This window comes from Ornithinibacillus massiliensis (genome assembly GCF_018310345.1).
In the GTDB taxonomy this organism is placed as follows: Bacteria; Bacillota; Bacilli; order Bacillales; family Amphibacillaceae; genus Ornithinibacillus; species Ornithinibacillus massiliensis.
Genome location: NZ_JAGXBY010000008.1, coordinates 57672 through 115342, shown reverse-complemented (window position 1 = coordinate 115342; position 57671 = coordinate 57672). Strand labels below are relative to the sequence as shown.

Genomic DNA, 57671 nt, shown 5'->3' with positions numbered 1-57671 from the left:
ACTCCACGCATCCACCTGGTTTGGATATTCCCAAGCACCAAAAAATGTAGCAATATTTTCTGCGACCCAAATGAAAAATCCAATTAGTACAAATGATAAGGCAATCGGCATTCGATATTGTGTTCCATTCACTTCGTATGTAACCCAAGACCGCCAAAATACTACTATTACAAGAACGGATATGATCCAGCGTACATCCATCCAAAAATGATGAGTAAAGAAATTCAAATAGATTCCGACTGCAAGTGGAACAACAGCTATAAATGGGGGCCACTGAACAAGTACTATCTTTAATCTGCGCCACGCCTGACAAAGATAACTCGCTACGCTTGCATACATAAATCCGCTAAATAAAGGAACGCCAAATAGTTTAAATAACCCTTCCTCCGGATAAGACCAAGAACCCATTTGAACCTTGAAAATCTCCAAAATAAGTCCAATCAAGTGGAATAACGTGATTACTTTCAGTTCATCTTTTGTTTCAAGACCAAACCATATCATCAAGCCTTGCATGAGAAGACAAATTATGAATAGCCAGTCATACCTTGCCATTAATGGTAGATCAATCATTTGTGTAATTGCTAACGAAGCAAATATTACCACTGGAAATAAACAAGATAAAGCTTGCGCCCAGCCAAAATGAACGAGTTGTTTGGTTGCTCTAACCATTCTTCCATTTATCATTTTCTTCAGCTCAATCGATATACTCAAATTAAAACCTCTCCTCCATTCTTGAATAGGGTCTAGGTTTGAAACTTAGGTTTTTATGAATCTTTTCCCGATATCAAACCTCTCCTTATGTTCATATTAGAATATTATTTATCGTATTACAATAAAAACATATTGTTTATCACTAATCCTTTTTTATGGCTTTAGCACAAAAAAAGCATTCTCCTTAATGGAAAATGCTTCATTACCGAATTTCTACTTTTACAGCTTAACGAAAAAACACCGCATAGATTATAAATCCTATACACAAGACTAGTAATAGAATACCAATACCTTTCCAGCCAAGGCCACTTATTAGATCAACAAGATTTCCATTTGAACCTCTAGTTAAGGAGTCATTTAGATTAGCAGTAGAGCTTGTCTTCATTTCCTCTTGTCTGATTCGCTCATTTCTTTCTTCAAGTGTTTCTTTGCCTTGAATCATAGAACCCCTCCATAGCAAGCTACCTTGTTATTTTCGTATCGTTTTCTCGGGTTGGAATTTCAAGAAAAGTGGAAAAACAGTAGCTACTATCATATACATGCAGATAGTAATAAAAATAAATAATGCATAAAAAAGAAAGGATTTATCCGTTAATTGTTCCGTAAATTTATAACAAATCATAACTAACGGAATAATAATTAACATCCTTAGTAGCTTGGAATTTTCTTTTATATGATGTTTTGTTCCACATTCCCTACAAGTGATGGTTCCATTTTTATCCCCTAACATCCAATTAGAGTTGTAGATTTCACTCCATTTAAATCTCGTATGGCATTTCTCACATGATTGCAAAATACATTTCTCCCTCTAACTCAACTTTCTTATCGTCTACCTCTATTATACATCATTACTAATTCAACTCGGAAATAGGTAATACAAATAATCGCATAGTAGAACAGTTTCTACTATGCGACTACTTAGTTAAGCTAGGAAAATTTCCTTAACTGTTTCACGATCAAGTTTTTTAATTACCGCAACTATTAGCTTAACCGCATTCTCAAAATCATCACGGTGTAGAATAGCTGCATGAGAATGAATGTAACGAGTTGCGATTGTGATGGACAAGGATGGTACACCATTAGCCGTTAAGTGAATTGAACCAGAATCCGTTCCACCACCAGCAATAGAAGCATACTGGAACGGTATATTATTCTCTTCCGCAGTCTGTACAACTAAGTCCCGAACACCTTTATGAGAAATCATGGATGCATCATACAGTACAAGCTGTGGTCCATCTCCGATTTTACTATCTGCATCCTGTTCTTTAATACCAGGAGTATCCCCCGCTATGCCAACATCAACACCGAAACCAATGTCTGGTTGAATAGCATGTGCAGCCGTTTTCGCACCACGTAAACCAACCTCTTCTTGTACAGTACCTACTCCATAAACAACATTAGGATGGTCTTCATCTTGTAATTGCTTTAATACTTCAATAGCAATCGCACAACCAATTCGGTTATCCCACGCTTTTGCTAATAATAGCTTTTCATTTTTCATTGGTGTGAATTCAAAATAAGGAACTACTGAATCACCAGGTTTCACGCCAAACTCTGCTGCCTCTGCCTTACTAGTTGCACCAATATCAATGAACATATCTTTAATTTCAACAGGCTTCTTCCGCTCTGCTGCAGAGAGAATATGTGGAGGTTTGGAACCAATTACACCGGTCACATCGCCTTTTGAGGTTACAATCGTAACACGTTGAGACAACATAACCTGACTCCACCAACCGCCAATTGTTTGAAAATATACAAATCCTTTATCATCGATTCTAGTGACCATAAAGCCAATTTCATCTAAGTGACCAGCAACCATAATCTTTGGCCCTTTTTCATCTCCGATCTTTTTGGCAATTAAGCTACCAATATTATCGGTGAAAACCTCATCTGCATAAGGGGTAATGTATTTTTCCATAACATCCCTTGCTTCTTTTTCATTACCAGAGATCCCTTTAGCTTCTGTTAAATCTTTTAGCATAGATAATGTTTCATCTAAATTAGCCATATGTATACCTCCAATATTATTTACTTTTTAGTATAACGTGAAATGTAAAATTTGGATATTAATAGCCACTATTTTGACGTTGATAATTCACTTCATTTTTCTTTATATAAGCTTGATAAACATCTTCTTCTTTAAATCCGAGTTTTCGTCCTAAAACTAAATAACTTTCAAACAAACGAGTATAGTTTTCCTGATTAGGATTATTTTTAAACACAACACAATGTTCAAATACTTTATTAAACAATTCCGTTTCCGTAAGTTCCGTGCTTCCCAAGTTAACTAATGTAAACGTGTGACCCTTAACAATACCTAATGATAATATAAAATGGATTCCATCTACATATTCCTCAAGAATTACATCAAGAGAGCTTCGTGATTTATTACTCCAAAATTTAAAGCATCTCGTTTCATTAGCAAGTTCGCCTAATTCCACTAATAAAGCAAGATACTTGTCTTGAAATAAGTCTCTATCCTGTAAATTATGATTTTCTTCAATATACGAATCCAATTGTTTTTGCATATTAAATAGTATATCCCAGTTCATTTTCATTCTCCTTTTTATTTTGTAACATCTTTTTCACATAAATATTGAAACCTTGTTTACTTCCATTACGTATAGCAATATAATAACCAAACCCGAGGAGACGATGGTCATGATTGTATATCTGTTTCGCATTCTTATTATAGCGGCTGTCATATTGCTTATCTACTCCATTATACAATACTTTCGCAATCCAGATAGGCTATTAAAGAATGCAAAAGAAACAAAAGGATTTTATTTCTTAGATGAGCAGCACAATAGTAAGAAGAATATTCGGTTTGTGTATAAGGGCTGTCAATTTGAGGGGGAAAAGTATGTAGGTGCAACGGAAGAATCCTTTGAGATTGTAGATATTCATGTAACCGTAACCAACCCACTTGAATTACAGGGCTTATCACGGGATGATATTTATTTCCTTGAAAAAGAATTACTAATCCGCTACCCACATGCAAAAATTAGCTGGAAGCATCCGATTAATAAGTTGTTAGTTTCAAAATAAAAATAGTCATAAGAGATTGGAAAGACAGCGAACGGCGCTTGACCGATTTGATTTTATATTTTTTAATTTTAAAAAGGCTAAAGGGGATTGGTGACTCCCCTTTAGCCTTTTAATGTTGTGTACTCGTTTGAAAGAAATCTTCCCATTTTATGACGATTTCTTTTCTTCTTAGTGCATAAATCAAGAGGAGCAATGCCGCTAAGGATAGGAGGATATGCAAAGGGGATAAATTAGATAACCAACCACCGATGGAAGTATATACTAATGCAAGTGGTATGTTCGTAATCATAGAAGCTTTCATATAATCTTTAAAACCAGATGTTATTTCAAGCAAGCATAACGACAATAAATGAAAGTGAATAAATGGAATAAGACGTAATAAGGAAATTTGTGAAACGGTTAATTCCGTGTGCTTACCGATTAGCCTTTTCTTCATTCGCAGTAGTCGCTCCGACATTTTGGGCATCCATTGAATAAGAATATAGAATAGCATACTAGATAAGGTAATACCGATAATCGAATATATCGTACCAGCAAAGACGCCAAACAGTATTCCACCTGAGACACAAATAAACACTACCGGTAGAAAAAACATAGGACGGATTAAATGCACGATAATAAATAAAAATGGAGCAAATAATCCACCTGTTTGTACAATAGCCATCATATATTGTCCAAATAATTCCATAAGCAGCCTCCTTCTATAAGAGATCAGAAAGACATCCTTACCTCACTAATGGTACATGTATATGACAAGAGACGAGCTATTATGACATGAAAAAATAACTAATTAGTCCAACATGAACTAAAATTAATAAAGGCATCCCGATACGAAAGGAATTATGCTTGGTTTTGTGACGGAAAGTATTCATTCCAATATAAGCTCCTATTGCTCCACCTAAAATTGCTACTCCCCAAAGGGTTCGTTCAGGAATTCGATATTCACGGTTTCTTGCCTTTTTCTTATCCATTCCCATTAATGCAAAGCCAAGAAGATTAGCAAACCCTATGTAAAATACTATTTCCATTCAGTCATTCTCCTTTCATAAGGTGAGAATTCTTTTATCCAAAATACTGCACATAACATCCCATTATATACCCATAAAAAAATGAGGTAAGAGGGGAAATCCCCCTCATCACCTCATCTTAGTTGTTTAATGCAGTTTTAGCTTTTTCAGCTAGTTGAGCGAATGCTTGCTCATCATTGATAGCAAGTTCAGACAACATTTTACGGTTGATTTCAATACCTGCTAATTTTAATCCATGCATTAATTTGTTATAAGAAAGATCGTTCATACGTGCTGCTGCATTAATACGTGCGATCCAAAGCTTACGGAATTCACGTTTTTTATTTTTACGGTCACGGTAAGCATATTGACCTGATTTCATTACTTGTTGTTTTGCAGTTTTAAATAGAGTTCTCTTAGAACCGTAGTAACCTTTAGCTAATTTAAGTACGCGTTTACGACGTGCGCGCGTAACTGTTCCACCTTTAACACGTGGCATAGTAATTCCCTCCTAATACGATACATTGTATGTCCATTTAGTTTAGTTTAATGATTGCTTTACTGTTTAAATACTCCTTATTTAGGAAGCATTGCTTTGATACGCTTGAAGTCACCAGAAGAAACTAGTGCACCTTTACGTAACTTACGTTTTTGTTTTTGAGATTTGTGTGCAAACATATGGCTTGTGTATGCATGTGATCTTTTAACTTTTCCAGAACCAGTTTTTTTGAAACGTTTAGCAGACCCTTTGTGGGTTTTCATTTTTGGCATGTTGATTTCCTCCTCGAATGCTTAAATGCTTATTATTTTTCATTGTTTGGAGCAAGCATCATGAACATATTACGGCCTTCCATTTTAGGCTTAGATTCCACTGTTGCGATATCCTTCACCGCTTCTGCAAAGCGATCTAATACCTCTTGACCTAGCTCCTTGTGAGTAATTGCGCGTCCGCGGAAACGAACAGCAGCTTTTACTTTATCACCTTTTTCTAAGAATTTACGAGCATTTTTTAATTTCGTATTAAAATCATGTTCGCCGATTCCCGGTGTAAAGCGTACCTCTTTAACGTTAATAATTTTTTGATTTTTACGAGCCTCTTTTTCTTTCTTTTGTTGCTCATAACGGAATTTCCCATAGTTCATGATTCTTGCAACGGGTGGTTTTGCATTAGGTGCCACTAAAACTAAATCTAAATTAGCTTTTTGGGCAAGTTCCAATGCTTCTTGACGTGATTTCACTCCAAGTTGATCACCGTTTGAATCAATTAATCGTACTTCTTTCGCACGAATTTTTTCATTAACGTTCATATCTTTGCTAATAGCCAGCCACCTCCAAATTATAATCGGGTCTGATCCATTACCTGACAAGCTCTAATCAAACAAAAATGTGGGCACACGAATGCACCCACATGTCTTTTAATCGTTCATAAAAGATGTAAACCAGTCAACTACTTACGCGTCGAGCAGGTGAGAAGCGGGTGCTTCTACTTGTCATCAAGATCATTTAATTTTATTCAACTTTTAAAGATTAACACGTAACTGAATAAAATGTCAACCCTTATTTCATAATCTAGTATACACTACTTATCCGAAAAATGGAAGTCTCGTACCTACAAGTTATCGAATAATCGTGAGAATACGTCAGGTGAATCATGCAATACCCAATCTACTGCACGATTCACCTGACTTCATATATGAAAATATTTTAATTCATTTGAGACAATTCTCCTGTTATTTCTTCTTACGTAGCACTTTCTTTTCAATTTCCTCTTTGATTAGTTGTTCAAAATTATCATATGAAATGGTTTCTGATTGTTGCTCTCCATATCTTCTAACATTAACTGCATCTTCTTCCACTTCTTTATCCCCAACAACAAGTGCAAATGGAATCTTCTCTGTTTGGGCTTCACGAATCTTGTAGCCAATCTTCTCGTCACGTTCATCCACTTCTACACGTACACCTTGATATTGTAATTTCTCTGCAACTTTCTTCGCATAGTCAAGATGTACTTGTGGAGATACTGGAATTACTTTTACTTGAACAGGTGCTAACCAGGTTGGGAAAGCTCCTTTATATTCTTCTAATAGGAATGCAACAAAGCGTTCCATAGTGGATACTACACCACGGTGAATAACCACTGGACGATGTTCCTTACCATCTTCTCCAATATAAGAAAGCTCAAAGCGCTCCGGTAATAATACATCAATTTGTACTGTGGATAATGTCTCATCCTTACCAAGTGCTGTTTTTACTTGTACGTCTAGCTTTGGACCATAAAATGCTGCTTCACCTTCAGCTTCCACATAATCAAGCTTCATATCTTCCATTGTTTCTTTTAGCGTGCTTTGTGTTCTTTCCCACATCTCATCATTATCAATATATTTTTCTTTATCTTCTGGATCACGATAAGAAAGACGGAAGTAATAATCTTCAATTCCAAAGTCTTTATACACATGTTGAATTAATTCAACCACTCGGATGAATTCTTCCTTCAATTGATCAGGACGTGCAAAAATATGAGCATCATTTAATGTCATAGCACGTACCCGCTGCAATCCTGCTAAAGCACCAGACATTTCATAGCGGTGCATGGTTCCAAGTTCTGCAATACGAACTGGAAGGTTACGATAGCTCCATAGTTGATTTTTGAAAATCATCATATGGTGTGGGCAGTTCATCGGACGAAGCACTAATTCTTCATTATCCATTTGCATAACAGGGAACATGTCTTCCTGGTAATGATCCCAGTGTCCACTTGTTTTATACAAGTCTACATTAGCCAGTACTGGTGTATACACGTGATTGTACCCTAAACGTTCCTCTAAATCGACGATATATCGCTCAATTTGTCGACGGATAGTTGCACCCTTTGGTAACCAAAGTGGTAGCCCTTGACCGATTTTTTGATTAACTGTAAAGATCCCTAGCTCTTTACCTAGTTTACGATGGTCACGTTCTTTACGTTCTTCTAGAATTTGTAGGTATTCTTCTACTTGAGCAGGCTTTTCAAATGCTGTTCCATATATACGTTGAAGCTGTTTATTATTACTATCCCCTCTCCAGTATGCACCGGAAATGCTAAGTAGCTTAAATGCTTTTAGCTTGCTAGTGGATGGTACGTGAATACCACGGCATAGGTCGAAAAATTCACCTTGCTTATAGATTGTTACTTGCTCATCAGCAGGAATAGCATCAATTAATTCTAGCTTTAGATCATCCCCAATATCTTCAAACATTCTCTTCGCTTCTTCACGTGAAACTTCTACACGTTCAATTGGAAGATTTTCATCGACAATACGCTTCATTTCTTTTTCAATCTTTACAAGATCTTCCGGAGTTATCTTTTCTTCCATATCGAAGTCGTAATAAAAACCTTCTTCAATGACTGGACCAACGCCAAACTTCACATCTTTATATAGACGTTTAATTGCTTGAGCCATTAAATGAGCAGTTGAATGACGAGCAATTTCAACTCCCTCTTGATTTTTATACGTAATAATTTCGATAGCTCCACCTTCATTCAATTCACGCTTTAAGTCATAAAGCTTTCCATCCAATTTGATGGCCAATGCTTGCTTTCTTAATCCAGGTGAAATAGATGCTGCAATATCTTCCCCAGTAGTTCCTTGAGGGAACGCTTTTTCTGCTCCATCAGGGAAAACGATAGTAATTTCTGACATGAATAACACTCCTTATCTTTTTTAAACTTGTAATTAGAGCGAAGCAAATATTACCATGTGCATGCTCTACATAGCCAAAACACAACCACTACAATTAAGTTGAAATCCTAGAGGAGTGGCTGGGACAAAAAATTACCTTAAAGCAAAAACCGAATGATGAGCAAGGACCCCGCCCCGGAAATATACTTGCGGTTCGTGGACGGATGGTGAGCCTCCTCAGAGCTAACGCTCCCCGGGGGTCTCAACCGTGCCCTTTCCTCCCACAGGAGTCTCCGTATATTTCCGGGTCTAATGTGTTGATTGTTCGCTTTTTATTACCTTTGTTATAGTTTTTGTCCCAACCTCTATAAAATGTAACGGGTATTCTGGCGGTGATCTCAACTAAATAGAAAATGTAAGTTGCATATAAAAAACGCCCACCCCTCTGCATACATTGCAAAGGGACGAGCGTTGGTCACGTGGTTCCACCCTAATTCCCGTATAATTAAAATATAACGAATACGGCTTCAATCTTTAACGCAGATATACGCTACTATCTACTACGTAATGGTTCGATAATAGAGTTCAAAGGTGGTAATCATTTGGCTGTATGAGGAAGCTTTCACCACAAGGCTTCCCTCTCTACACATAACAGGATCAAATGACCATGTCCTTATCCTTACAGATGAACATATTAAATATAATCCACATTATAGCGCTAGTTAATAGGATAATCAAGTCCTGTTATTGATTTTTTAAATAAAAATGAAAAGGAAATTTATGATATGGTTCAAAATCTACTCTCTCCTCAAAGACATTGATTACCGTCAATGTCTTTGGCTCAGACGGATGGTCACCATAGATTTTTATTTTCTTCGGAGCCATGGCAACTAACGGGGCTAGATTCAATTCTTCCTCATCTAAGCCTACGATATAGAGTGGCTCCCTCTGCATTAGCATTTTTAATTCCATTCTAGAAAATCTTTTGCCATCTGACTTAAAGAAGGAAAAAGTATTCCCTTGTACGATATGCACTACATTATAAATTGGTTCCTTTTTGGCAATATATTCTCTAAGCATATTGACAAATTCCTGGTGATCTTCCTCTCGCTTGTATTCGTCAATCGCAAGTCCGACAAGATGAACCATATGGTCCTTAAACACTTTTAATCTAAACTTCACAACGGAATCAAAATGTACGGTTGTTGAGCTTTTTACATCCGCTACAATTAAAGAATAGAGAAGTTGTAGTGGATCATCCTTTTGTTTCCGTACTTGTACACTTTCATCATCTTCACCCGAAAATAACCAATGTGCTAAATCCATAATTTTCTCAATTTCATCATCACTTGTATAATAATAGTATTCCTCGATGATTTCCCGAATCATATTCGATAATCGATGATCAACTAACACATCTACCATTGATTTAGCAATGGAATCAACTAGTTCATTTTCTGTAAGCTGATAGTCAATTTTTAAATGATTCCCCCAATCCTCATGTGTTTTCCAATGTAATTCAATTTTCTTGTTATAATGAAATAATTGCTCACAAAAACTGATTACTTCTTTAGTCGAAGAAAAATAAACGTCCATATAACCTCATCACCCTCATCCAAAACCAAACTGTTACATTATATGGACATACTTTTTAAAAAATGATAAATCCATCAAAACTAGTAAAATTTAGTAAATGCATAGGTTACAATATGTTTTAAATTGGGTGATCAGGCTTTTATGTCTTCTTTTCCACTATCATTCAGTACGAATATAAGTAAAAAACCGAATGAATAACATATACCGGCTCCTGAGCTAGTATCATGTATCATTCGGTTTTACAGTTCTTTTATTTCCGAGTTTCTCTATTGTTCCCTTCTATTACTTGCAAAGATCGGTACCTCTTTACTTACTTGTTTAATCCTTTCCATAATTCTGCCTGCTTTTACAGCTTCTATATCGCCACGGTTTGTTTTGGCTAGATGCTCCTCTAGTTGATCCATACTATAATTAGAGGTAAAAAAGACTGGTAATCTTTCCATCATTCGATATTGCAAAATGGTACCTAGTACTTCATCTCGGAACCATGCGGATTGAGTCTCTGCTCCAATATCATCTAGCATTAGCACATCTGCTTTTTTAAAGTAGTCTATTTTTTCATTGATGGAATCATCTTTAATAGAAGATTTAATCTCTCGGACAAATTCTGGCATATAAATGAGCATGGAAGAAATATTATATTTCTTCAATTCATTAGCGATAGCTCCTAGGAAATACGTTTTTCCTACACCAAAAGGCCCGTAAAGGTATAAGCCTTTTTGGGGTAGTCCGTTTTTCACTTGGCCGATAAATGTGATAATTTCACGAATCGCTTTACTGCGATGTGGATCATCATCAATACCATCAATCGTTGCCTCTAAAATTTCCTTTGGCATGTATAAGCTCTGAATCAAATTCTTTTGCTCTTGTTCTTTTTCATAGACAATACGGCTATGACACTTCTCATAGGATAAATGTATTTCATTATCCTCTACTCGAAGAATAGGTGAATAGCCTTTGATCATATTTTTACAACCGCCTAGAGAAGCACAATGTTCACATTGTTTAGATTGTGATTTATATTCATATAACTTGATAAGATTCTTCTCTATGTCACGTTGTGGTAATTCTGGGTATAACGATAGAAAATCCTTTATTTCCGGATCACTTAATACTTCATTTTTTATCCTATTATAATTCTCCTGGAAGTTATCATTTCTATCCATCCATTTTTTTAATGTTGATTGTACTGGTTTCATGTGTCAATCATCCTTGGTACTGATTATTTTTTCGAACTGTTCGAGTATTGTTGTAGTAAGGAGGCTATTTCCTCCCGTTCCCGTTCTAAATCAACGGTTGTCTCTGTATTTGATTCTGTCGTTTTTTTCTTCCGTTCTTTAAACCAATCTGGTACGACCTCAGTCTTAGATCCTTGCTTCTTATAATTGGTATAGTTTTGTTGCTTTTTCTCTATGGACATACGATAACGTTCTTTTTCTTTTTTCGCAAACATCATAGCTTCTCTAGCGGTTTTCAAATTTGCTCGTGACCAGTGGCTTGCGATCTTTTCTAAATATGCTTTCGAGAGCTTCATGTTAGTTTGGAGCAAAACATAGTGAATTAATACATTCATTACCGGAGATGGTAATCCCTGAGTTGTCATAATCTCACGAATTACTTTTAGATCCTGCTCTGATGCATAATTACCACTTGATAAATCTTCTAGTAATTGCTTTGGTGATATTGTCTCTAATTGTTGAATGAGTTGTTCTTCCTTAGACATTGGCTGCTTTGGAGTAGTGGATTCTACTTGTGGTTGTTCCGGAACTTTTGCAGCTAATTGAACAGCCGCTTCCCTGCGAGATGTTTTGAAAATATCATGGCAAGCTTCTTTAAATTCCTCAATATCTAATCTATTTTCATCTGTTAATGCCCATAAAATACATTTTTCCACTTCATAATCTGCTAGTCCATATAAATGCATCATTTGGTTGATAATGCGCTTATTTTCTGTAGTTAATACTCGTTTATAAGGGATCATTCTTGATTTCAGTATTTGTTCCACCCATGAAAAATCAACCGAATCAAGTTGTGGTCCTGTATTTTCAGGGATTCGATTGACATTTTGCATGACGGTAAGTTCAGAATGGATGGTTTCAAAGACATCACCGAATGAAGCGGTTATATTTCTCCCACTTGGTTGATCTTGCTTTCCAATAAAACGAGATTTTAAAAGTGTATATTTATCTTTCCCAACATGATGATATAAAAGCTGAGAAAGCATAGCATCACGGAAAAAATCAGAAGGTGAGAATGGATTTTGAAGTATATAGTGAAATACAGTCTGCTCCGTTGTCACTTCTTCAAACGTTCTTAACAAACCTATACCTTCTAATTTAAGTCGTTCCTCATACATCTCAACAAGTGATATATTTAGATAATTCATTAAGGTGTGGTGTGTTTGAATCGGTACTTCTTCCTGAAAATCTATCTCATGTAAAAGTGTTTGATATAACATTACTGCCTTCATACCTAATAATGGTTGATAAAGATGGGTTAATGACTTCGTGTAATCGACAGGTAAATTACCTTGTAAATCAACCGTATAACCATCTACAGGCAATATTTTTCCTATGTTCATCTTAACCCTTCTTTCTACAGTTTTGACTATCATTTATGAATTCTTTTTATCCGATTGAATTAAATCTTTTAATTCATCAAGGAAAACATTTATATCTTTAAATTGTCGATATACCGATGCAAATCGTACATAAGCGACATCATCAACAGTTGATAGTCGTTCCATTACCATTTCGCCTACTTCTTCACTATCGATTTCAGATGCACCAGTATTCCTTAATGCTTTTTCCACATCAAAAGCAATCGATTCTATTTGTTCAATGGAAACGGGTCTCTTTTCACACGCTCTGATTAACCCACGAACTAGTTTTTCACGACTAAATTCTTGTCTATTACCATCCTTTTTCACGACAATAAGTGGCACTTCCTCAATTCGCTCAAAGGTTGTAAAACGATAACCACATTTCTCACATTCACGTCTTCTACGAATAGAACGTCCTTCCTCAATTGGCCGCGAATCCAGTACTTTTGTATTCTTATTCTGGCAATTTGAACATCTCATTTAATAAACCCCATTCATCTAACAGTAAAATCTAATTTTTATCTATTAATGGTAATTCTTTATTTAAATTCTCATATAATTGCTTGATTACTTTTGAGCTATAGCCGAAGTCAAATGGTAATGCTGACTCCGTTGAAACTGTAAAATCAATAGCAGTTTGATATGGACGTACCATAATAACCGTTGCAATAATAAACGCTTTTTTGCCTTTTGCGATATGAAAGCTAATTTCACCATGCTCAGTAGAAACAGAATTAATCTCGAATTTATTCGAACGTTTAACTAAATCTTGTAATGCAGCAAGCCCTTTGTCTTTAGTTGTTTTATAATAATGGGTTTGTAATTCCTTATCCCAATGTTTATCTGATGTTTCAGCTCGATTATAAAAAAAACGTGATAATTTCTTACCAAAAGACATGCTTTTCACTCCTAGTTTTTCTGTTTCCATATACTATAACTCTATTTATTTTAACATGTTTTATAGATTAACCCTAGTAAAAATATATTAGAACACCCTCTACATACTCATTACTCGGCTATTATTCTCGTCCTCTTTGAAAGCGGAAGATAATGTCATCATACAAATAGAGCTAGGCCATGGCCTAGCTCCTAATCATAAATATATTGATTTAGGAAACGGATACATTTTTCGCTTTTATAAAGCTTCCAACATAGTTAACAAGGTCAATGACTCGTGCGGAATAACCCCATTCATTGTCATACCATGCTAATACTTTTATTTTATTATCCTCCATTACCATGGTGGATAACCCATCAATGATTGCTGAATAATCAGAAGTCGTATAGTCAATCGATACTAATGGTTGATCACTATATTGAATTATTCCTGCTAATTCATTCGTAGCAGCATTGCGGAATACTTGATTTACGATTTCGGTTGTAACAGGTTCTTCTACATCCACTACTAAATCGACTAACGACACATTCGGAGTAGGAACTCGCAGTGCCATACCATGTAATTTCCCTTTAAGATGTGGTAATACTTCACCTAATGCTTTAGCAGCACCTGTTGAAGTTGGGATTATGGATTGTGTACATCCTCGTGCACGACGAAGATCCTTATGTGGATTATCTAGGTTTTTTTGGTCATTCGTAAAGGCATGAACGGTCGTCATTAATCCATTCTTAATCTTAAAGTTTTCGTCTAACACTTTCACCACAGGGGCCAAACAGTTTGTTGTACATGATGCATTCGAGATCACATCATCATGATATTCATCATAATCATGATGGTTTACCCCCATTACAATGGTTTTATCTACCTGTTTACCTGGTGCTGTAATGACAACTTTTTTAGCTCCAGCATCTAAATGTAAGCCTGCATCTTTTTTTGTCTTGAATTTCCCAGTCGCATCAATAACAACGTCAATCTCTAATTTAGCCCAAGGTAATTTATCCGGTTCTCTGAAATTAACCAGTTCAATTCGTTTTCCGTATACTTCAAGTCCATCTTGAACTGCTTTTACATCTTCATTAAACGGTCCATGGACACTATCATACTTAATTAAATGTGCTAATGTTTCTGGAGGATAGCTAGCATTAACCGCTACAACCTCTAAATTTGGATCAGTAATGGCTTGCCTAAATACCATTCTCCCAATTCTTCCTAATCCACTAATAGCAATTCGAGTTTTACCCATTATTAGTCCTCCTGATTATGATATACTATATACTTCAAAATTCAAATATAGTATAACACATTTGATTAAAAATGGAAGCATATACATAAAAAAACTCAAAGGATTTTTATCTCCTTTGAGTTTTTATTAGAATGGTATTCCCCATTGATTCAGAACATCTTGCAGCTGTTCCAATGTATGTTCTAACGTCCCATTGTTATCAATGACTGCATCAGCCAGCTTTACCTTTTCCTTTAATGGAATTTGTGACTGAATCCGCTGTAATGCCTCTTCTTTCTGGGAATTATCTCGTTTCACAAGTCTTTGTAGTTGAACATCCTCATCTACATAGACAACTAGTGTTTTATCCACCATATGGGTTAATTTACTTTCAAATAATAATGGAATGTCCATGACAACACATTTTGCACCGTTCTCCAAAAGATGCTCCTTCTGTTCTAGCATTCGTTTCCTGACAGCTGGATGTACAATAGCGTTTAATTTAGCACGTTTATCCGTATCGGAAAAGATAATGGCTCCTAATTTCTTTCGATCAAGGGTACCATCTGGTAGTAGGATGTCATGACCAAATTCATTTACGATAGCTTGTAAAGCAGATTCCCCCGGTTCTACTACATCCCTTGCAATTTGGTCTGCATCAATTACTGGAATTAGTAGTTCCTTAAACATAGCAGCAACCGCACTCTTTCCACTAGCGATACTTCCTGTTAATCCAATAACAATAGACATAGTAAATTCTCCTTTAGAGCTTTTGACAATTCAAGCAAACATGTGTCCCACGACCGCCAACCTTCATTTTGGTAATTGGTTTATCACAAGTCGGACATGCCTTATTTTCTTGACCATAAACAGATAATTCCTGTTGGAACATCCCCATTTCTCCCTGACTATTTACATAGGAACGAATGGTTGTCCCACCTTGTGCTACCGCTTCTTCTAAAGTACTTATGGCTTGTTTGCGAATTTCTTGTACTTCTTTTTTTGTTAATTTATTTGCTTTTTTTAACGGATGAATTCTCGCTTTAAATAATGTCTCATCCACATAAATATTACCTAACCCTGCTACAATCGTCTGATCCAATAATACAGACTTAATAGAACGGTTCGTTGCCTTTAGCTTTTTATAAAAATACTCCGCTGAAAATGCTTTTTCAAACGGGTCAGGACCGAGCTGAATCAAAGGCTTCTGCAGTAACTCTTCCCCTTTTTTTACAATATGCATCGTTCCAAATTTACGAACATCATTATACCTTAGTTCTTCCTCAGTAGTGAATGAAAAGATGACATGGGTATGCTTTTTCAAGGGTTCATCCTTGTAGTGTACACTATATTTGCCTTCCATTCTCAAATGGGAAATTAGTGTATAATCACCTAATTCAAATAACAGAAACTTACCCTTCCGTTTTATGTCATGAATGGTTTGTCCAATTAAAAGCTGTTTAAAATGTTCCACATCATCTGGTTTCTTGATAATCTTTCCCCAATAAACCTTTACAACCTCTATCGTACGATTTAATACAAATCGTTTTAATGTGTTACGTATTGTCTCTACTTCTGGTAACTCTGGCATTCCAATTTCTCCTTATTTTGCATCATACCAACTATCACCATAAGAATAGTCTGCCTTTAAAGGAACTTTTAACTCGACCGTATTCTCCATCATAGCTGGAACAATTTCTTTCAGTTTCTCAAGTTCTTCTCTTGGTGCTTCTAAAATTAATTCATCGTGAACTTGAAGTAGCATGCGTGCTTGCATCTTTTCTTCTTGTAGTTTTTCACGCAAATCAATCATTGCTTTTTTAATAATATCAGCTGCAGTACCTTGGATCGGCGTATTCATAGCCGTCCTTTCTGCAAAACTCCTTAAATTAAAGTTTCTACTCGTAATCTCAGGTAAATATCTTCTACGATTCATCAATGTTGTCACATAGCCTTTATGCTTTGCATCCTGTACAATGTCATCCATATAGGCTTTGACTCCTGGATAGCTTTCCAAATAACGTTCGATGAATTGCTTCGCTTCTTTACGAGTTATTCCTAGACTCTGAGAAAGCCCGAAATCACTAATACCATAGACAATTCCGAAATTAACGGCCTTGGCCTGTCTGCGCATATTAGAAGTTACGTCATCTCTTTCCACATGGAATACTTCCATCGCTGTCTGTGTATGAATATCTTCACCATTTTTAAATGCAGCAATCAATTTTTCATCCTTCGCAATATGGGCTAGTACACGTAATTCAATTTGTGAGTAATCCGCCGCAAACATAATCCAATCCCTTTTAGAAGGAACAAATGCTTGTCTAATTTTGCGTCCCTCTTCAATACGGATTGGGATATTTTGTAGATTGGGATCAATGGAGCTTAGACGCCCAGTTTGTGTTAATGCTTGATTATAACGGGTATGGATTTTACTCGTTTTCTTATCGACTACCTTTAGTAACCCTTCAATATACGTAGATTGAAGCTTACCTAATTGGCGATAAAGCAGTATTTTTGAAACAATTTCGTGTTGAGGCTCTAACTGCTCTAACACGTCTGCTGCAGTAGAGTAGCCGGTTTTCGTTTTTTTAATAACAGGTAATCCAAGTTTTTCGAAGAGGATTGGTCCGAGCTGTTTTGGAGAATTAATGTTGAATTTCTCTCCAGCTAATTCGTATATCTCCTGTTCTACCTCCGCTAATCGTTGCTTCAATTCTGTCCCCATTTCCTCTAATCTTGCAACATCAACCAGTACTCCGGTATGCTCCATTTCCGCTAAAATTAATGCTAATGGCATCTCCAATTCTTTGAGTAAGGAATAAAGCTCATGTTCACGTAGTTCTTCTTCCATCTTTTCCTCAAGCTTTATTAGCACATTGGTTTTACGTGCAATATGTTCTGCGAGCGCCTCTTGCTCTGGAATCTTCATCTTTGCACCTTTACCATATACCTCTTCATCAAATCGAACAGACTTGAATCCCCATCTATGCGCAATAGCCGGAATATCATGATTATTTTCAGCAGGATTTAGAAGATAGGATGCAAGCAGTACATCAAATCTAACTCCCTTTAGATGAATCCCATTCTTTAATAAAGAAACTACAGATTGTTTGGCATCAAATACAACTTTCTGATTAGCTGGATTTTCTGCCCATTTTTTAAATTCCTCTGACTCTATTGCTACATTAGTTGGTATAAAATAAGCCTTTTCCTGATTGATTATGCCAATTCCTTCTATTGGTGCTGTATGGTAACTATCGCTAAGCATTTCAATTACTAACGCCTCTTCACCGGTAAACATGTCCGAAGTAATCTCTTTTACAATCGTATAGCTTAGTTCTTCCAGTTCTTCTTCCGTTTCTTCTACTATATCTTCTGAACCAACTCGATTTAATAGGGACTGGAATCCTAAATCCTTGAATAAATTAGCCACCTCTTGATTCGGATAACCTTCGTAGGACAAATCATTAATCGATACTTCTATTGGTGAATCACAATTAATGGTAGCGAGCTCTCTACTCATGAAAGCATCCTCTTTATGGTTTGTTAGGTTCTCCTTCAATTTCTTCCCACTAACCTCATCTAGATGCTCATATAAGTTATCCAGTGTTTTATATTGCTTTAATAGTTTGGTTGCTGTTTTTTCCCCTACACCAGGAACTCCTGGAATATTATCGGAGTTATCACCCATTAGTGATTTTAATTCAATAATTTGCTCTGGTGTTATCTCCATTTTCTCGAATAGATATTGCGGTGTATACGCTTCTACATCAGATATTCCTTTTTTCGTAACATTAACCGTAACCTTATCGGATACTAACTGAAGCATATCCTTGTCACCTGAAATAACTTCTACATCAAAGTTCTGTTCTTTTGCTTGCTTAGCCATTGTTCCAATAATATCGTCTGCTTCATATTGATTTAGCTCATAATGACGAATCTGAAATGCATTAAGTAATTCCTTCACTAGTGGAAATTGTTCAGAAAGCTCTGGTGGTGTCTTCTGACGCCCCCCCTTATATTCCTTATACGTGCTATGTCTAAAGGTCGTTTTACCAGCATCAAACGCAACAAGCATATGGGTTGGTTTCTTTTCCTCTAAGATACGAAGTAACATTGTTGTAAATCCATATACTGCATTGGTGTATACACCTTTATCATTATTCAACAGTGGTAATGCAAAAAAAGCACGGTAAATAATACTATTTCCATCTATTAAAACCAATTTCTTTGTCATTGGTATTCCTCCTTGTCCGTATCACACTTTTAATCTATTTTACCATTTAAGCTAGGACACGTAAAAAATTTGAATAAATATTAGAGTTTTATTAGAGCAGAAGTGAGATGAAAAACGAGTGCTTCAAGCTTTCTTTATCCTATCATTATAATCGTCTGTTTTGGTTAAAGAGAGGAAAGATCGACTAAGGATGGGAAGATGAAGCGAACTTCTATATAGAAATTAACCTTAATCAGGTATCATTCGAATAATTTCCATTGCCATTCTTATCAATTCTGTAGGAATAAACAATATTCTCCCCTCGTAACAAAATACCCCACATAAATAGACCAAATCTATTTATGTGGGGTATATGCATTATCGCTTCGGAAAGTACACATGGAAAGTCGTTCCTACATTTACTTCACTTTCTACTTCTATTTTTCCTTGATGGAGCTCTACAATATGTTTGACTATTGCTAACCCAAGTCCAGTTCCGCCAGTATTTCTACTTCTAGCTTTATCGACACGATAGAAGCGTTCAAATATTCTTGGCAGTGATTCTTTAGGTATTCCAATACCAGTATCGCTTACCTGCAAATGAATATATTCCTCTAGTTCCTCTGCTAATAATGTTACACCTCCACCCTTCGGCGTGTAACTAATTGCATTTACTAAGAGGTTAATCATAACCTGCTTCACACCAGAATGTTCCGCTTTAAATTCAATATTTTCTCCACTTTCAACATGAAGTGTTATGCCATTATTTTCAGCTTGTTGATTTATAACCGGCATTACTTCATCAACTAATTCAGTGAAGTGCACCGTAGCTAATTCTATTTTGGAATCATCCTTTTCTAGCTTCGATAAAGATAATAGGTCTTGAATTAACATCTGTAGTCGTTTACTTTCTTCATTAATAATACTTAAAAATTGTTTTGCTGTATCCACATCATGTAAATTATTATCATCCAGTAATGTCTCCGCAAAGCCTCTTATAGAAGTAATTGGTGTTTTTAACTCATGTGATACATTTGCAACAAAATCTTTACGCATTGCTTCTAGTTTTTTCAATTCGGTAATATCATATAATACAATAACTGCACCCTTTAACATGTTCTTCTCATCAAAGATAGGTGCACCAATAATTTCAAAATATTGCTTATGACCATTTTCTATAATGAGGGAATCCTTCACCTTTTCTTCATACAAAAAGGTCTGTTGTATCGTTTTATGGATTTTCTCATGATCTAATACATCATAATACAAATATCCAATATAATCTCTTTCCTTCTTGTTTCCAAATAGACCTAGGAAATTTCTATTGACTAAATGAATGTACCCTTTTTCATCAATTAGGATTAATCCACTTTGAATATTTTCTATTACAGTCGTTAATTGTTCAGCTTGCATCTTCTCATTGATGGACAGTTCACTTAGACTTCTGGCAAGTTTATTAATTTGCATCAATAAGGAAGCCATACTACCAGAAACTGGGTGATGCATTCTGGCACGAAAATTACCTTTTACTAATTCATCTAACGTATTAGTGGCCTTTTGAATTGGTTTAACATATTTATCGAATACATAATGCAACATCATCATGAGAACGATAAATTCTGTTAGAAGTACCAACAATAATACAATATAATTGCTCATAAAAAAGCTAAATACAATACCTGTTGAGACCACAATGAATAAAATAATTAACGCGTAACGTAATACTGGTTTTAAAGACAAAAACCTCACGTTGGATCCTCCATCTTATAACCCAATCCACGAATTGTTTTAATGTAAATCGGCTTTTTCGTATTGGGTTCAATTTTTTCTCTTAGATGACTAACATGAACATCGACAATACGAGTATCTCCAACAAAATCATAATCCCAAACAGCAGATAATAATTGATCTCTTGATAACACTTTATCCTTGTGTGTTGCTAAATAATGTAATAGCTCAAATTCTTTTCGTGTAAAACTAAGCACCTGATTATTCTTCTCTGCTTCATACCGCTCAGGGAAAATCGTTAATTCTCCTACTTTTATATTTTTCACATTACTCGTTACAGTTACATTGGTCCGTCTTAAGATTGCTTTAATTCTCGCAATTACTTCCTTTGGACTAAATGGCTTGGTTAAATAATCATCCGCACCTATTTCTAACCCTAGTACTTTATCAAACTCTTCATCTCTAGCAGTTAACATTAAAACGGGTGTATCAATATGATTTCTTCTTAAATGCTTACAGACTTCAATTCCATCCATTTCTGGAAGCATTAAATCTAGAATAATAAAATCATATGTATTCTTATCCGCTTTCCGAATTGCTTCCAGTCCGTCATAGGCAACATCTGTTGTAAATCCAGCTTTCTCGAGATTGAATTTTAGTAATGTTACGATAGACATTTCATCATCTACAATAAGAACATGTTCATTCATGATATCAATTCCCCATTTCTTCTATGCTACCATTTTCCTTATCTTCATATTACAATGAAATCAGTATAAATTAAATAATGGATAGCTATTGTAAATAAATCTTTACACAATGCTGTTGTAGGATCCTCTAATCATTTATATGGATTAAACACCCTACTAATACATTACCATAAAAACATATTACATATCTGGTTTTATTATTCTTTTTACTGGGTCAATATCAAATTTCATCTCTACGATACGTTCCATAAAGGTTTGATCATGGGTAACAAAGATGATGGTTCCTTTATAAGCGAGCATAAAATGTTCTAAAACTTCCAGAGTGTGAATATCTAAAAAGTTAGATTGCTCATCTAATAGCAAAATATTATATGTGCCTAGGAACACGTAACAGAGCTGTAGACATCTTAAAGTAACTACCTTCCTCTCAAATAAACTCAACCGGTAACATTTAACCTCACTTAATTATTCCTCGCTTTACTAAAACATAAAAGAGCTCCATTCGCGTAGAATGAAGCTCTCCTTCTCATTTATTGTAATACCTCTAAAACGTGTTTAACGGAATTAGCAGATTTATCTAAAGCCGCTTTTTCATCTTCCGTTAAATCTAATTCGATAATCTGTTCAATTCCATTTCCACCTAGAATGGTAGGCACACCTAAGTAAATATCGTTATATCCATATTCACCCTCTAAGTAAGCGATGGATGGTAGTACGCGGCGTTGGTCTTTTAGGATGGCCTCTGCCATAACTGTTAAAGATGCTGCAGGTGCATAATAGGCACTACCATTACCTAAAAGGTTGACGATTTCACCACCACCAGTACGAGTGCGTTGTACAATTTCATCTAATCGATCCTTAGGTATTAACTTTTCTAGTGGAATTCCACCTGCATAGGAGTAACGAATTAATGGTACCATATCATCACCATGGCCGCCTAAAACAAAACCGGTAATATCTTTAACTGATAAATTTAACTCCTTAGCAACAAATGTACGGAAACGAGCTGTGTCTAATACTCCTGATTGACCGATAACTCGTTCTTTCGGGAAGCCAGACTCATTAAATACCGTATAGGTCATCGCATCAACAGGATTGGTTAGCACGATGATTATCGTATCTTTCGAATACTTCACAATCTCTTGCGTGACAGATTTCATAATTTTAGCGTTAGTATTCACTAAGTCATCCCTACTCATGCCAGGCTTTCTAGCAATACCAGCCGTGATAATTACTAAATCTGAATCCCTCGTATCCTCATAATTAGACGTCCCGATAATATTCGCATCAAAACCTTGTACTGGGCTTGCTTCTAGCATGTCAAGCGCTTTACCCTTTGTTGGATTCTCCATGTTAGGTATGTCTACTAGAACAATATCCCCAAGCTCTTTTTGAGCGAGCATCAACGCGGTTGTCGTACCGGTAAATCCTGATCCTATTACTGATATTTTTTTGCGCTTGTTTCCCATTTGTTAGGCCTCCTTGATGTTAACTAGTCCATGTTCTTAATTAATTCATTGGCAAACTCAGAACATTTCACTTCTGTAGCGCCTTCCATTAGACGAGCAAAGTCATAGGTTACAACTTTAGAAGCAATTGTTTGGTCCATTGCCTTCGTAATTAAATCCGCTGCTTCTCTCCATCCAAGATGTTCAAGCATTAATACACCAGAGAGGATAACAGAAGAAGGATTCACTTTATCTAAGCCAGCATATTTAGGTGCAGTACCATGTGTTGCCTCGAAAATAGCATGACCTGTATTATAGTTAATGTTTGCTCCAGGTGCAATCCCTATACCACCAACTTGTGCAGCAAGCGCATCAGAGATGTAATCTCCATTAAGGTTCATCGTTGCCACTACATCAAATTCTGTTGGACGAGTAAGAACTTGTTGTAAGAAGATATCCGCAATGGCATCTTTAACAATAATCTTACCTGCAGCAACTGCTTGATCTTGTGCTTTATTTGCAGCATCTTTACCTTGTTCTTCCACAATACGATCATATTGTGCCCATGTGAATACTTTATCACCGAACTCATCTTCAGCAACTTCATATCCCCAACCTTTAAAAGCACCTTCTGTAAACTTCATGATATTACCTTTGTGAACTAATGTGACACTTTTACGTCCTTCATTTAATGCATACTCGATAGCTGCACGTACAAGACGTTTTGTACCTTCCTCTGAAACTGGTTTAATACCAATACCAGATGTTTCAGGGAAGCGAATTTTATGTACTCCCATTTCATTTTTTAGGAAGTCAATTACTTTCTTCACTTCGTCAGAGCCCTTTTGCCATTCAATACCAGCATAAATATCTTCAGTGTTTTCACGGAAGATTACCATATCTACATCTTCAGGACGTTTAACTGGAGATGGAACTCCTTCGAAATAACGTACTGGACGTAGGCAAGTGAATAGATCTAGCTCTTGACGTAGTGCTACGTTTAAAGAACGAATTCCTCCACCTATTGGTGTAGTAAGTGGACCTTTGATAGCAATTTTGTACTCATCAATTTTATCTAGAGTTTCTTGTGGTAACCATTCACCAGTTTTATTGAATGCTTTTTCACCAGCATAAACTTCTAACCATTCAATTTTCTTTGTACCATTATAAGCTTTTTCAACTGCTGCTTCTAATACACGACTAGCTGCTGCCCAAATATCAGGACCAGTACCGTCCCCTTCGATAAATGGAATGACAGGTTGGTTTGGTACATTTAATTTACCATTCTCTACTACAATTTTTTCTCCTTGTGTCATAAATAATTCCTCCTAGTTTTCTAGTAGCTTATCGGAATAATAGCCGGAGGTACCGGCTATTATTACTAACGAGATTCATAGTATATTGCTTAACGATTTTCAAGTGGGATATATTGTTGGGTATTCGGTCCTACATATTCTGCACGTGGACGGATTAAACGATTATTCGAATATTGTTCTAATATATGTGCAACCCAACCAGACACACGACTCATAGCGAAAATTGGTGTAAATAGATCATGATCAATCCCTAAACTATGATACATCGAAGCAGAATAGAAATCTACATTTGCTGGTAGACCTTTTTCTTGTTTAATATAGTCCTCGATTGCTACAGACATATTATACCATTTTTCTTGACCAGTAAGGGCTGTCAATTCTTTAGACATCTTTTGTAGATGCTTAGCTCTAGGATCACCATTACGATAAACGCGGTGTCCCATACCCATGATTTTTTCTTTGTTTTCTAATTTTTCTTTAATATACGGGATAGCATTATCTTCTGTACCGATTTCCGTTAGCATTTTCATCACACGCTCATTTGCCCCACCATGCAATGGACCTTTTAATGCACCAATTGCAGCAGTAATACCAGAATACATATCTGATAATGTTGCAACACAAACTCTAGCAGTGAATGTAGATGCATTGAGTTCGTGATCAGCATGTAATACTAACGCTTTATTAATTGCTTCGATTTCTATTTCATTTGGTTTTTCGCCATTTAACATATATAAAAAGTTTTCTGCATAGCTTACATCTTTTAATGGTTTAACAGGGTCTTTACCTTGTCTTATTCGAGAAAATGCCGCCACGATTGTTGCAATCTTTGCTTGTATACGAACTGCCTTACGTCGATTAGCTTCCTCTTCCATTACATCTGCTTCTTCATCGTATAAACCTAGTAGAGAAATAGATGTTCTTAATGCTGCCATAGGGTGTACTTTAGACAAATCATAAGAGCGTAAATGATCTAATACCGCTTCTGGAACTTCCATATTGTCGGCAAGTTCTTTTTTAAAGGCTTCTAATTCAGCGATTGTCGGTAATTTCAAATTCCATAATAAATAAACTACTTCTTCAAAGCTTGAATTCTCTGCTAAATCATCAATCTTGTAACCTACATAAGTTAGTTGGTCATCAATGATAGAACTAATTGATGATTGTGTTGCTACAACCCCTTCAAGACCTTTCGTTGCTGTCATAGATAAAACCCTCTCCTTTTTCTATATTGTTCTAACATTAAGCGAAAGATAATGTTAAATTATTTAGACAATTTCCTAGTAAAATAATCGGATATTGTCATCCCCAAAACCAATTATAAAGTATTTTGAAAGCAATGTGAAATGAAACCGTTTAATTTTCTGCAAATAATTATTATAAGAATATTGTTTACCTAATAACGACGATTATTGTAAAGCTTACAGCAAACTACTCTGTTCCTTCGATAACTATTAATATTCTTGTCTTTTCGAACATATAGTTAGATAGATATATTTATATAAATGGGGTCGTTAGAATTGTACAAGCAATTATTGGATCCAATTCTCAGAGGAGTCTTTCTTTTAGCACTTCTATTCATCATATTCTTTGCTATAAAAATGACTATTGGTTATATTTATCCTTTTATAATTGCATTTATTATCGCAGTGTTTCTTAGCCCATTGGTATCTTTCATTGAAACCAAATGGAAACTACCTAGAACCATAGCAACTTTAACCGTTATCATCACGATATTTCTATTTTTTATTGGGATTGTTGTTGTGATTGTGAACGAGGTTATACAAGGTACCATTTATTTAATGGAAAAACTGCCGATTTACTTCCAGTCATTTATTGATTTAATGGAAAATATGATTAATGACCATATTTTACCACTCTATCAAACTATTGCTTCCTATTTTGAATCATTGGATGAATCACACCAAACAGCGATTCAAGAAAATTTAGTAAATTTTCTTGAGAACTTAGCTAATGGTGGAACGATATTTCTTCAATCTATTCTTATTCAAATACCAGAAGTAGTCAGTAAATTTCCAGGTTCCTTGACTATTTTTATTTTTATTGTACTTGCAACATTCATGATTGTAAACGATTGGCGTAATATAACGAATCTATTAACTAAACTGCTTCCAACGAATATTCTTTCCTTTATCTATGATTTACAGAAAGGAATCAAAAAGGCTTTTACAGGGTATCTACGCGCACAATTTATTCTAATATTCATATCTGCTTTGATTATTTATATTGGATTACTCATTATCGGAAGCGAACATGCTTTAACAATTGCCGCCATTGCCGCACTTGTTGACTTACTTCCTGTTATTGGAACTGGTGTTATTTTTGTTCCATGGATTATATACTCATTTTTAACCGGGGATTATTCAAATACTATACCGCTTAGTATTCTTTACATGACCGTTATTATTACAAGGCAATTTATAGAACCTAAAATTCTATCTGCCAGTATTGGAATTAATCCATTGGTTAGCCTAATGATCTTGTTTGTCACGATACAAATATGGGGCTTCGGTGGTGTATTATTTGCACCTATCATTTTGATTACGATATATGTGCTCTACCAATCTGGAATTTTTACGAAAATGATTCAATTTATAAAAGGATAGCTACTATCTTCGATTAATAATGATTGTCTTGCTATCAATTAGTTTTTTTATCAATCTACCGAGCATTAATTTAAAGTACCTCCTCGTTTGCGGTAACACTAAAATAAATCCTGCAATATCTGTTATAAAACCTGGGGAAAATAAAAATACTCCACCAATTAATATACATATACCATCTAATAGTTCTTTAGCCGGCACTTGACCATATTGCATGGAATATTGTGCACGTTTCCAGGTTTCCAGACCTTCTCTTTTTGCTAAAGAGACACCAATAAATCCTGTTAATAGAATAATTACCACTACCCACCATGGGCCAATTAAGCTTCCAGCCCATACTAGAACACCTATTTCAGCAGCAGAAATAATCAAAAATGCTAGTAATAACCATCTCATCCATATCTTCCTTTCGTATATTAGGATAGGAAAAAAGAAGGGAGCTTGTATCCCTTCTTTTAATTTGTCCTATAAAACGCCGGCATGACCTCGATAAATGTCACCCTTCGTACTATCGATGGTGATATCTTCACCATCTTTAAGTAGATCGAATGCATTATCCACTCCTACGATAACCGGTATACCTAAGCTTAATCCTACAACAGCAGCGTGGGAAGTAAGTCCACCTTCTAATGTTATAATACCAGCAGCTTTCTCAATGGCAGGCATCATTTCACGATCTGTTCCATAGGTAACGATGATATCACCTTCATGTACTTTTTGAAGTGCTTCTTCGGTATTTTTAACAATTACCGCTTTTCCATATGCACTCTTCTTTCCGATACCTTGTCCTTTTGCTACAACATCGCCAATAATATGGACTTTCATGATGTTTGTTGTGCCAGTCTCTCCAACCGGAACACCAGCCGTAATCACAACACGATCACCACGTTTTAATAGGTTAGCTTGTAGGCCAAGATCAATTGCAACATCAAGCATTTCATCTGTTGAGCCGGCTTTTTCACCTGTAATTGGAAGAACTCCCCATACTAATGAAAGTTGACGATTAACACGGTCACTATACGTTACGGCAATAATCGGTGCTTTTGGTCGGTATTTAGCAATCATACGTGCTGTATGTCCACTTTCTGTAGGAGTAATAATTGCACTTACAGATAGATTCATCGCAGTATGCGTAACGGACTGACTAATCGCATCTGTTATCGTCATATCAACAGATTCACTACGATTTTTTAGAATTGATTGATGATCTAATGCTGTTTCTGTTTTCTCAGCAATGTTATTCATAGTTTGAACGGATTCGACTGGGTAATTACCTGCCGCTGTTTCGCCAGAAAGCATAATGGCATCCGTACCATCAAAGATTGCGTTTGCTACGTCTGATGCTTCTGCTCTTGTAGGACGTGGATTACGTTGCATGGAATCAAGCATTTGTGTAGCTGTAATAACAGGCTTTCCTGCAGTATTACATTTTCTAATTAATTTTTTCTGTACTAGAGGTACATCTTCAGCTGGAATTTCCACACCTAAATCCCCACGCGCTACCATTAGCCCATCACTAACTTCAAGGATGCTATCAATATTATCTACACCCTCTTGGTTTTCGATTTTAGGAATGATTTGAATATGAGCTGCATTGTGTTTTTCCAATAATTCTTTAATCTCAAGAATGTCAGAAGGTCTGCGAACAAAAGATGCTGCAATAAAATCTACATCTTGTTCGATACCAAATTCGATATCCTTCGCATCTTTATCCGTAATACCTGGTAGGTTAACCGCTACATTTGGTACATTTACACCTTTTTTATTTTTAATTAATCCAGAGTTAAGTGCTACAGTTTTCAGTTCTTTATTTTGGTGGTCGATTTCCTCTACTTGCAATTCAATAAGACCATCATCTAATAAAATTTTGGAACCAACCTGAACATCATCAATTAAACCTGGGTACGTAATAGAAAAGCGCTCCGCTGTTCCTTCAACCTCGTTCATCGAAATATATACTGAATTTCCTTGAACTAATTCTGCTTGGCCTTCTTTAAATGTACCTGTTCTTATTTCAGGTCCTTTTGTATCTAATAGAATAGCAACTGTTTTACCAGTTTGTTTGGCAGCTTCTCTAATATTTTTTATACGTGCACCATGTTCTTGATAATCCCCGTGGGAAAAGTTCAGACGAGCTACATTCATTCCAGCATTAATTAACTCTACTAATGTTTCGACAGATTCGGAAGCTGGTCCGATTGTACATACTATTTTTGTTCTTCTCATTATAAAATCCTCCTACTAATTATATAGATAATTCCTTCGATAATTGATACATTTCTTCGTCAATGGAGTGCGTCTGTTTTAAGATTTCGGTAATATCATGATCGACTAGTTTGTTATTTTGAATACCAACCATTCTACCTGCTTTACCCTCTAGCAATAATTCTACTGCCTTAGCACCTAACCGACTTGCTAGTACACGGTCATTCGCTGTTGGGGAACCACCACGTTGAATATGACCAAGAACCGTTACTCTCGTTTCTAGGTTAGTTTCCTTTTTAATCTGCTCACTGTAATCAAACGCACTACCTACACCTTCAGCTACAATTATAATACTATGTCTCTTACCGCGTTCTACACCGCGTTTCAAACGGGAAATAACTTCCTTTAGGTCATCTTTTTTCTCTGGGATTAAGATACTTTCTGCTCCATCTGCTAGACCAGCCCATAGAGCTAAATCACCAGCATCTCTCCCCATTACCTCAACAACATATGTACGTTCATGAGAAGTAGCGGTATCACGAATTTTATCAATTGCTTCAATAATGGTATTAAGCGCTGTGTCGAAGCCAATAGTAAAATCAGTTCCTGGAATATCATTATCAATCGTACCTGGAACTCCGATACACGGATAGCCTTTTTCCGTTAACTTTTGCGCTCCACGAAAACTTCCGTCTCCACCGATCACGATTAAGCCTTCAATACCAAACCTTTTAAGTTGTTCAATACCTTTCTTTTGGCCTTCTTCGGTTTTAAACTCAAGGCTTCTTGCTGTATAGAGTGTTGTACCACCACGTTGAATAATATCACCAACTGATCCAACATCCATCTTTTCAATGTTACCTTCGATTAGCCCTTGATAGCCATTCTTAATTCCATATATCTCAACCCCATGGTAGATACACTTACGTACAACAGCACGGATGGCTGCATTCATACCAGGTGCATCTCCCCCACTAGTTAATACTCCAAGTCTTTTCATATTTTCCACCTCTACTTATATTGTCACTTTTAGTATGCGCTTGATAACTCGAATTAGTACGGTTAGATTAGAGTGAAAAGATCCAGCTGATCTGCTTGCCTCATTTAAAAGATACGGCTAAAACCCTAAAATATCAATTAAAAACACCGAAATTTACAAGTTATTTTAAATATGCTTTACTTAATGTTTCCATACGCCTCAATAAGTAAAACACATTACAAATGCGTTATACTAATCACCAACAATAAAAAAGGATGTCTCCGATTTAATGGGTTACCCACAAATCGAGACAGCCTTTATTTTACTATTCCATAAATTCGCCAATTTGTTTATATTTTTCCCATCGTTGTTCTAATAATTCATCCTTTGATAAATCATTAAGTTCTTGAAGGGATTTTTCTATAACAGCATCCATATTGCGAGCTTGCCGTTTTATATCACGGTGTGCGCCACCTTTTGGTTCGACTATAATTTCATCAATAATACCTAGCTCATACAAATCAGGCGCGGTAATTCTCATCGACTCAGCAGCCTTTTGTGCGAGTCCTGCATCTTTCCAAAGTAACGCAGCAGCACCTTCAGGAGAAATAACGGAGTATGTAGAGTTCTCCAGCATATGAATTCTGTCACCTACTCCTAGCGCTAACGCACCACCACTACCACCTTCACCAATGACAATACAAATAATTGGAACGGTAATGCCAGCCATTTCCATTAAGTTACGTGCAATGGCTTCACTTTGACCACGTTCTTCTGCTGCCTTTCCTGGATAGGCTCCCTTTGTATCAATAAAACATATAATCGGACGATTAAATTTCTCTGCTTGCTTCATATGGCGTAGTGCTTTTCGATAGCCTTCTGGATGCGGCATCCCGAAGTTTCTACGAATATTCTCTTTCGTATCCTTCCCACGCTGATGACCTATTACTGTGATAGGTTTGCCTTTGTAATAAGCAATTCCAGATACAATTGCCTCGTCATCCCCATAAGTGCGATCACCATGAAACTCTAGAAAGTCAGTAAACAATTCGGCAATATAATCAAGAGTTGTAGGTCTCTCTTGATGTCTAGCCATTTGAACGCGTTGCCAAGGCTTTAAATTACCGTAAATGTCATTTTCTAAATCGGCTAATCGTTTCTCTAGCGTGGAGATCTCCTCGGTTAAATCGATATCGCTCTCACTTGTAAATTTCTTAAGCTCTGCAATCTTTTCCTTTAAATTCACAATTGGTTTTTCAAAATCTAGTATTTGCTTCATTTAGGAGTTCCACCCTTCTGGTGCATCTTTAGAAGTGTTCCTAATACATATTTCATATCCTGTCGATGGATAACTTGATCTAATTGACCATGTTTAAGTTGAAATTCTGCTGTCTGAAAATCATCTGGTAATTTTTCACGAATCGTCTGCTCAATAATACGGCGACCAGCAAAGCCTATTAAAGCACCTGGCTCGGCAAAGTTATAGTCTCCTAACGATGCAAAGCTAGCAGAAACCCCTCCTGTTGTTGGATGAGTCATGATAGAAATCATTAAGCCACCTGATTTTGAAAAACGACTGATGGCAACCGAAGTTTTGGTCATTTGCATTAAGCTTAAAACACCCTCCTGCATTCTTGCACCACCAGAAGCTGTAAATATGATAAACGGTAGCGATTCTTTCCTAGCTTTTTCAATAGCTCTAGCAATCTTTTCACCTACTACAGAGCCCATACTACCCATTCTGAATCTAGCATCCATAACAGCGAAAGCAGTAGCTTGTCCGTCAATGGTTCCTTTACCTGTCACAACCGCTTCATTCAATCCTGTTTTAGACCGGTCACTCTCCATTTTTTTCTCATAATCTGGAAAATCTAATGGATTGGCCGTAATCATTCCTTGATCCCATTCTACAAATGAGTCTGCATCAAATAAACTATCAATACGTTCCCAGGCATTCAATTGATGATGGTGTCCACAATTAGGACATACATTTAAATTGTTATATAACTCTTTACGATAGAAAATTTTATAACAATTATCACATTTTTTCATAAGTCCCTCAGGAATATCTACTTTTGATTGCTCACTTGGAATAGAAGCATATTTCTTTTTCTTATTAAAAAGATCTTTGAGCAAAGTAAGTCCCCCTTTATCATTAAACCTTCCAAACCTTAAACAGGTAATATTATTCAAATGAATAGAACTACATATTATCATACTATACAGCAAGTCTACCCTAAAAAGGTGTCATTAATTGTCGTACATAAATAAAAAAATATATGATTACATAAAATCGTATTCCTTCACTTCTTTAAATAGACTTTCGATAGCTGAATAGTTTTTTGTTTTATAAACATTAATCAAGTTACAGTAAAAATCCTTTGAATAATTCCCTGTAAAACTCTTCGAATATTCATCAATTAATCCCCAAATACGCATCAACAATTGATTATTAGTTAACTCCATTAAGTAACAGAAAAAGGCAAAGTGTTTTTCCTTAGAATCCAAAGAGGGATTATCCATCATTACACTTAATGTATTTATTTTCTCCTCATCTATATGCAAATAAGCAAGCTTAGCCGCTTCCTTTTCCAATAGCATTTTTACAAGTAAAAGTTCTTCTTTGGTCGTTTGCTTCAAAATAAATGATGATAATAATTCAACGGTTTGATAAGGTCTATATTTGCTCAAATAAGTACCTTCACCACGCCTCGTTTCTATTACACCGATTAATTCCATAGCGCGTAAGGCCTCTCGTATAGAAGACCGACCAGCTTGTAGTTTTTCCGATAATTCTCTTTCAGAAGGTAGCTTATCACCAGGCTTTAAATCGTTCTCAACAATGAAATTTTGAATCTCATCTAAAACACCATGGTATACCTTTCGATTTGGTAACATGGACACCCATGTTTCACCCCTTTTTTTTGATAAACTTATGGAAACTACAGCTTATATTTTGGCTAATCGTCTCGTCTTTTCTGCAATCTCTTCTGGGTCAACTTGTATACGCGCAACGCCAGAATCCATTGCTGCTTTTGCTACCTCTTTGGCAACTAATGGTGCTACTCTTGCATCAAAAGGAGCAGGAATAACATAGTCCTCATTTAATTCTTCGTTAGAAATTAAGGAAGCTATTGCCTCTGCTGCAGCAATTTTCATTTTTTCATTAATTCTAGTAGCTCGTACATCTAGCGCACCCCGGAATATCCCTGGAAAGGCAAGAACATTATTTACTTGGTTAGGAAAGTCAGATCTTCCTGTTCCAATTACTTTTGCTCCAGCTTCCTTCGCATCCTCCGGTAATATCTCCGGATCTGGATTTGCCATAGCAAAGATAATAGGGTCAGTATTCATTTTACGAACCATATCTTGTGTCAATGCTCCACCTACGGAAACTCCGATAAAGACATCCGCACCTTCAACCATTTCTTCTAAAGAACCTTCTTTTTTATCCGCGTTGGTTATTTTCGCAACTGCATCTTTCACGTCGTTCATTCCGTAAGAACGCCCTTCAAAAATTGCACCACGTGAGTCACACATAATCATATCTCTAACACCAAAGTGGTATAACAATTTCACTATCGCAATACCTGCAGCACCTGCGCCATTTGCTACTACTTTGATTTCAGAAAAATTCTTACCAACTAGTTTTAATGCATTAATTAGCCCTGCAACTGTTACGATTGCGGTACCATGTTGGTCATCATGAAAGATTGGGATATTGGTTTCTTTTCTTAGTCGATCTTCAATAATAAAGCAGTTCGGTGCTGCAATATCCTCTAAGTTAACCCCACCAAAGGTTGGCTCCATTAATTTTACAGTTTTGACTATATCATCCACATCCTGTGTATCTAAGCAAATTGGGAATGAGTCTACTCCAGCAAAGCTTTTAAATAACACGGCTTTACCTTCCATAACTGGTAGTGCTGCTTCAGGACCAATATTACCCAATCCTAATACGGCAGAACCATCGCTTACAACCGCAACCATATTCCCTTTCATTGTATAGTCATAAACTGTTTCTTTTCGATCATGAATTTCCTTACACGGCTCAGCAACTCCTGGTGAATAAGCTAGACTTAGTTCCGTTGCATTCGTTACAGGTATTTTAGAAACTGTCTCTAGCTTACCTTTGTTCTCTTTGTGTAATTGCAGTGCCTCATCTCTTAAGTTCACAATTATTTCGCTCCTTTATACCGCTTCAAGTGGTCTGACCACTTAACTATTACATTATAACAAAATCTTATACACTGTAAAGTTTCGAATATTTTACTGCTTGTTGTACACAACATTTGCTTCCCCAAAGAATTCGTTCAGCGCTCGTAACGTATCCTTATTTACATCTAAGAAGTAGTCTTTGGCTAATTGATAGGTTTTCTTTTGTTCTTCATGGTAAACAATAATTGGTGTTGACCCTGGGTACACTTTTGCTATTTGTTGAATAACGTCTAGTGCATCCTTATTAGTTTGCTCTGTTGTTTTAATAAACAATCTTGATTTTAATGGTTGGGATAATTTTCCTTCTGCAAATGGTTCAATAGTGGAAAGGAGCCATTGTTTTTTTCCATTTCGGGTTTCAACCTTCCCAGAAATATACACTAACGCTTCTTCTTCTATAAAGCGACCATTCATCCGATATAATTCCGGAAAAACAACCGCATCCATATCATCTGTCTCATCACTTATTGTAATGAAAGCCATTGGCTCTCCACGTTTTGTACGGATTGTTTTAATCGCTTGAATAATGACTGCACTTTTTACTTGTTTATTGCCTTCAAGCTCTTGGGAATGTTGCAGGGTGACATATCCATTCCCCCGTAACATGTCACGGTACTGGATTAATGGATGACTGGAAATATATATTCCAAGTAGCTCCTTCTCGTCTGACAGCTTCTTAATTTGGCTGAAGTCTTCTATTTCGACGTAATTAGGTTCTAGGTCTAATTGTTCCTGGAACAAGCTTGGCTGATCGGTGAATTCTCGGAACAACTCGGCAGACTCAATTGCTTGATCAATCGTTGCTAATAGACTTGCTCGATTCGGATACACTTCATCAAAGGCACCTGCTAATATTAACGATTCCAATGTTGCACGATTAACAATTTTAGGGGTAATTCGCAAACAAAAATCAAATAAGTTCTTAAAGGCACCTGCTTGTTTCCTTGCTTGAATTATTTCTTGTACCGCCTGGATTCCAACACCCTTGATAGACTGCAACCCCATTCTTACACCATCTTTTTCTACTGTGAACCGCCCAAAGCTCTGATTAATAGATGGTACAGCTATTGTTATCCCTAGCTCTTTCATCTCTTTCATATAAATATGAATTTTATCATACTGATTACCAATAGATGTCAGTAGCTCCGCATAAAAATGCTTCGGATAATGGGCTTTTAAATAGGCTAATTGATAGGATATTTTACTGTATGCAACGGCATGGCTTTTGGGAAATCCATAATTTGAAAACTTTACAATCCATTTAAAGATTTCCTCACCAATCTGCTTACTATACCCATTCTTTATACATCCACGAATAAATGCTACTTCTTGTTCATCCATTATATCCTGTTTCTTTTTACTAACAGCACGCCTTAGTACATCTGCTTCACCTAATGAAAAGCCTGCAATACGATGGGCAATTTGCATGATTTGCTCTTGATAAATTAATACACCGTACGTACTCTTTAATATAGGCTCTAAATCCGGATGTGGGTAGGTTGTTTTTTTACGTCCATGCTTCCGTTCAATATAGGTTGGGATAAAATCCATCGGTCCCGGACGGTACAACGCATTAACCGCAACAATATCATCAAATGTACTTGGTTTTAACTGCTCTAGAACCTGCTTCATTCCGTCTGATTCTAATTGAAAAATTCCATTCGTCTTTCCCCGTTTTAACAGTTGGAAAGTTTGTGCATCATGTTCTGGTATAGTATCTAGACGGAAGTTCTTATCCTCTTTATACTGAATTGATTTGACGATTCGTTCAATCAAGGTTAGATTCCTCAATCCTAAAAAGTCCATCTTAAGCAGTCCTAATGACTCTAAATCTCCCATCGGATATTGAGTGAGCGCCGTATTTGTTGTACCTACTGTTAATGGTATATGCTCCACTAGTGGTTGTTCACTAATAACCACCCCTGCCGCATGGGTAGAGGTATGTCTTGGAAGCCCCTCTAAAACGGTCGCAACTTTAAATAATTCCTTTAGACTATCGGATTGCTGTACATAATTCGTTAATTCCTTTGAATTCTTAATCATATGTACTAATGAACCAGAAGCCTGACTAGGGATTTGTTTTAAAACAAAAGAAATATCTTGTTGATTAATTGCCATTGTCTTTCCAAGCTCACGAATTAAAGAACGTGCTGCAAAAGTTCCAAACGTAATAATCTGCGCCACATGTTCTGCTCCATATTTCTCCCGAACATAAGCAATTACCTCATCACGTCGTAAATCAGAGAAATCAATATCAATATCTGGCATAGTAATTCGCTCTGGATTTAAGAACCGTTCAAAGAGCAAATCATATTGGATTGGATCAACATCTGTGATACCTAAAGAATAGGCAACTAAGGAGCCAGCTGACGATCCCCGACCTGGTCCAACCATAATGTGCTGTTCCTTCGCGTATTGAATAAAATCCCAAACGATTAAGAAATAATCACTGAACTCCATCTTCTTAATTATCGATAGTTCATGTTTTAATCTCACTTTTATTTGTTCTGTCACATTGGAATAACGATTTGGAAGATTAGTCCAACAAACCTGTTCTAAGTATTCTTGTGCAGTAGTTCCCTCTGGTACCGGATAGGCTGGAATCATCCTTGCCTCAAAATTAAATGTAACATGACATCGATCTTCAATTCGTTTCGTTTCCTCCAAGACCTCTGGCCACTCAGCAAATAATTGCTCCATTTCAGCTATAGATCGCAAATGATGGTTTCGCATAGATAAAGCCGCTTCCTGTACAGACCAGTTTTCCCCTTGTTTCATTGCCTGTAAACAATCAAAGGCATAGGCATCTTTTTCTTGTAAATACCGAACGTCATTTATTGCAACTACTTTCGTATCGAATCGCTCAGTGTATGCGCGAACAGACATATTCAACTGCTTATCAAGTTCGGAGCCATAGTCTCCTACACCTATGTAGAAGTCTTCCTCTCCAACATTCGACTTCCAAAATGTAAAATACTGCTCTACTTGATCATAGGAACCGTTTCGTACTAATTGCTCTACCTTACTTGAATGAACCGGTACGATGGTAATTAATTCCTCTAAATATTCAACAAGCATTGTTTTATTAATTGGACTTTTCTCATCCCGTTGAATGTAAGTACTTAATTTCGTTAAATTTCGATACCCTTTATTATTTTTTGCTAATAATAGGATGTCCATTGGAGTATCATCTTCTGCTACAGTCACGGTCATTCCGATAATAGGTTTGATCCCATTTTTCACACATTCCTTATAGAACGGAATAACCCCATGTAAGACATTCTCATCTGTTAGTGCTAAAGCTTTCAAATCCATCTGTAGTGCTTTTTTGATAAGTTTATCTACCGTAATTGTGCTATTAAAAAAACTATATCCAGTTTTAATTTGTAAATGTGTAAATGACATACTAACCCGCCTCTACTTTCTCTAAATCTATTATAGCCAATTTCAAACTGTTCGTATATCAACAAACATAACTCGTCCTTATCTCTCATAGAATAAATAGAACGTAACTTAACTTTTAACTTGAGGGGTAACCAAAATGGAAGAACGTTTTTTCGAACAATTTATTCAATGTTTCTTTATCGCTTTCGGTGTCCTAATCGGTGGTACGCTTATTGGTGGCATTGGTGCATTTGCTACTGGAGAAGCACCATTTACAGGGATGGCTCGGATTGCTCGCAAGCTTGGAATTTGGGCTATCGTTGCAGCAATTGGTGGTACGTTTGACGCTATTGAGAACCTACAAAAGGGATTTTTAGAAGGTCCTTTTATTGAAGTATTAAAACAAGGACTTCTAATCCTATCGGCAATGGGAGGAGCAAAGACTGCTATGATTATTCTAGAGTGGCTCATCCAGGAGGACATTACGTAATGCATATTCCTAGATACCATAAAAAGCCAACCTGGCAACGTTTCTTAGTTGGGATGTTTTTAGGAGGACTTATTTCTTATTGGATGGTAATCTTCATGTATGGAACCATGTATGAGAAATTAATAATAGAAAACAGTAATCTTAAGGAGCAACTACAGGATGCAGAAAATAGAATAGAAGTATTAGAAAAAGATAAAAGGGAATTAAATGAAAAATCCAAACAAAAAATTACGATAGAAGAAATCAACCTGGAAATACTAAATGCCGAAGAGCTAAAAATTGATAGATTGCTTCAAAATCAATTGGAAAGTCTCGTAAAGGAGGAAATTAAAGGAATTATCGGAAAGGATTTATTAACCATTGCCGATAGCGACTCTTTATTATTTTCTTCGATTGAGAATAAAACCTTTAAAGTGGATGATTTCACCTATAACCTCGAGATTAAACGATTAATCATTGCACCAACCGTTCGAATTATGGCTAATGCTAAAATCTCAAATTAACACATGGATACAAACACCTTACCCACATCCATTTCATATGGTTAAAGGGTAAGGTTTTTTGGTGAACTATGTGAACATTTCATGAAAAGGGAGGCTTAGTAGTAGGAATTTCAACACTTTTCGAGTAAAATAAGAATAAAGATGAATATCCATTCATAAATTTGAGAAAGGGGAGGAATTCTCATGTTGATTATGAATGAAAGACGAATTCGTGACCGCAAAATTAATCAGCTTCGTAATGGGCGTACCGCGTATGCAGAATCTAAAGAAGTTATTCGCCTAATTAAAAGAGATATAGAAAAATATGGACTTGATGTCTACTATGATGAAACACCTTCTGGATGCTGGTTTATTCCAGTAACAAAGAGTAAAAGTAGTTAATCGTGCTGATTTCAATTAAGAAATCAGCACTTTTTTGTAGTACAATGGACAGCTCTAACCTATTGATTAAATTGCTTTATTACTTCTTGTAAATCCTTCACCACATTCTCCGCTTCATCCCACGAATAAATGGAAGCTCCAGATGCTAATGGATGCCCGCCCCCGTTGTATTTCGCTGCTACTTCATTGATTACCGGACCTTTTGAACGAAGGCGCACTCGAATTTGTTCCTCTTCTTCGATGAAGAATACCCAAGTAACGATTCCTTCGATTTCCCCTAATGTTCCAACTAACTGCCCTGTCTCTAACGGACTGACGTGGAATTTGTCTAAGACATCTTTTGTCAGTTTCACAACACTAAGACCATCTTTATCTAATGTAAAGTTTTGCAGGATATATCCTCGCATTCTAGCAATATGGTCCTTAACATTGTATATCCCATCGTATAACTTCGTTCGATCAAAATCATATGTGACTAGGTCTGCTGCATATTGTAATGTTTTCTTCGTTGTACTTGGGTACAAAAATCGGCCTGTATCTCCGACAATCCCTCCGTAAAGCAATCTTGCTGCTGCAGTAGTTAAGGTTAGTCCTTTCGCGTGAAGGTAGAATTCATAGATCATCTCACTCGTTGAACTAGCGGTTGTGTCCACCCAACTAAGATCACCATAAGGATCGACGTTAGGATGATGATCAATTTTTATTACTTTCTTACCTAGACGATACCTAGAATCATCAATTCTTCCAGTATTTGCGGTATCACAAATAATAACTAATGCATCCTCATATACTTGGTCATCAATCTGTTCCATCTCGACCATAAACGTTAAGGAAGGGTCATCCTCCCCCACTACATACACATTCTTTTCTGGATAGGATGCTTTAATAAGCTCACGTAGACCCGCCTGAGACCCTAATGCATCTGGGTCTGGCCGAACATGGCGATGAATAATAATCGTATTAAATTCTTCAATGGCTTGCTGAATCGCTTGTATTGTCATCGTATTCTCCTTACTGTTCAAAATATTATTACATAATAACTAGCCTTTAGTCCTCATATAGTGCTACAATATGTCATGTATGAATTTAAGCTAGTTTATTAGGAGTAGATTATATGTTAATTATTTTTCCAATCGTTATTGTCCTATCCGCTGTTATGTACATCTATTATAAAGTAGCTATATTGAAAACCAAGGACGGTTTAACACAACGGTACTTTAATGCGAAATCCAGAATTTGCCTTGGACTATTCATTTTTACTTTCGGGATTAACCAATATATATTTTATCAAACTAAAATATCACTATTTATTGGCATTCTATTTATTATACTTGGTCTAATGCAATTGATTAGAGGAATAAAGGAAACGAAGCATTATCGTAATGAATGGAAACGATTAAACCCAGCTGACTAGTTCTATACTAGTCAGCTTTATTGTTATCGATCCATTATTTGTGCCATTAATAAGGCTTTCCCTACTAACTTCTTCTCATTAAAAACTTCTACATCTATCTTAGCATAAATTCTTCCTGCCTCAATAATCGTTGGTTTAATAACGAGCTGGGAATCAATTGGGACTGGCTTCATAAAATACACCGTAATGTTTTCCACAACCAAATCCCCTTTTTTCAGTTGAAGAAGTAGCCTACTACTGGCTTCTGTTACAAGCGAGGTAAATACGCCTGGTGATAATGTTCCTAATTGATTGGTCATTTGAGGAATTACTTTAGCCTCGAAAGTTGTCTTATCCCCTTCATCAGACGATATGTTGTTTTTTATAATATCATCAATTGTTTCCCCTATTTGAGGTTGACGTTGAATTTGCTGTAGAGCTTTTAGGACATCTTGTCTGGAGACGATTCCCTTCAACGTAGAGGACTCATCCGCAACAGGCACAACCTCTATCCCCTCCCATACCATCATGTGCGCAACAGATGCTAATGAGGTTTTCGCTTGTACAACGATTGGGTTTCTCGTCATCACTCTATCGATTGGAAAATCGCGTTCCTTCCCAATAATATCCTTAGACGTTACCATACCAACTACTCGATTCTTTCCATCTAGTACAGGGAACCTAGAATGGGTTGATTGCTCATTCAGCTCATACCACGCCTTTACGGTATCCGTTGTCATTAAGTAGTGGGCATGTTCTACTGGTGTACAAATATCACCAACTAGGACAATTTCTTTCTTAATTAACTGGTCATAAATGGCCCGGTTAATCATTGCTGCTACGGTAAAGGTATCATAACTTGTAGAAATAATCGGCAAATTCTTTTCATCTGCTAGCCGTTTTATGTAATCCTCTGTATCAAATCCTCCCGTTATTAGTACGGCAGCACCCTCATTCAGAGCTAGCTCATGTGCTTTTACCCGGTTTCCGACAATGAGTAATGAACCTGCCTCTGTATAACGCATCATCGCATCTAATTGCATAGCCCCAATAACAAACTTATTGAGTGTCTTATGGAGTCCTTCTCGACCACCAAGTACTTGTCCATCCACTATATTGATTACTTCAGCGAATGTTAACTTTTCAAAGTTCTCTTTTTTCTTACGCTCAATACGTATCGTACCAACACGCTCAATCGTACTAACTAACCCGATATTTTCAGCTTCTTTTATCGCCCGGTAGGCTGTTCCTTCACTTACATTCAAGTGTTTCGCAATTTGTCTTACGGAAATTTTATTTCCGACAGGTAGCGAAATAATATGTTGAATAATTTGCTCATGTTTAGTGGCCACTTTGGTTCACCGACTTTCAACTGTACTAGTCACATTTTGTAACTTTATTATACAGATGAATAGCGCCATGCTCAATGTTTAACCATCTGTCTGTCTAAATTTGTCATATTCCTGTTCCATTACAGGTGGTTCGGACATCTTGAATAATGTAGCTAGGTTAGCTCCAAATACGAGCACAAAAAACACAAGCCAACAACCCCAGAATAACATTTCAAGCTGTGATGAGGACTGTGGAATTAATGGCCAGGCAAAGTATAAGAAAAATGCCGCCAGAAGTAATCGTAAAAACGCATAATGTCTCATACGAGTTCCCCCTTTCTATACTCAGTCTATGAAAAGGACTTGGTCAACAGAACCATGCCAACCTTTCAAAATACATTCTTTTATATCGAATTTGCGGTTATATAAAAAAGCGGAATACAATAAAAATCCTTTACCACCGAAATATCATTCGAATAGTAAAAGACTTTTTTCTCGAACAATATGTGTTTATAGAACATATCGCTATTGTTCACTCAATGAGCTCTTCATGATGATTGGTTGTCCAGCAGGAGTGGAATTCCCATATTCCTTTTCAATACCTTCCACCGAGATAGGTCCCTCGACGAATTGCATTTCCCCATAGCTCAATTTAGCTCCTCCACTCATGTTGTATACCTTACATAGAACCGTCCCATTTATGGTTCCATTGGTATGTTCAAACACTGCATTAGGAGCTAATATTAATGGAGACGTCGCCCAACTTCCCCCACTAACTTTAAAGCTTGTCCCACCAGTAAATATGTTTCCTTTTATTCCGCCTCCACTTCCAAGGTCTATATTGGCATCCTCGGCATATAACGAGCCATATATTTTTTGGGCTCCCCCTAACGTAAACTGCTTAGGGTTGGATGGATTGTCCGATCCAGTTAAAAATATGTTTACTTGATTAACATCGCCATGATTATTAATCGTACTTCCACTTCCCAATACAATATGATTCGTATAAATAGTCAGTTTTCCAGTTCCTATTAGTTGAATATGCCCATTGATTACATTTAAATTATCCACTACTATTTCCTTATCCGTATTTCCAACATTTATAGTAAGTGCCCTGTTATTGCCAAGTCTAATTTCATCAAATGTTTCAGAAGTCGTTAAATCATACGTCCCATCCTGATACCATTCCTGTACAATTATCGAACGTCCCGGACTATTTGGATAGTGAGGGATATCTGGAAATCGAGGTAAGCTAGGCAAGGTAGCATCTAAGTCCGCTCCGGTTGCACCTGGGAAAGAAGTCATCCAATCCGGTTTATAGACAGCATGATGCTCACTTCCATAAGGAACATAAATTTTACCATCTATACTCCCGCCACCTGAGGCAGTTACACTATGAGCACCTGTTCTAAGTGTTCCTATATCTCCTTCAATACGCCCATTCGGTATATCGATCGTCTCACTTACTAATAACGCCCAATTAGGGATTATACTTTTACCTGAGCTTTTTGGTACCCATTCAATTGAAAAGCCTTGCTGTAATACCCGCTTTTTATCGCCAATATAGCCTGTTGATGTCATACGAAATTCTCTTGGGTTAGTTTCATTCAATTGTTCTATCTTTATTTCAGCCTTCGGTATTTCACCAAAAACCGGCTCAAAATCGGTATAGGCTGGCTGATCACCAACTATTCTAGTATGTAATGTGGTGAAAAAGGTATTTTCTTCATCTGTATTTTGGTAAATTTCCCGTATGGCAGCCTCCGTTTTTGCTAGCTCGACATGTAATCCTGCTTCCGCTATATAATAAGCCGATTGATCTTGTCTCTCCGTCTGAGAAGTATGTAGTAAAGTAGTCGTTATCCCGATAATGGATACACTTAGGATAGAAATTAATATGATAACTAGTAAAACACCAATTAATGTGAATCCATTTTTCTGTGGAAACTTACTTGGTAGCTTCTTCAATCTAGTCACTTCCCCTTACTATTATTTCCGTATCAACACCCTTACCAGATTCAGTATTAATTCTCAGTATAAATTTTTCATTTTCAAATTCATCTTTGATGACATCTACATAAAAATCGCGAATATTAGATACAAATGATACGTCATTTTTAACTAGTAATCCGTCCTCTCGATGAAATACATATGCTGTGTCATCATTTATTATAAATGATGTATGATCAGGGGAAACCTCTATATTCTTTGCCATCCTTACTTCTTTCGTGATTACTTTAGATGCGTACGTCATCGAAAATAAATTACCCGCTTCACTGGATTGATCTGTATACTGATTCTGGACTGTTAGGAGGATACTAGTAAGAATAATCATGATGAAACTACTAATTGCTAACACTACTAGCAACTCAGCCAAAGTCATTCCCTTGTCATTAACAAGATTATTCTTCATGGTCTTCTTCTCCCCATACCACTACACTTTCCATTTTAGCTTGAAGGTTGTCTTCATCTTCTTCAAACACTTCCACTATTACTCGAGTCATATTTGCTTCGACTTCATCACGATGCAGTCTTATATGTATGAAATAGTTAGAACCATCCAATTCCTTCGTAAAGACCGTCCATTCTTCCGATTCCTTCAACCATACATAACCTAGATCGGTTATCGCATTTTCTCTTTGGCTAAATTTCGTACTTGAACTCCCCGAATAAAGGTTTTCCATTTCAGCTTGTGCTATATAGGTGGCATCTATAATCGTTTCAGATGTAGTAGTCATAGTAGCGGATTGAACGAAAAACGTGATAAAGGTTGTTAAAATTAAGGTAATTAACACAAACGACACTAATAATTCCACAAGTGTCAAACCAGATTCATTACGATACCAATCGTTCAAGCATTTCATTCCATTCAACCCCTACTACCAATGATTAGTTTAATAAGCACACTACCAAATGATTAGTCCTGATAGTAAAATGTCGTAATCGTTACATTTGCTGTGATCGTTTGAAAGGAATCTCCCTCTAAAAGTAATTCTCTTTCTGCTGGTTTTTGAAAATGAAGCGAGCTTACCGTCATAAACCGTTCTTGTTTTTCAATCTGGTTTAGAAATAGTTGGAAGTGCTCATAGTCAGGTGAATTTACAGCCATACTGACAGATATGACTTCTAAATTATCTGGCTTGTTTACTAAGTCAATAACGCTTTCTACTTGCTCCACCTCCTCTAGTTCCTCATCTTGATTTTCAGGTTCAGGTTCAGCTTCAACTTCATCCTCCACATCTGTTCGCAGCGGTTTACTTCCACCATAAGTAAAGTTAATATTATCTATTCTACTATCACTAATAAATTCAATCTCCTGTAGAGTAAGAATAAGCTTTTCCAATTCGGGATCTTGTGGTAATTTTTCCGCTTGCATATAGGGCTCTACCCCAGCTTGATTTCCTTCTTCTAGCTTCATCACTTCTGATTGTAGAGTAGAAACATCCTTTTCTACAAGTTCCATATTATTCTCTTTTGATTTCAATTCCTGATTCATAGGTAAATAGAAAAAGAAATAGACTACAGTCAATAAGATAAATAATAACGCTAATAGTAGAAGGAATGATTGTTTATTTTCATGAAATAAGCTATTCATTTCCTTCTACCTCCTCTTTCATATATCGTTGGTCAACATCAATCGTATAATTTACTGTGTACCGTGGGATTACCTCATACATATCTGTTCTATCTTGATTAGAGTTTATGTCAAAGGTATTCATTTGATTGACTTTCACATCTGTAATAAATGGCGAGGCATTTAGCTCTGAAAAATATGCAGCCACATCACTCATTGTCTCCAGTTGCGTTTCAATTGTCACGGATTGATAGTTATAAGTATAGCTACTTAAATAGCCGCTTTCAGGAAGTAAAGCTATTATTTCATCAATAAACCGAGAAGTTGGTATAATCTGGTGCTCCGTATACGCCATCACCTGTCCATATGTATCCTTATCATTACTTTCCTTTAAACTCGTAATTCGCTCTAGTAGCACCGTTTTTTCCTCGTTTACTTCTGCTAAATTCTGCTCGACCTCTCCTAACGCATGTTTCGTAGTAAAAAACGAATAGATAAAAACGAGAAGCAATAGTAAAAATAATAATAATCCACTAACAAATAATATGTATACTGCAGAATTCTGCCTTTCTATTTTAGGTAATAAATCTACTTCGGGAAGCATCTATGCCCCTCCTTTAAGTGCTAAACCAAGTGCGGGAATAAATTGCGGTTCAATTTCCTTATCTGACTTCTGAGATACGACCCCTTTTAACCTATTCGTCGGTATTTCGAAGCGATCATTCACTTTTTGATAGAATACTGGTAAATATCGATTATCCCCTATAATAATCAATTCATCTATCTTCTCTTCCCCTCTTTTCATAGAAAATTGGTAGAAGTTCATAATGCGCTCTAATTCAATCACTTGATTCTCTATCACATCCTCTACCTGCTCATCACTTTCTTGGTATTCCCATGTCATTCGAGTGCTTTCCTCTTCTATGCTTGCATAATTCAAATGCAGATCTAGGTTCTGATAGCGTAGAAACTCCAATTGATGTCTTTTAAAAATGCTAATATTAAATGATGTGACATCTAATTTAATAAATAAATACACCTTATCACGGTCTATACGATTGACATGATGAAAGTAACGATATACTCCAAGTGCTTCTACATCAGCATTAATCGGCTTTAAGGATGCATCATCAAAAATTTCTGTGTACTTCATCATCTCATCCCGAGGAGCAGCAAAGAAGGTCCCTGTCAACACTTCCTCTTTATTTGTATCAAAGTAATCCTGAAAAGGTAGATAATGAATATCAAATACAGGATCTTTAAATGGTAGATGAATCGATTTCCCAATTTCAACTCGAAAATATTCCGTGATGTCCTTATCCCTTAAATCAACTGGAATTTCAACTTGTCGCATAATCACAAGGGGATTAGGCACAAAAAATCGCACATGACGATTCTTTATTCCAAGTTCTTTCACCAGATTTTTCATAAACTCAAAAAATCCAATTTCATCCATAATTTTCCCATTCTCAATCAAGCCACTAGGAATCGGCTTTTCATGTATTACTTTAATAGAAGAAATATTGGAGTTATTGGTTTCAACTAAACGAATGACATAGTCTTCTATAACGATGTTAATTATTTTATTTGGTTTACCGAACATCCTGCTCACCATCCTAAATAGGAAAATTAAGTTCTACTACTAGTTCCTTTTATAATTTCACAACGTTGGGGTTGTAAAATTGTAAAAAGAACTAGGTGATCATTAAAGGCTGGAACACAAAACATTGAACTAGATTGTTAACTGAATAATAATAAATGATTCTTGCTCCGAAAATATGCATAGACTACTGCCGAACAATGAATTCTTCTAGATTCCCCAGGATGAGCTTGAGTCTACTGTAGTGCTATGTAATATTTCCGGAGCTGGAGATTTGTTATTATATATTTGGTTTTACTTATAACATAAACCTTTGTATTCCAGTCTCTATATTATTACTTAATCATCACTAACTGTATAAGTTTTCCCACAAGCATCTCTACCATCTTTTATTAAATTGCTTTTTGTTGCATTAGTGAATGAACATTCACTATGGACAGATGAAATTACAATCGCATTTCTTGAATCACTTCTCTCAACAGTGAAATCATAACCATTATTATTAGTATCCCAAGGATCTGTTAACTTGCCAACAGAATCAATTTCACTAGCATCTTCAGATCCGTTTAAAGTATCACCACTAGCTTCTAGCAATTCTACTGCTGAGATGACTTGTTGTGCGTTTGCGATATGTGCATCTTTCTTAGAATTGTCGATAACATTACCAATCGCCACAAATGCAATCACACCAACGATTCCTAAAATAACAATAACAGCTAATAACTCAACTAATGTTAAACCTCTTTCGTCTTTCTTTAATCGTTTTAAAAACTTTTTCATATTTCTTTCCCCTCCAAAATCGTATTGTTTATAATTTTAAGCATAATATTCCACTGCAAATAATCGATTGAACCACCTCCCATTTAGAATATGGCTCTTACATCTCGGTATATATTGAGAACATTGGAACCATAATGGCAATGACAATAAATCCTACAACAAAGGCTAGGATTACGATCATTATAGGTTCAATGAGAGACTTCAACGTATCAACGGTTCGGTCAACATCTTCCTCATAGAAATCAGCAACTTTTGCAAGCATGAAGTCAAGCTGACCGGTTCGTTCTCCAATGGCAATCATTTGGGTTACAAGTGGTGGAAATACCCAGCTCCTCTTCAGTGGTTCAGATAATGCTCGCCCTTGTTCTAAACTGTCACGGGAAGCAAGTATCACCTGACCAATTACTGGATTTCCGACTACCCTCTCCACTATTGTCAACGCCTGTAAAATAGGAACAGAACTAGACACTAAGGAGGATAAGGTTCTTGTCATTCGTGCAATTACTGCCTTTTGTAATAACTTGCCAAATATAGGTAGTCTAAACAATACAACATGTGTAGCGTATTGAAACCGTTGATTACTTCTATATAGGAATACGAATACCCCGATAATAAGAGCAAGGATTAACAGCCCAAGCCACCATGAGCTTTGAATAAATTCACTCATTGTAACAACTAATTTGGTTATGGCTGGTAACTCTCCACCGAAACTGGCAAATGTTGCGGTTAGTGTAGGTACAATCGATACCATTAAGAAAATGACCACAGCAATTATAACCACTAATAATACAGCAGGATAAGCTAATGTAGATTGAACCTTTTTTTTGAGATTATTTTGCTTCTCATAGTAAACGGCAAGACGATCTAATGTTTCATCAATATTACCAGTCGCCTCTCCAGCTCGTATCATATTGACGAATAAAGGTGGAAAGAATTTGGATTGTTTCTCTGCAGCATCCGAGAAAGCCTTTCCTTCCTTAAGGTCTGCTTCTACATGGAATAGAGCCTTTTTTAAACCTTTACTGTCTGTTTGAAGCGCTAAAATATTAGTTGCCTCTACAATTGAAACTCCTGCACGGATTAATGTAGCAAATTGTCTACAATAAATGACAAAATCCTGAGTTTTAACGGAATTACTACCAAAGGATATATCCCTATTTAGTAAGGTTGCTTTCGTTTCAGTAATCTCACGAGGACTAATCCCTTTTTCTTTTATCGCAATAATAGCCTGCGATTTGGATGCACTTTCTATCGTACCCTTCTTTAATAATCCATTAGGCGTTCTGCCGACATATTTATACATTGGCATTAGTAATCACCTACATCTGAAAGAAAATCACTAACATCATCCAATTTTACTAACCCTTTATGTAACAAGTCTTTGATAGACATTTCTAACGTGTGCATTCCAACTGAACGATTGGTTTGTAACACATTGGTTATTTGATCGACCTTCTCATTTCGAATCAAATTAGCTACAGAAGGTAAATTTACTAGAATCTCTGTTGCAGCTACCCTTCCTAAGCCGTCTGGTTTTGCTAGTAATCGCTGGGAAATAACCCCCGCTAAAACGGATGCCAACTGAATTCTAATTTGTGCTTGTTGGTGTGGCGGGAATACATCTATGATTCTATTAATTGTCTGTGCAGCACTATTGGTATGAAGGGTAGCTAATACTAAATGCCCTGTTTCTGCAGCTGTTAGCGCTGTTGAGATTGTTGTATGATCACGCATTTCCCCAACTAAAATAATATCCGGGTCCTGTCTTAATGCTGCTCGTAACCCATTAGCAAAGCTTTCCGTATCCTTACCAACCTCACGTTGGTTTATAATCGATTTCTTATGTTCGTGTACAAACTCAATAGGGTCTTCTAGCGTAATAATATGCTTTGCCTTCGATTCGTTTATGTAATTAATCATTGCTGCTAATGTTGTGGACTTACCAGAACCGGTTGGACCGGTCACTAGTATTAGCCCATGCGGCTTTGAAGCTAATTGCTGTAATACTACTGGCATTTGTAGTTTTTCAAGGGACGGGATATCCTTTGGGATTACCCTCGCCACGATGCTTATGTTTCCAAGCTGATGATATACATTGATCCGAAATCTAGATACATTCTCCAAGCTAAAAGAACTATCCATTTCCCCGACTTCCATCAATCGTTTCCATTCTGCTTCAGATAAAAGCTGCCTTGCTAAACTTTCTGTGTCAGTATTCGATAGGGCTTTTTCACCATGTCGGATAAGCTTTCCATGCACTCTATAAACAGGAGGAGAATTTGCCGTTATGTGTAAGTCAGAGGCTTGTTGGGTATGCGCTAGTTTAAGCAATTCTTCAATCATGTACATTAATCTTCCTCCTAATCTGATGACACTACCCGTAATACCTCTTCCGTAGTCGTCAATCCTTGTGACACTTTTAGAAGACCATCATCCAATAGAAACTTCATTTCTTTCTTCCTGACATACGAAAGGATTTCTCTTCTTGTTCCTGTATTTACGATGAGATTACGAATCATTTCATCGATTGGTAGTACCTCATGAATCGCAACCCTACCACGGTATCCGGTCATTCCACAGCTAGAGCACCCCTTACCTCTAGTAACCTCAGATACTACTAAATTGGCATTTGAAAACATTATTAGCTCTCGTTCTGTTGGGCCAACCTTTTGACTGCAATCAGGACATATTTTTCTTACTAAACGTTGAGCAACTACTCCATTTAATGAAGAGGATAATAGAAATGGTTCTACCCCCATATCCATTAATCGGCTTAAAGCATCTACTGCGCTATTCGTGTGAAGCGTACTCAACACTAGATGTCCTGTTAAGGATGCACGTACAGCTATTTGTGCTGTTTCAACATCACGTATCTCCCCGATCATGACGATATCAGGATCTTGGCGGAGAATAGACCGTAATCCACTTGCAAAGGTCATCCCGATTTCTTCCCTCACCTGCACTTGATTAATACCTTCTAATTGATATTCCACTGGGTCTTCAATCGTAATAATGTTTACTTCTTCTCGATTCAACCGGTTCAATGCCGCATATAGTGTAGAGGATTTACCTGAACCTGTAGGACCCGTTATGAGAACAATTCCATTCGGCTTCTCAATCATGCTTTTAAATGTTACAAGATTATGTTCTGTAAATCCTAGCTTGTCCACATCATTTAAGTTTGCACCTAAATCTAAAATACGCATAACCACTTTTTCCCCATAAATAGACGGTAGTGTCGAAACACGAATATCTACTGATCGGTCCTGAATGGTTATTTTCACACGCCCATCTTGTGGGACACGGTTTTCTGTAATATTCAAATTACTAATGATTTTAATACGTGCGATTAGCATACCTTGCATATATTTTGGCAAGGACCGTTCAGTACGTAAAACACCATCCACACGATAGCGAACCCTTAACTCTCTCTCTTGTGGGTCAAAGTGGATATCACTTGCCTTTTGTGCTACCGCATTAGCTATCACCTGATTTACTAATCGTACAATTGGAGAATCCTCATCCGTTATTCCCGTCTCATCAATTGATTCTTCCGGAGCATAATCCCCCATCACTTCTTCTATCGATTCTTGAAGGTCATAGTACTTCGAAATTGTTCGAAAGATAGAATCTTTCGTTGCAATACCTGGATTAATTTGCAGGCCAGTTGCAATGCGAAGCTCCTCAATAGCAAAATAGTCCATAGGATCTGCCATCGCTACGAAGAGTCTATTCCCCTCCACACGAATAGGCATCAGATTATGTCGCTTAGCTAGCTCCTTTGGTACTAGCTGAACCACATCATCCTTATCAATTGAATATTGATAAAGATCTACTTGTGGAATATTAAGCTGGTATTTTAAAACATCTAGTAATTGCTGTTCTGTAATATAGCCTTCACGTAATAGAGCATCACCGAGTTTTTCATCTGGTGATTTATCTGCTAATGTGGCAGCTAATTGTTCTTCCGTGATTAATTCTGCACCTACAAGTAAATCTCCTAATCGCTTTCTCACCAAAATTAACACCCCCAGCTTCTGTCTATTTCACATTATTCGGTTGGTTATCTGCTTCCATTTCTTCGGATTGCTCCAATTGGAATTCGAATGGACCTGCTAGATTCCATACATTCCATAAGAAGCTTAATAGATGTAGCTCATCAGCATCCATTTTCTCGATACATTCGATAATCGCTTCCTCGATATACTCTTCTGCTAAATCAATATCTGTAATGGGCAGATCACAGAATAGAATGACAAACTGAATAAAGCCCTCCATGGCTTTAGGATTATCCCATTGTGTTAACCTTTCCCTAACAGAGCCATCGTTGTGATTCCTGTCTTGTTGCTCATCACCTGATGAAATATCTTCTTCTCGAACAGTATTATTTAATAGCATTTCGTCTGCCGCTCGATTCATTTCTGAGATTTCATCTTCAAATGGTACGACGACAATTTTAGGAACTGGAGGATAGAAATCTCTACTAATAAGCTCTTCCTCCCTAGCATCATTACGGTATACCGCTACTTCTAACCCCGCTTCTCCTTCTTGAATAATCGTGCTTTCACCAAATCCAAGGTCTTTACTATAACGATAGATCGTTCTAGGCTCCACTTGTTTTATCCTGGCCACTCGATAGCCTAATGTAGACTCAGCGGTTAAGGCATTAATGGATAATTTAAGGTGGTCGCCATTTTGACTTAATGTAAGTGTGTATGTGTTATCATTCGGATTGTAGAGCACTAAGTCTTTTCCCGTTCTCGTATTAATATTCACGCCCATCCCCGGCTCTAAGTAAGCAGGGATAACTTCTTGTGAATGACGCTCCAATACAGTTAGATTCGTTTGTAACACTAAAGCATAAAGGTTTGACGCAACAAAATTCACCTCTTGTTGACTATCACTCGATAGCTTTGGCAATGTTCCAAGTATAGAAAAGGATTCCTTTGGTTTTATTGTTTGACCATTGATCGATTCGACAATCATCTCTACTTTTTTAGATGACAGTCCATTTGGTAATTCAACAGAAGTATCTACAACTGTATGTAAATATGGCTCTCGTTCATCATGATAAACGATTGCAATCGGTGCTTCTTGTAAATTCTCCGCTAATGTTGTAGCTTTCTTCATAGTTGTTGGCACATCTATATAGGTTGGCCAATCCTTAAACCTATCATCAGGAGCTAGAGTTAACTCTAATGGAATATGTATGTTCTTCCGTTTGATAAACGGCAACCAATTTTCTTGTACTTTTTCCTTCAGATTCTTTAACGACTTTTCAATATCAAATTGAAACATTGCTCGTGGAATTTCTAATTCTTCATGTTCACTGACAGCCACCATCGAAGGCTGCTTCTGCCAATCATTTATTTCTTTTTGCAAGACTTCTTTCGCTTCATCAACAGTTAATCCCTCAACATCAATACCTGCCACTTGTGAACCCTTAGGAAATGAAAAAGCTCCTAAGAACATGAAGCTAGCGATTACCAAGATGCTAATGACAATCAAAATACTGAAATAAATGATAGCTTTTTTTGCTATATTCATGGATAAAATCCACCTTTTCGACATATTACGTTGAACGCAAAAGAACAATTCATCACATAGGAGGGCTTGTTCATAGTTATTAATAACTAGTACTCAATCCCTATATCATTTACATAGTAATATATCACTAACGAAGATCCGTTAGTGTTAAGCCATTATGCTATGATTCTCGGGATTGATACTGAAAATTATATTTATTTCTAAAAGTAGTACTTTAGTATCATCCTAATCGTATCAATGAATTTAGTGAAATGTCAATAATTTCTAGGTATATTTGACAAAGAATATACATTTATAACATTATCTATTCACAATTTATAAAAATTGAACATAAAAGGACAAAATTCTATCTGTAAAGAAATAGGAAATAATAGCAGCAAATACAATATAAGGTCCAAAAGGAACTGGTTGCTTCTTCTTAATGATTCCGAATAACATCAAAATAACGCCAATGAAAGCACCAAGCAAGCAAGATAAGAAAAAAGTCATAAGAACCTTTTCTGATCCCAGTACTAATCCTAACAAACCAAACAACTTCATATCTCCCGCTCCCATTCCACCTCTACTAACGATAATAATTAGAGCAATCAAACTAATTCCAATTATTGCTCCTACGATAGGCGACCACCAAGGTTGAATAGGGTCAATAATTAATAGAATGATAAAGAACGGCAAGAAGAAAAGCAGTAGTTTATTTGGAATGAGCATATACTTTAAATCTGTTACTAATACAATCATCGATAAGGAAACTAATAAAAGCACTTTAATTAACTCCAGCTCAAAGCCAATCATCATATAACTGAATGCAAATAATATCCCCGTTAGTAATTCTATAACGAGATATAAAATGGAAATACGTTCACCACAATATCGACATTTCCCTCGTTGGATCAAAAACGATACAACCGGTATTAAATCATACCAAGACAATGTATGATGACAACTTGGACATTTTGAACGGTCATTTGTGAACGATACTTTTTGAGGCAATCGTATGCCGACAACATTATAAAACGAGCCTAAAACCAAGCCCAAGAGAAAAAACGATATAATAGCAAATAACTCCATTACATTACCTCCATCCCTTTAAACTGTAACGATTATACCATTAAATTAGAAAAAAAAGATGATTTAAAAAAGTTAGATGAATTAGCTATAAGAAGATAAAAAGAGGGTATAAAGTGGAGGACCAATCATAGGTAAAGGCCTGAGTAATTAAATTACATAGCTACTCAGGCCTCTGATATTTAACAATGTTCGCTAATGTTTTCTACTAATACCCAAACACTGTTCATAACGTTACGTCCATAAACACGGTCACGATAGCAATTGAGTACACAACAAGCGGTTTATTCTCCTTCGTTTCTAGCCAAGCAGACAGCTACTATCACAGCCCAGTTATTGAAAATCATTCCAAGTTAGCTAAATCCATCCGTACACTCCTCCAATATTCTCTCATATGCTGTATCACAGTTCTAACACACTACCCGCTTCCATTACCTTACCCTTACCAGTCTTCAGCCCTTTAACAAAATCCTCTGGATTCTGTTCAATTACTGGAAACGTATTATAATGAATTGGGACAACGGTCTTAGCACGAATCCAATCTGCTGCAATGAGTGCATCCTCTGGTCCCATTGTAAAGTTATCCCCAATTGGAATAAACGCTAAATCAATTGTATACATGTCGCCATACATTTTTAAATCCGAGAATAACGCAGTATCTCCTAGATGATATATCGTCTTCCCTTCGACGGTTAACAGAATTCCTGATGGCATACCTGTATAAATCATCGTTCCATCCTCTTCTGTAAACGCTGATCCGTGGAAAGCTTGGGTAAACTTAACCTTTCCAAAGTCGAATTCACATGATCCGCCAATATGCATATTATGTACCTTAACACCTTTAGTACTTAAATAATCAGCTAATTCATTAGGAGCAATCACTAGTGCATTATTTCTTTTGGCAATCTCAACTGTATCCCCAACATGATCATTATGTCCGTGTGTTAGTAAGATGTAATCAGCCTTCACCTCAGCTGCTTTCAAATCACATAATCCATTTCCGGTTATAAACGGGTCAATTAAAATCGTCTTATCTCCAGTTTCTACTTTAACAACAGAATGTCCATGATATGATACTTTCATTAACGAATCATCCTCCTATTTGTGTTTTACGATATACATTCTACATTTATAGCTAAAATCCTTTTAATATACAAGAAAAGACAGCATTATAAATGACATGCTGTCTTTGTTTTACCATACGAAGGATTGGGAATCATATAGACTTCGCTTCCCGGGCTTTTTTGATTACTCTTTCCCCATTGCTCTCTTTAATGCTTCTAAATCATCATCTACATTAGAATCCAGTTTTCTAAATTCATCATCTAATGTACGAGCTTGCGTTGATAGATCTTCTGTCGTTTCTGCTTCTGCTTCAAATTGAAGTACTTTTTCCTCCATGCGTTCAAAGCCACGTCTTGACTCATCACCACCGATAGATGACATGCTACGATTTATTTTCGTACGTGTTTTAGCAGCTTCTGCACGCGCTTTTAATGAATCTTTTTTCAGGTTCATTTCTTGGTATTCTTTCTTCATTTCATCTAGCTTTGTTTTAAGTACTTGCGAGTCATTTTTAGCTTGCTCATAGGATTGCTGAAGCAATGTAGCTTGGTTTTCATATTCTTTCTTCTCTTGCAATGCTCTTTTAGCCAACTCATCTTCGCCAGCAAGTACGGCTTTTTCAGCTTGTGCCTGTCTTTTCTCAACCATTGCTTGCGCATCTTCTGCTTTACGTTTTAATATTTTTTCGTTTGCTATTTGCTTCGCTACAGCAGCTTCTGCTTCTTGAATATCTGCTCCCATGTCACGAAGGAATTGATCTAGCATTTTTACTGGATCTTCCGCTTTATCAAGCATTGCATTTAATTCTGAACTTACAACTGTCTTTACTCTCTTAAAAAATTTAAACATAAGCAACCTCCATTAATTTAAATTTATTGAATGTCTTACCTATAGTACGAAAGAAAAAAGGAAAGGTTTCAATTTTCTTAGTTGTAATTCATTTTTTTTAACGTTTATAATTAGAATAAACGAGGTGAAATAAATGTCTAATAGAATTCAATCTTTACTAAGTGAATTACAAAAAAATCAACTAGACAGTATGCTAGTAACAACACCAGCAAATGTATATTATTTAAGTAACTATTTAACTGATCCACATGAAAGAATTGTTGCTGTGTATGTAAGTACTACTCAAGATCCTGTACTCATTCTACCAGCGATGGAAGCAGAAGATGCAAAAAACGCTGGTTGGAAGTATGCTATGATTGACTATCATGACCATGAAAATCCATGGGAATTGTTCAAATCGTTCTTAAAAGAATCAGGAAACCTACCTGGAACAATTGGTGTAGAGGAAGATAACCTTACATTAAGCCGATACCATAATATTAAAAGTATTCTACCTAATTCTACCATTAAAAATGCACAAGAGCTACTTTCAACGCTACGTGTCATCAAAACGGAAGAAGAATACGCATTACTGAAACGAGCTGCTGAACTAGCTGACTTCGGTGTTCAAACCGGTATAAATGCTTTAAAAGAAGGTATAAGTGAGCTTGAGGTCATAGCCACTATTGAATATGAACTTAAAAAACAAGGTGTTCAGGCAATGTCATTCTCTACCATGACCTTATTTGGTGACAAAACTGCTTCTCCACATGGTACACCAGGAACAGCTAAACTTAAAAAAGGTGATATGGTATTATTTGACCTTGGTGTAGTTTATGAAGGGTATTGCTCTGATATAACGCGGACTGTTGCTTTTCAGTCTATAACTCCGGAACAAGAAAAAATATATAACACAGTTTTAAATGGACAATTAAAAGCAATTAAGGCTTCAACATTAGGCACTGCAGTCGGAAATATTGATAAAGCTGCACGTGAGTATATTGAAGCAAGTGGATATGGAAAATATTTTAACCATCGAATCGGACATGGCTTAGGGTTAGAAACACATGAATATCCATCTTTACACGGTAATAATACATTACGGTTACAAAAAGGAATGTGTTATACAATCGAACCAGGGATTTATGTGCCAAAAACAGCTGGTGTCCGTATTGAAGATATGATTTTCATGACCGAAAATGGTCCAGAAATACTAACAATATTCCCTAAAGAACTCCAAATCATCGATTAATACGTAAAGAGGCTGGGACAAAACTATTTCTAACATAAGATATACCGAACATTAAAGTTAGCGCATTAAACCCGCCCCGGAAATATACTACGCTTTACGTGGGCGGCTGGTGAGCCTCCCCAGAGCTAACGCTCCCCTGGGGTCTCAACCGTGCCCTTTCCTCCCACAGGAGTCTCCGTATATTTTCGGGGCTAATGTGGTGATGGTTCGTTTTTTATTACCTTTGTTTAAGTTTTGTCCCAACCTCTATATTTTTTAACCTAATAAGTTTTCTACACTTCTATACTC

Annotated in this window: 59 protein-coding genes and 2 other annotated features (2 of these 61 cut by a window edge); of the genes, 7 read left to right on the top strand and 52 right to left on the bottom strand. The window is 36.5% G+C overall.

From position 1 onward, the window contains the following. The 5 genes from KGF86_RS17990 to KGF86_RS17970 form a co-directional block, all read right to left on the bottom strand. Positions 1 to 669, bottom strand: partial view of a DUF817 domain-containing protein gene (locus tag KGF86_RS17990; RefSeq protein WP_186870337.1) — the 5' portion only. Its footprint begins 96 nt before the window's first position; only the first 669 of its 765 coding nucleotides appear in the window; the start codon lies at positions 667 to 669; its stop codon lies off the left edge, out of view. A gap of 268 nt (positions 670 to 937) precedes the next feature. After that, positions 938 to 1153: a DUF6366 family protein gene (locus KGF86_RS17985; protein WP_211742619.1), complete on the bottom strand. Its 216-nt coding sequence runs from the start codon at positions 1151 to 1153 to the stop codon at positions 938 to 940. 27 nt (positions 1154 to 1180) lie between these two features. After that, complete coding sequence (locus tag KGF86_RS19700) at positions 1181 to 1504, bottom strand: TIGR04104 family putative zinc finger protein (RefSeq protein WP_186870218.1); 324 nt, start codon at positions 1502 to 1504, stop codon at positions 1181 to 1183. Positions 1505 to 1633: 129 nt separating this feature from the next. Next, a complete protein-coding gene (locus KGF86_RS17975) occupies positions 1634 to 2719 on the bottom strand; it encodes a M42 family metallopeptidase (protein ID WP_186870217.1) in 1086 nt (361 codons plus the stop codon). Between the two features lie 58 nt (positions 2720 to 2777). Beyond that, a complete protein-coding gene (locus tag KGF86_RS17970; protein ID WP_186870216.1) occupies positions 2778 to 3263 on the bottom strand; it encodes a dUTP diphosphatase in 486 nt (161 codons plus the stop codon). A gap of 109 nt (positions 3264 to 3372) precedes the next feature. On the opposite strand from KGF86_RS17970, the gene KGF86_RS17965 reads away from it, so the two are divergent. Then, positions 3373 to 3759: a sigma-w pathway protein ysdB gene (locus KGF86_RS17965; protein WP_186870215.1), complete on the top strand. Its 387-nt coding sequence runs from the start codon at positions 3373 to 3375 to the stop codon at positions 3757 to 3759. Positions 3760 to 3868: 109 nt separating this feature from the next. Here the strand turns inward: KGF86_RS17965 and KGF86_RS17960 are convergent, their stop codons facing one another. From KGF86_RS17960 to citZ, 21 genes are all read right to left on the bottom strand, one after another. Continuing rightward, the gene (locus KGF86_RS17960; RefSeq protein ID WP_186870214.1) at positions 3869 to 4447 is read right to left on the bottom strand and encodes a TVP38/TMEM64 family protein; all 579 of its coding nucleotides are present in this window, start codon (positions 4445 to 4447) and stop codon (positions 3869 to 3871) included. 79 nt (positions 4448 to 4526) lie between these two features. Next, positions 4527 to 4787, bottom strand: a complete 261-nt coding sequence (locus KGF86_RS17955) for a DUF1294 domain-containing protein (protein WP_186870213.1) — start codon at positions 4785 to 4787, stop codon at positions 4527 to 4529. A gap of 118 nt (positions 4788 to 4905) precedes the next feature. Further along, positions 4906 to 5265: a 50S ribosomal protein L20 gene (rplT, locus tag KGF86_RS17950; protein WP_186870212.1), complete on the bottom strand. Its 360-nt coding sequence runs from the start codon at positions 5263 to 5265 to the stop codon at positions 4906 to 4908. Between the two features lie 77 nt (positions 5266 to 5342). Continuing rightward, entirely contained in the window at positions 5343 to 5537 is a 195-nt protein-coding gene (rpmI, locus tag KGF86_RS17945; RefSeq protein ID WP_186870211.1) for a 50S ribosomal protein L35, read from the bottom strand. A 32-nt stretch (positions 5538 to 5569) separates the two neighbouring features. Then, the gene (infC, locus tag KGF86_RS17940) at positions 5570 to 6073 is read right to left on the bottom strand and encodes a translation initiation factor IF-3 (protein ID WP_186870210.1); all 504 of its coding nucleotides are present in this window, start codon (positions 6071 to 6073) and stop codon (positions 5570 to 5572) included. Positions 6074 to 6138: 65 nt separating this feature from the next. Next, positions 6139 to 6261, bottom strand: a sequence feature (ribosomal protein L20 leader region). A 235-nt stretch (positions 6262 to 6496) separates the two neighbouring features. Then, the gene (gene thrS / locus KGF86_RS17935) at positions 6497 to 8446 is read right to left on the bottom strand and encodes a threonine--tRNA ligase (protein ID WP_186870209.1); all 1950 of its coding nucleotides are present in this window, start codon (positions 8444 to 8446) and stop codon (positions 6497 to 6499) included. A gap of 436 nt (positions 8447 to 8882) precedes the next feature. Next, positions 8883 to 9114, bottom strand: a binding site (T-box leader). Between the two features lie 55 nt (positions 9115 to 9169). Next, the gene (gene ytxC / locus KGF86_RS17930) at positions 9170 to 10021 is read right to left on the bottom strand and encodes a putative sporulation protein YtxC (RefSeq protein ID WP_186870208.1); all 852 of its coding nucleotides are present in this window, start codon (positions 10019 to 10021) and stop codon (positions 9170 to 9172) included. Positions 10022 to 10287: 266 nt separating this feature from the next. Then, positions 10288 to 11220 carry a primosomal protein DnaI gene (gene dnaI, locus KGF86_RS17925; protein ID WP_186870207.1) on the bottom strand — a complete coding sequence of 311 codons (933 nt, stop codon included), beginning with the start codon at positions 11218 to 11220 and terminating at the stop codon, positions 10288 to 10290. Positions 11221 to 11243: 23 nt separating this feature from the next. Continuing rightward, positions 11244 to 12602: a replication initiation and membrane attachment family protein gene (locus tag KGF86_RS17920; RefSeq protein WP_211742618.1), complete on the bottom strand. Its 1359-nt coding sequence runs from the start codon at positions 12600 to 12602 to the stop codon at positions 11244 to 11246. 33 nt (positions 12603 to 12635) lie between these two features. Further along, the gene (gene nrdR / locus KGF86_RS17915) at positions 12636 to 13103 is read right to left on the bottom strand and encodes a transcriptional regulator NrdR (RefSeq protein WP_186870205.1); all 468 of its coding nucleotides are present in this window, start codon (positions 13101 to 13103) and stop codon (positions 12636 to 12638) included. A 31-nt stretch (positions 13104 to 13134) separates the two neighbouring features. Continuing rightward, positions 13135 to 13521, bottom strand: coding sequence for a cytosolic protein (locus KGF86_RS17910; RefSeq protein ID WP_186870204.1), 387 nt, complete (start codon positions 13519 to 13521; stop codon positions 13135 to 13137). Between the two features lie 211 nt (positions 13522 to 13732). Beyond that, positions 13733 to 14764 carry a glyceraldehyde-3-phosphate dehydrogenase gene (locus tag KGF86_RS17905; protein ID WP_186870203.1) on the bottom strand — a complete coding sequence of 344 codons (1032 nt, stop codon included), beginning with the start codon at positions 14762 to 14764 and terminating at the stop codon, positions 13733 to 13735. Positions 14765 to 14890: 126 nt separating this feature from the next. After that, on the bottom strand, positions 14891 to 15493 hold the full coding sequence (gene coaE / locus KGF86_RS17900) for a dephospho-CoA kinase (RefSeq protein WP_186870202.1): 603 nt from the start codon (positions 15491 to 15493) through the stop codon (positions 14891 to 14893). Positions 15494 to 15506: 13 nt separating this feature from the next. After that, a complete protein-coding gene (gene mutM, locus KGF86_RS17895) occupies positions 15507 to 16334 on the bottom strand; it encodes a DNA-formamidopyrimidine glycosylase (protein ID WP_211742617.1) in 828 nt (275 codons plus the stop codon). Between the two features lie 12 nt (positions 16335 to 16346). Further along, complete coding sequence (polA, locus tag KGF86_RS17890; RefSeq protein ID WP_186870200.1) at positions 16347 to 18983, bottom strand: DNA polymerase I; 2637 nt, start codon at positions 18981 to 18983, stop codon at positions 16347 to 16349. Between the two features lie 357 nt (positions 18984 to 19340). Then, a complete protein-coding gene (gene pnpS / locus KGF86_RS17885; protein WP_186870199.1) occupies positions 19341 to 20711 on the bottom strand; it encodes a two-component system histidine kinase PnpS in 1371 nt (456 codons plus the stop codon). Beyond that, positions 20708 to 21400 (bottom strand): response regulator transcription factor, encoded by a 693-nt coding sequence (locus KGF86_RS17880; RefSeq protein ID WP_211742616.1) that lies wholly within the window; start codon positions 21398 to 21400, stop codon positions 20708 to 20710. The genes pnpS and KGF86_RS17880 overlap by 4 nt, the downstream gene beginning before the upstream one ends. Positions 21401 to 21580: 180 nt before the next feature. Next, positions 21581 to 21787: a P-loop NTPase family protein gene (locus KGF86_RS17875; protein WP_211742615.1), complete on the bottom strand. Its 207-nt coding sequence runs from the start codon at positions 21785 to 21787 to the stop codon at positions 21581 to 21583. A 143-nt stretch (positions 21788 to 21930) separates the two neighbouring features. Further along, positions 21931 to 22869 carry a malate dehydrogenase gene (mdh, locus tag KGF86_RS17870; protein WP_186870196.1) on the bottom strand — a complete coding sequence of 313 codons (939 nt, stop codon included), beginning with the start codon at positions 22867 to 22869 and terminating at the stop codon, positions 21931 to 21933. Between the two features lie 23 nt (positions 22870 to 22892). After that, positions 22893 to 24164: an NADP-dependent isocitrate dehydrogenase gene (gene icd, locus KGF86_RS17865; RefSeq protein ID WP_211742614.1), complete on the bottom strand. Its 1272-nt coding sequence runs from the start codon at positions 24162 to 24164 to the stop codon at positions 22893 to 22895. Positions 24165 to 24253: 89 nt separating this feature from the next. Continuing rightward, on the bottom strand, positions 24254 to 25369 hold the full coding sequence (citZ, locus tag KGF86_RS17860) for a citrate synthase (RefSeq protein WP_186870194.1): 1116 nt from the start codon (positions 25367 to 25369) through the stop codon (positions 24254 to 24256). Between the two features lie 315 nt (positions 25370 to 25684). Between citZ and ytvI the strand changes: the two genes are divergently transcribed. Next, a complete protein-coding gene (gene ytvI, locus KGF86_RS17855) occupies positions 25685 to 26791 on the top strand; it encodes a sporulation integral membrane protein YtvI (RefSeq protein ID WP_211742613.1) in 1107 nt (368 codons plus the stop codon). A gap of 3 nt (positions 26792 to 26794) precedes the next feature. Here ytvI and KGF86_RS17850 read toward each other — a convergent pair whose 3' ends face one another. From KGF86_RS17850 to dnaE, 8 genes are all read right to left on the bottom strand, one after another. Next, the gene (locus tag KGF86_RS17850; RefSeq protein ID WP_186870192.1) at positions 26795 to 27184 is read right to left on the bottom strand and encodes an FxsA family protein; all 390 of its coding nucleotides are present in this window, start codon (positions 27182 to 27184) and stop codon (positions 26795 to 26797) included. A gap of 69 nt (positions 27185 to 27253) precedes the next feature. Next, positions 27254 to 29014: a pyruvate kinase gene (gene pyk, locus KGF86_RS17845; protein WP_186870191.1), complete on the bottom strand. Its 1761-nt coding sequence runs from the start codon at positions 29012 to 29014 to the stop codon at positions 27254 to 27256. Between the two features lie 19 nt (positions 29015 to 29033). Further along, positions 29034 to 29993, bottom strand: coding sequence for a 6-phosphofructokinase (gene pfkA, locus KGF86_RS17840; protein ID WP_211742612.1), 960 nt, complete (start codon positions 29991 to 29993; stop codon positions 29034 to 29036). A gap of 304 nt (positions 29994 to 30297) precedes the next feature. After that, positions 30298 to 31251, bottom strand: coding sequence for an acetyl-CoA carboxylase carboxyl transferase subunit alpha (gene accA / locus KGF86_RS17835; RefSeq protein ID WP_211742611.1), 954 nt, complete (start codon positions 31249 to 31251; stop codon positions 30298 to 30300). Beyond that, a complete protein-coding gene (gene accD / locus KGF86_RS17830) occupies positions 31248 to 32108 on the bottom strand; it encodes an acetyl-CoA carboxylase, carboxyltransferase subunit beta (RefSeq protein ID WP_186870188.1) in 861 nt (286 codons plus the stop codon). The genes accA and accD overlap by 4 nt, the downstream gene beginning before the upstream one ends. Positions 32109 to 32255: 147 nt before the next feature. Next, positions 32256 to 32870, bottom strand: coding sequence for a FadR/GntR family transcriptional regulator (locus KGF86_RS17825; protein WP_222619047.1), 615 nt, complete (start codon positions 32868 to 32870; stop codon positions 32256 to 32258). A 51-nt stretch (positions 32871 to 32921) separates the two neighbouring features. Beyond that, on the bottom strand, positions 32922 to 34151 hold the full coding sequence (ystJ, locus tag KGF86_RS17820) for an NADP-dependent malic enzyme (protein WP_343221481.1): 1230 nt from the start codon (positions 34149 to 34151) through the stop codon (positions 32922 to 32924). A 90-nt stretch (positions 34152 to 34241) separates the two neighbouring features. After that, a complete protein-coding gene (gene dnaE, locus KGF86_RS17815; protein WP_211742610.1) occupies positions 34242 to 37595 on the bottom strand; it encodes a DNA polymerase III subunit alpha in 3354 nt (1117 codons plus the stop codon). A 136-nt stretch (positions 37596 to 37731) separates the two neighbouring features. Here dnaE and ytrH point away from each other — a divergent pair, with 136 nt between their 5' ends. The 3 genes from ytrH to KGF86_RS17800 all read left to right on the top strand — a co-directional run bounded on the left by ytrH (position 37732) and on the right by KGF86_RS17800 (position 38948). Then, positions 37732 to 38064, top strand: coding sequence for a sporulation membrane protein YtrH (ytrH, locus tag KGF86_RS17810; RefSeq protein ID WP_186870184.1), 333 nt, complete (start codon positions 37732 to 37734; stop codon positions 38062 to 38064). Further along, positions 38064 to 38567 (top strand): sporulation membrane protein YtrI, encoded by a 504-nt coding sequence (ytrI, locus tag KGF86_RS17805; RefSeq protein ID WP_186870183.1) that lies wholly within the window; start codon positions 38064 to 38066, stop codon positions 38565 to 38567. Before ytrH ends, ytrI begins: the two co-directional genes overlap by 1 nt. Before the next feature lie 183 nt (positions 38568 to 38750). Then, positions 38751 to 38948: a YtzJ family protein gene (locus KGF86_RS17800; RefSeq protein ID WP_186870182.1), complete on the top strand. Its 198-nt coding sequence runs from the start codon at positions 38751 to 38753 to the stop codon at positions 38946 to 38948. A gap of 59 nt (positions 38949 to 39007) precedes the next feature. Here KGF86_RS17800 and KGF86_RS17795 read toward each other — a convergent pair whose 3' ends face one another. Beyond that, complete coding sequence (locus tag KGF86_RS17795) at positions 39008 to 39949, bottom strand: DHH family phosphoesterase (protein WP_186870181.1); 942 nt, start codon at positions 39947 to 39949, stop codon at positions 39008 to 39010. Positions 39950 to 40062: 113 nt separating this feature from the next. On the opposite strand from KGF86_RS17795, the gene KGF86_RS17790 reads away from it, so the two are divergent. Then, complete coding sequence (locus tag KGF86_RS17790; protein ID WP_186870180.1) at positions 40063 to 40362, top strand: YtpI family protein; 300 nt, start codon at positions 40063 to 40065, stop codon at positions 40360 to 40362. Between the two features lie 23 nt (positions 40363 to 40385). Here the strand turns inward: KGF86_RS17790 and KGF86_RS17785 are convergent, their stop codons facing one another. From KGF86_RS17785 to KGF86_RS17710, 16 genes are all read right to left on the bottom strand, one after another. Then, positions 40386 to 41693, bottom strand: coding sequence for a DRTGG domain-containing protein (locus KGF86_RS17785; RefSeq protein ID WP_186870179.1), 1308 nt, complete (start codon positions 41691 to 41693; stop codon positions 40386 to 40388). Positions 41694 to 41771: 78 nt separating this feature from the next. Further along, the gene (locus KGF86_RS17780; protein ID WP_186870178.1) at positions 41772 to 41996 is read right to left on the bottom strand and encodes a hypothetical protein; all 225 of its coding nucleotides are present in this window, start codon (positions 41994 to 41996) and stop codon (positions 41772 to 41774) included. A 201-nt stretch (positions 41997 to 42197) separates the two neighbouring features. Beyond that, positions 42198 to 43640: a DUF7305 domain-containing protein gene (locus KGF86_RS17775; RefSeq protein ID WP_186870177.1), complete on the bottom strand. Its 1443-nt coding sequence runs from the start codon at positions 43638 to 43640 to the stop codon at positions 42198 to 42200. 1 nt (position 43641) lies between these two features. Further along, complete coding sequence (locus KGF86_RS17770) at positions 43642 to 44085, bottom strand: PilW family protein (protein WP_186870176.1); 444 nt, start codon at positions 44083 to 44085, stop codon at positions 43642 to 43644. Further along, positions 44075 to 44536 (bottom strand): type IV pilus modification PilV family protein, encoded by a 462-nt coding sequence (locus KGF86_RS17765; protein WP_186870175.1) that lies wholly within the window; start codon positions 44534 to 44536, stop codon positions 44075 to 44077. The genes KGF86_RS17770 and KGF86_RS17765 overlap by 11 nt, the downstream gene beginning before the upstream one ends. 53 nt (positions 44537 to 44589) lie before the next feature. Then, a complete protein-coding gene (locus KGF86_RS17760; protein WP_211742609.1) occupies positions 44590 to 45267 on the bottom strand; it encodes a hypothetical protein in 678 nt (225 codons plus the stop codon). Then, positions 45260 to 45850: a PilN domain-containing protein gene (locus tag KGF86_RS17755; RefSeq protein ID WP_211742608.1), complete on the bottom strand. Its 591-nt coding sequence runs from the start codon at positions 45848 to 45850 to the stop codon at positions 45260 to 45262. Before KGF86_RS17755 ends, KGF86_RS17760 begins: the two co-directional genes overlap by 8 nt. After that, positions 45851 to 46849, bottom strand: a complete 999-nt coding sequence (gene pilM / locus KGF86_RS17750) for a type IV pilus biogenesis protein PilM (RefSeq protein WP_211742607.1) — start codon at positions 46847 to 46849, stop codon at positions 45851 to 45853. Between the two features lie 336 nt (positions 46850 to 47185). After that, the gene (locus tag KGF86_RS17745; protein WP_211742606.1) at positions 47186 to 47626 is read right to left on the bottom strand and encodes a type II secretion system protein; all 441 of its coding nucleotides are present in this window, start codon (positions 47624 to 47626) and stop codon (positions 47186 to 47188) included. Between the two features lie 97 nt (positions 47627 to 47723). Further along, positions 47724 to 48935, bottom strand: coding sequence for a type II secretion system F family protein (locus tag KGF86_RS17740; protein WP_211742605.1), 1212 nt, complete (start codon positions 48933 to 48935; stop codon positions 47724 to 47726). After that, positions 48935 to 49975 (bottom strand): type IV pilus twitching motility protein PilT, encoded by a 1041-nt coding sequence (locus tag KGF86_RS17735; protein ID WP_281413800.1) that lies wholly within the window; start codon positions 49973 to 49975, stop codon positions 48935 to 48937. Before KGF86_RS17735 ends, KGF86_RS17740 begins: the two co-directional genes overlap by 1 nt. An 11-nt stretch (positions 49976 to 49986) precedes the next feature. Continuing rightward, positions 49987 to 51645, bottom strand: a complete 1659-nt coding sequence (locus KGF86_RS17730) for a GspE/PulE family protein (protein ID WP_246521701.1) — start codon at positions 51643 to 51645, stop codon at positions 49987 to 49989. A gap of 22 nt (positions 51646 to 51667) precedes the next feature. Next, the gene (locus KGF86_RS17725) at positions 51668 to 53173 is read right to left on the bottom strand and encodes a G5 domain-containing protein (RefSeq protein WP_211742603.1); all 1506 of its coding nucleotides are present in this window, start codon (positions 53171 to 53173) and stop codon (positions 51668 to 51670) included. Positions 53174 to 53488: 315 nt separating this feature from the next. Continuing rightward, on the bottom strand, positions 53489 to 54241 hold the full coding sequence (locus KGF86_RS17720; RefSeq protein WP_186870167.1) for a prepilin peptidase: 753 nt from the start codon (positions 54239 to 54241) through the stop codon (positions 53489 to 53491). A 399-nt stretch (positions 54242 to 54640) separates the two neighbouring features. Beyond that, complete coding sequence (locus KGF86_RS17715; protein WP_211742602.1) at positions 54641 to 55321, bottom strand: metal-dependent hydrolase; 681 nt, start codon at positions 55319 to 55321, stop codon at positions 54641 to 54643. Positions 55322 to 55486: 165 nt separating this feature from the next. After that, the gene (locus KGF86_RS17710) at positions 55487 to 56152 is read right to left on the bottom strand and encodes a PspA/IM30 family protein (RefSeq protein WP_186871352.1); all 666 of its coding nucleotides are present in this window, start codon (positions 56150 to 56152) and stop codon (positions 55487 to 55489) included. Between the two features lie 133 nt (positions 56153 to 56285). Between KGF86_RS17710 and KGF86_RS17705 the strand changes: the two genes are divergently transcribed. Beyond that, positions 56286 to 57383 (top strand): M24 family metallopeptidase, encoded by a 1098-nt coding sequence (locus KGF86_RS17705; RefSeq protein WP_211742601.1) that lies wholly within the window; start codon positions 56286 to 56288, stop codon positions 57381 to 57383. Positions 57384 to 57638: 255 nt separating this feature from the next. On the opposite strand, the gene ald is transcribed toward KGF86_RS17705, so the two are convergent. After that, a protein-coding gene (gene ald, locus KGF86_RS17700; protein ID WP_186871350.1) for an alanine dehydrogenase crosses the window boundary here: on the bottom strand, positions 57639 to 57671 show its end. It continues 1083 nt past the right edge of the window; 33 of the gene's 1116 nt are visible here — the last part of the coding sequence; the start codon falls outside the window, past its right edge — the gene reads right to left on this strand; it ends in the stop codon at positions 57639 to 57641.

Bases quoted from the DNA above. Each gene is read 5' to 3' on its own strand.
- KGF86_RS17985 (WP_211742619.1), bottom strand. From the start codon at position 1,153: ATGATTCAAGGCAAAGAAACACTTGAAGAAAGAAATGAGCGAATCAGA.
- KGF86_RS17975 (WP_186870217.1), bottom strand. From the start codon at position 2,719: ATGGCTAATTTAGATGAAACATTATCTATGCTAAAAGATTTAACAGAA.
- KGF86_RS17970 (WP_186870216.1), bottom strand. From the start codon at position 3,263: ATGAACTGGGATATACTATTTAATATGCAAAAACAATTGGATTCGTAT.
- KGF86_RS17965 (WP_186870215.1), top strand. From the start codon at position 3,373: ATGATTGTATATCTGTTTCGCATTCTTATTATAGCGGCTGTCATATTG.
- KGF86_RS17960 (WP_186870214.1), bottom strand. From the start codon at position 4,447: ATGGAATTATTTGGACAATATATGATGGCTATTGTACAAACAGGTGGA.
- KGF86_RS17955 (WP_186870213.1), bottom strand. From the start codon at position 4,787: ATGGAAATAGTATTTTACATAGGGTTTGCTAATCTTCTTGGCTTTGCA.
- rplT (WP_186870212.1), bottom strand. From the start codon at position 5,265: ATGCCACGTGTTAAAGGTGGAACAGTTACGCGCGCACGTCGTAAACGC.
- rpmI (WP_186870211.1), bottom strand. From the start codon at position 5,537: ATGCCAAAAATGAAAACCCACAAAGGGTCTGCTAAACGTTTCAAAAAA.
- infC (WP_186870210.1), bottom strand. From the start codon at position 6,073: ATGAACGTTAATGAAAAAATTCGTGCGAAAGAAGTACGATTAATTGAT.
- thrS (WP_186870209.1), bottom strand. From the start codon at position 8,446: ATGTCAGAAATTACTATCGTTTTCCCTGATGGAGCAGAAAAAGCGTTC.
- ytxC (WP_186870208.1), bottom strand. From the start codon at position 10,021: ATGGACGTTTATTTTTCTTCGACTAAAGAAGTAATCAGTTTTTGTGAG.
- dnaI (WP_186870207.1), bottom strand. From the start codon at position 11,220: ATGAAACCAGTACAATCAACATTAAAAAAATGGATGGATAGAAATGAT.
- KGF86_RS17920 (WP_211742618.1), bottom strand. From the start codon at position 12,602: ATGAACATAGGAAAAATATTGCCTGTAGATGGTTATACGGTTGATTTA.
- nrdR (WP_186870205.1), bottom strand. From the start codon at position 13,103: ATGAGATGTTCAAATTGCCAGAATAAGAATACAAAAGTACTGGATTCG.
- KGF86_RS17910 (WP_186870204.1), bottom strand. From the start codon at position 13,521: ATGTCTTTTGGTAAGAAATTATCACGTTTTTTTTATAATCGAGCTGAA.
- KGF86_RS17905 (WP_186870203.1), bottom strand. From the start codon at position 14,764: ATGGGTAAAACTCGAATTGCTATTAGTGGATTAGGAAGAATTGGGAGA.
- coaE (WP_186870202.1), bottom strand. From the start codon at position 15,493: ATGTCTATTGTTATTGGATTAACAGGAAGTATCGCTAGTGGAAAGAGT.
- mutM (WP_211742617.1), bottom strand. From the start codon at position 16,334: ATGCCAGAGTTACCAGAAGTAGAGACAATACGTAACACATTAAAACGA.
- polA (WP_186870200.1), bottom strand. From the start codon at position 18,983: ATGACAAAGAAATTGGTTTTAATAGATGGAAATAGTATTATTTACCGT.
- KGF86_RS17880 (WP_211742616.1), bottom strand. From the start codon at position 21,400: ATGAATGAACATGTTCTTATTGTAGATGATGAAATGTCTATCGTAACA.
- mdh (WP_186870196.1), bottom strand. From the start codon at position 22,869: ATGGGAAACAAGCGCAAAAAAATATCAGTAATAGGATCAGGATTTACC.
- icd (WP_211742614.1), bottom strand. From the start codon at position 24,164: ATGACACAAGGAGAAAAAATTGTAGTAGAGAATGGTAAATTAAATGTA.
- citZ (WP_186870194.1), bottom strand. From the start codon at position 25,369: ATGACAGCAACGAAAGGTCTTGAAGGGGTTGTAGCAACACAATCATCA.
- KGF86_RS17850 (WP_186870192.1), bottom strand. From the start codon at position 27,184: ATGAGATGGTTATTACTAGCATTTTTGATTATTTCTGCTGCTGAAATA.
- pyk (WP_186870191.1), bottom strand. From the start codon at position 29,014: ATGAGAAGAACAAAAATAGTATGTACAATCGGACCAGCTTCCGAATCT.
- pfkA (WP_211742612.1), bottom strand. From the start codon at position 29,993: ATGAAAAGACTTGGAGTATTAACTAGTGGGGGAGATGCACCTGGTATG.
- accA (WP_211742611.1), bottom strand. From the start codon at position 31,251: ATGAAGCAAATACTAGATTTTGAAAAACCAATTGTGAATTTAAAGGAA.
- KGF86_RS17825 (WP_222619047.1), bottom strand. From the start codon at position 32,870: ATGTTACCAAATCGAAAGGTATACCATGGTGTTTTAGATGAGATTCAA.
- dnaE (WP_211742610.1), bottom strand. From the start codon at position 37,595: ATGTCATTTACACATTTACAAATTAAAACTGGATATAGTTTTTTTAAT.
- ytrH (WP_186870184.1), top strand. From the start codon at position 37,732: ATGGAAGAACGTTTTTTCGAACAATTTATTCAATGTTTCTTTATCGCT.
- ytrI (WP_186870183.1), top strand. From the start codon at position 38,064: ATGCATATTCCTAGATACCATAAAAAGCCAACCTGGCAACGTTTCTTA.
- KGF86_RS17800 (WP_186870182.1), top strand. From the start codon at position 38,751: ATGTTGATTATGAATGAAAGACGAATTCGTGACCGCAAAATTAATCAG.
- KGF86_RS17795 (WP_186870181.1), bottom strand. From the start codon at position 39,949: ATGACAATACAAGCGATTCAGCAAGCCATTGAAGAATTTAATACGATT.
- KGF86_RS17790 (WP_186870180.1), top strand. From the start codon at position 40,063: ATGTTAATTATTTTTCCAATCGTTATTGTCCTATCCGCTGTTATGTAC.
- KGF86_RS17780 (WP_186870178.1), bottom strand. From the start codon at position 41,996: ATGAGACATTATGCGTTTTTACGATTACTTCTGGCGGCATTTTTCTTA.
- KGF86_RS17770 (WP_186870176.1), bottom strand. From the start codon at position 44,085: ATGAAGAATAATCTTGTTAATGACAAGGGAATGACTTTGGCTGAGTTG.
- KGF86_RS17765 (WP_186870175.1), bottom strand. From the start codon at position 44,536: ATGAAATGCTTGAACGATTGGTATCGTAATGAATCTGGTTTGACACTT.
- KGF86_RS17760 (WP_211742609.1), bottom strand. From the start codon at position 45,267: ATGAATAGCTTATTTCATGAAAATAAACAATCATTCCTTCTACTATTA.
- KGF86_RS17755 (WP_211742608.1), bottom strand. From the start codon at position 45,850: ATGCTTCCCGAAGTAGATTTATTACCTAAAATAGAAAGGCAGAATTCT.
- pilM (WP_211742607.1), bottom strand. From the start codon at position 46,849: ATGTTCGGTAAACCAAATAAAATAATTAACATCGTTATAGAAGACTAT.
- KGF86_RS17745 (WP_211742606.1), bottom strand. From the start codon at position 47,626: ATGAAAAAGTTTTTAAAACGATTAAAGAAAGACGAAAGAGGTTTAACA.
- KGF86_RS17740 (WP_211742605.1), bottom strand. From the start codon at position 48,935: ATGCCAATGTATAAATATGTCGGCAGAACGCCTAATGGATTATTAAAG.
- KGF86_RS17735 (WP_281413800.1), bottom strand. From the start codon at position 49,975: ATGTACATGATTGAAGAATTGCTTAAACTAGCGCATACCCAACAAGCC.
- KGF86_RS17725 (WP_211742603.1), bottom strand. From the start codon at position 53,173: ATGAATATAGCAAAAAAAGCTATCATTTATTTCAGTATTTTGATTGTC.
- KGF86_RS17720 (WP_186870167.1), bottom strand. From the start codon at position 54,241: ATGGAGTTATTTGCTATTATATCGTTTTTTCTCTTGGGCTTGGTTTTA.
- KGF86_RS17715 (WP_211742602.1), bottom strand. From the start codon at position 55,321: ATGAAAGTATCATATCATGGACATTCTGTTGTTAAAGTAGAAACTGGA.
- KGF86_RS17710 (WP_186871352.1), bottom strand. From the start codon at position 56,152: ATGTTTAAATTTTTTAAGAGAGTAAAGACAGTTGTAAGTTCAGAATTA.
- KGF86_RS17705 (WP_211742601.1), top strand. From the start codon at position 56,286: ATGTCTAATAGAATTCAATCTTTACTAAGTGAATTACAAAAAAATCAA.